A 56647-nucleotide genomic window follows, 5' to 3' on the forward strand; every position below is an offset into this window, starting at 1 on the left:
AGATATGGACATTATATTCGTCAATCCCCGGACAGGCAACACCGTCAGCTTTTAGGCATTATGCTTTAGCAGAAACAGGCTTTAATACGTTGAGCAAGATGGAGGTGATTAGCCCTGTTATGGCTATCAAGGCTATGGAGATGAAGCACAAGCTCACCAATGGTAGCGCTGGCGGCTACACGCATTACGGGCTGGAGGAAATCAAGCTCAGAGAAGCAGGGCGTTAACAGGCTATCACAGCGGCGATTCTACAGTTTGTCCCAGTGGAGCAACATGATGCCGTGATCCAGCGCATGGACGATGTGACCCGAGAGTATTACAAATCCATAGGCTTGGGTGAAGCTTATGCGCAAATGGAAGCAAGGGAGGCATTGGAGGATCAACTTGCGTGACGAAAAGGGAGAACGTCTGTGATGGACGTTCTCCTATTTTCGCAAATAATTTTCGAATCTATTCCTCAACTTCTCATCTGTCACAACAAAAGGCAATTCCATATGTATTTTATTGTTTGCTATAAGGGTGTCTGTAATGATTGAATTAAATCTCTGCAACCAAGATTTTACTCCATCATCTTCAAAATCAATCTGAACACCAAAAGCAAAATTACGAATTGCTGATCTTATTCTATTTATCACAATTGTTAGTATTACATATTTATTTGGAGTATCTTCCTCTCTAATATCGGGTACGGCCATTATGACATATTCCCCTTCATGATGCGTTGATGCTCCAGTATCATGTATTGCAGATGGCATTGTTGGATGTTTAATTTTACACAACCATTTATATGCGCCATACAATTGCACCCAAGCAATCTCATATTCCTGTTCAGAAAACTCTTTTTCAAGAAGCCTGGATTCTTCTTTGACCTGATCAGCATGAAATTTGCATAAATTAACAACCGACCAAGGGGAATCACCTGATTTATTATTCATGATAAGTCTTGCCCTCTCGTCATTGTTCGATATTGCTTCAACTATTAAAGCATTTTCAAACGCCGCTGCAGCAACGCATCCTGCTTGCGATGTATAACCTATCTGTAATAAGCTCCAAATTGCCCTTAAATCAGTTAGACACCTTTTAAGAAACATACCTCCAATTTTTGTACTATTACTGCCTTCTTGGGCGCTGTTCTTTAACGTTACAACCTCTATACCACATTCATACAATTTTTCTATCGGCTCTTCGAATACTTTAAGAACTTCATTTAGAGTTAACGCAGCCGATATCTCCATCTGATAACATGCCTTCCATAGTCCTTTTGATGATTTGTTTTTCTCCATTACACCATATCCTTTACCTTATTTGCACTAAAGTTCTTCGGATTCATCAACAACTGACTCTAGTCGATTAAAAAGAAACAACGAAAATGTTTCAAAGTCCTTGAGGAGCCTATGACAATCATGCATGCTCACAAAAATCAAGTTCGAATCATGGTCAAAGCTCATGTCCACATTAAATATCTTTTCAAACTGTTCATTCGTTTCAGCAGTCCCATAATGGTGTGTCAGTAAATTCCTAACTTCTAACCAATCAATTACCTTTTTATACTCAGCGCTCTTTCTAATTTTTAATTTAAATAGTGCATCAAGATAAGTTGCGACATTCCTAATTCCGCTACCATGCACTTCTTTATGACCAATTCCTATTCCTAAAGCTCTTTGAACCACCGTACACAGCAAAATAAGATGGTATTCAAATCTACCGCAAGTCGTGATCATCAGACCGCTGTGAAGGCTGTGAATAATATCGGTCTTCGATACTGTTTCATCTCCTTCGAATTCGAAATAATCCGCAGTAGTTAGGTTGCTTAGAGAATTTACAAGACCCATCTGTTCTAACTTGCTTTGTAGAAAACCAAGATTCTTTTTCTCTTGTTCAATGAACTTCATAAACTCGCGTTTATAACCATCTATATCGTTAACAAACTCATCACTGTCAAAAATCATTACTCTCCCCCTAATCCACGATAAATTTCCCACCATCACTTATGGCAATGTTCCCCCGATTAATCTAACTGCCTGGTTCACCTGATCCAGCAGAGCAAGTGCATCAGTTGGTGCGGATTGGTCATGCGTCCGTAGGACTTTTATTAAGTGCTTGTTCCAGTATTGAAATACTCCTCAAGCCTTTCTAATGTATTAAGCACATTCGAAGGTGTTAATTGAAGTATTTTTGAAATTACAAATTCAGTCAGTCTAATAAATAGTTGAGCATCTAACGTAACTGAGTCTTTTTCGGGAAACCGTCCATAGTGGACTAAACGGTTTCTGATTTGAGATAACGCTCTTATCTTCTTTCGATCTGCTTCATTTATTTCTGTCTTCAGCGCATATTCCGTCAGTATAAACGCAATTATCTCATCAGAACTTATTTTTATAATCTGCTCTTTTGATAACCAGCTTCTATTGAGTACAGAGAATAAGTGTTCCCAAATAGTCCAGCATTGAATAAAACTGGACTCTAAAATCTGCCTCTTCATAGCATTTTTCAGTAATAAAAGAAAGTATCCGTTATTATACTTGCGTCTCCATTCTTCAGTTCGAATAAGCGAATATATGTTGCAAATACCTTGTTCAAATCCGCAACTATATTTAAACGGTCTGTGCTTAGAAACATTTTCTGCGCTCTCAACATATGGTAATGAACATCTTAATATGCCTCCCCATTGATATTGTCTTGGGTCAGCAGTGATTGCCACATCACCCCCTGTTAGAGTCTCCTCAACTACAAATACATCTCTCAATGTAAACATAGATAAGAGCAATAGAATATCGTCAAGGGCTGTACCTTTAAATCCCCAATCAAATACAGGTACATCCTCATTTTCTGGAATATTAACGAATCCGGTTATTTGATGAGATCCACTATTAGGTTGGGTCGAAACTTCTGAAAATGATCGAATCAAGTGATGCAACTGAACGACCTTATCAGTATAATTCTCAACCCTGTAAAACCTATAACCATGAATATTAAGCTCGGTTACATAAGATTCAAATTCAAGATTATATACATTCTTTCTCACACTACTCCCCCTTCCGTTTAAATTACGAAACAGCTTAACAAATAAGTAGTATCTATAGGCTCAATTATCATTAAGTTAGCTTGTTATGAACAGGGCGAATGTATGGCGAACAGAACTTTGCACCCATCTTTTTTCGCCATCACCTATGGCACTGTTCCCCCGATTAATCTAATCGCTCGATACACCAGCTCCAGCAGAGCGCACATGCAGCTGGTGTGAATAGGTCACATGAGAGCTTATTGTCAGTGTGAAGACCGTGATGCGGTTAGGTGGTGCGGGTGTGTCCGGCTGATTCTGCTTTCCTGCTGCTGAAATGTCTCTCTGAGGCAACTTCTAACTTCTGCCGAACCGAGGGCAAATGCCCGATTCGTGAACATGGTGTTATAAGTTGTTGGCGCTTCTTCGTACTTGCTAACAAACTCTATCATGCGTCAACTATCTGACGAATTTCATTAGTATAATTTCTGGGGCTCCATCCCTTTAGCAAACCATCTAATATAAATGAATCTAAAAGACTTAATCCGTGATCAACTAGTGGTTGTGCGACTCCCCCTACAGAAACGCCTGCCACTGCTCCGGGTATTCCAGCGACACTAGAACCAATAATCCCCGCTACAGAAGTAACTACTATGGACTTTGTTATTTTCCCTTTATTAGTTTCAAAGAATCCTTTTGAATTAGCAACTGCATCGATATATTCTTTGGTTATTTCCTCTGAGCCAGCATTTGATTCAGCTTTCAGTATCCAACTTCGAAACTTCTCAGCATTCTTTGAAGAGCATATTTGTGGTACATCGTATATGTTGATTATTCCGTTACTTATCATTTCTTTAAATGAAGGCAATGTTTCAATCGTAAAAATTTTATCCGTATTTTTTTCAATTACTTTTGCTGCACTCAATCTATCAGCAGAATTTTGAATTAGTTTTGTGATTGTAAATTGATCATAGGTATGATATGAGAGATGAGAAAGTAAAGCTATTCTTTGACTTTCTGTGGCAAGATTACATAGTAGTTTTCGTTCGTTGAGATTAAGATCTTTGAGAGGTTTTTGTTTAGGCAAACCCAAATTGGCAAATAAGTTGGATTCATAGCCTTGATAACCAATTTCTACACCATGTTCAGCAATGTTACGTGGAACAGACTTATAGCTCTTCACTACCTTACGCACTAATTGTCCTCTCACTCTTCTTGGCAATAATTCTGAAAGCCAATTTAGCCCTAGGGTGGCTGATTCTTCCGGATCACTATGTGCCGCTGAAGTAAACTTCCCTCCAGTTTGTAAAGGCATCACTCCAGGAATATCATCCACTAGATAAGTAATAAATGGATCCGAAAAAATGAACTCTAAAGCTTTTTGTTCTAATAAGGCTTCAACTCCGTTTACACCAAACATTCTAATCAATATTGTTAATGGAATATTCTCTCCATATATTTGAATTGACATAGCTCCATGATAAAGCAATTTCTCGACACAATCAGTTACAACCTTGTTATAATCACTATGATAATTTTTCACATTTGCTAAATGTTCATTTCCGAGAACTAAATACTTTCTCGCGAATATATCCATTTCAGTGTTTAATATTTTTGTCATTGTATCTCATCCCTTTATATATTAGCCTTCACGCAATTTCTTATAACGTCTTATTTGCGAAGTTCACAAACGGTCCATATCCATATCTAGCCCATTATTATCACAATCATATCACGAATTTGGAAAACATTGTCGTATTTGGTCAAATAAATCCCTCTAGAGCCCATCTCTAGAGGGATAAACATAAACTCTATTGTATCAAATTCCATAACTCCTCAAGTCTCTAGACACCCTATTTTTCGCCGTCACTTATGATACGGTTCACCGTATCTATTGATAGGGTAAACTGAATAACGAAAGGAGGGGCAATTCGTGGCCTCTCCTTCGTATATTCCATACTATTCAACGTCATCAATATCATTTAACGTCCAGGAAACTTTCTCTTTTCCAGCGGAACTTCTCGTTGTTACCTTCAACAATTCAGCACGACATCTCTTGTCAACATATCCTGCTACTTTCGATACTTTATCCTTGGTAATTCTTCCTACAGTTTTATTGCCATCAGAAGTACATAGCTCAAATGAACTGGTTCTTACGTTAATTCCCGTTAGTCTACCCTCAAGGTAAATTTCTTCTTCATTTGAAGTTAGCCGTTCATTTAGTACTGTATATATTTGACCGGCTCGATGAGGATCAAAAGATACTTTTATACCCTCGTTATTAGCTTGTTTAGTAACCCAATTAATTTCGACAGGAACATTCAAGTCACGTATCCCCTTTGTCCAATCCATATAGTACTTTAATGTTCTAGTTCCTAATGATGAGAGTACTTCTAGTAACATCTCTTCTTCATCTGAAGCGTTAAATAGACTATAGAGTTCAGAAAGCACCTGGCGTTGAGGAACTTCGTCTAAAGACAGTTGATTTTCATGTTTCATATCAATAACAGCAATAAATGACCCTGCCCTTACCGTCTTAAGAATCCATGAGTTTCGCTCAAGTATCTCTTGTGGAATAGGTCCTCGATTACTAGGCTGATTGAAAAGAGTATTAGCAACACTGTCAGTCAATGCTTGCAGTCCTCCTAAAATACCAGCTAAAGTTCTGACTGATATTTGGCCAGAGGGAAGATCGCCAGTCTCTAATTTTACTTCTAGTTCTTCTGATTGGACCTGGAACTCTTCATTAACTTGTTGCCTTAAGTCCATAAGTCTTTGCTCTAATGAACTAATCTCAAGTTCTGAGATGTAATCCGGAAGACCAATTGCTTTATGGTTCGCTTTACATAATTCAATTATCTCCTCTGTCTCTTTTATACGATTTGTTAATTCATCGAAGGCGTTCATGATGTTACACCTCCTGTCTTTATTAATAATAGTTCCTGTTGGTCTATCTGCACCATTCCTTTGGGTTCACGGTATCTATCGAAACCGAATTGCCCCATCCAATAGGTCTGCATTATTGTATGACTCCTCTGTTGAAATGCCATCAATTGTTGTGGACTCCAATGCTCAAAAGAGTAACAAAGGTAGGCATCACAATCATAACCTCTAGACACACGATTAATTAAGTCCTTAATTGTCTCAGCTTGTTGCTGATTTTGAATATCCTCAGGGTAGTAGAACAATACAAGATCAATATCATTAGGATCAATTTTTTTAGTAAGATAACTTCCATCTAACCATACATAACGTGGTGGGAGGACTTTTATTAATTGATCAAGCCACTGTCTGAAATTATTATAAATTGCTAAACGTCGTGTTGAAGTTGTAAAATCATGTACAAATTGTTGCTCAAACTCATCCATTTTATAGATGTGAATTCCAGGTGTTAGATTGCCATTTGGCGAAAATTGTTGTATCATAACCTGTTCTCCTCATTTTTCCCATTTCCACTTTGTTCTATTCCCTAATTATAACCAAGCGATTATTAGTGTCAACGCTGTTATTAATTGTCTACACATACCTACTTTGTTACGAACCATAGAGTAAGAATTTCTACATTTAGAATAACAGCCTTCTTATAATTTTAATTCTTCTTTAATTGAATACTATTGTTAGGAAGGAAGCAGTGATCTCATTAAATTACTATAGATCCTAATTGAAATTGTTGGTATAATAGAGCTTGTAGTTTCTAGATGGAAGGAAGCAGATCAATGAATGCAGATAATATAAAAATTAATCAAAATAAATTAAATATATATTTAAATACAAGTTCTATTCATATTAGTAGTATCTTTTCAAGAAAGCAACCTTTTGTTGATCTTACTGTAACTTCCCCACCTTACTGGAATATGAAAAAGTATGGGGATATTGAGTCTCAAACAGGATACAAACAATCTTACAAAGAGTACCTTACTGATATTAGAAAGACCTTTCAAGGAGTCTATGATATATCAAAAGATACTTCGTCACTCTTTGTAATTGTGGATACTATGAAGCGAAATGGAAGAATGGTACGGCTACCCGATGATATATCCAATGAATTAGAGTCCATAGGCTGGATTCACCAGGATACGATAATATGGGATAAAGGTAAAACGTTGCCGTGGTCTCGAAAAGGACAGATGCGTAACGTATTTGAGTACATTTTAATGTTCACCAAAAGCAACTCGTATAAATATTATATCGACCGGATAAAAGTTGTAGATGAACTTATGGAATGGTGGATAGATTACCCCGAAAGATATAATCCAGAAGGAAAGGTTCCTGAAAATATTTGGAGGTTTCCGATACCAACCCAAGGTAGCTGGGGCAATAAGAAAGAATTTGGTGAAGAAGAGTTTAGACATGCTTGTCCTTTCCCACCAGATATGATGGCACGAATATTATTATTATCGTCAGATACTAACGATGTTATATTAGATCCATATGCAGGCACAGGAGTTTTGCTTGCTACAGCTCAAAAAATGGGGAGGCGATATATCGGCTTTGACACAAATCCTGACTACAAAAAGGTGTTTGAACAAGTAACGATTCCACTAATCGCTGAAAAATGGCCGACTATAGAAGCATATTATTCTACTCAAGCTGAACTAAAAAAAATAATGAGTTCCGCCATTTATAAGTTGCGAGTATTAAAATATCAAAAGGCACTAATTAAAAAGCTACGGTCATTAATTTCTAAGGAACCATATAACAAGAATAAGTTTACTCGCCCAGTTCTTCTAAATATTGCTCTGGCTCATAACTTAACACCAGAACCACTAGGAGATCAAAAAATTGGCAGAGTTGATTACTTGATGGTGATTAATGAAGAAGCGATAAACTACGAAACCCTTTTGTCTCATATTAATAACCTTACTGGCAAAGCACCATTTACAAAATACGGTTTGTTGACCACTAATCAAATTATTACAATAACTCAATTACAAGACTATCTGGCACAATACCATAACAACACTCTTTATCTATACACTAATGGAAACACAAAAGACTTCAATAGAGAGATTAATGCTGATACAATCCTAAATACATTGAATTCTAGAGAAGACCTACTCCAACTATTTGATAAGGATGTACCGCCTTTAGTTAGTAATATAAGACTCGAACAACGGGAATACAGTGCTATCCCTGCCATTAAGTATGAAAAGAAGACATACTTAAATGAGCTAATAAAAGAGGATTCTCTTTTTGATATAATTGATTTTGATAATTAGTAAGGAGGGCTATATGCCCTCCTTTACTCTATACGGCTCTAAGTCACTTTTTTTATATTCAATCTTAACTGACTCCCACTTACCGTTCCCTTTATTACTTGGAATACTTTGTTCAATTATTTCTGGGGTCAAAATATACAGAACCGTAGCAGAAGCTAGAGACCATATATGGAAAAGATAATTTTTTGTTAATGAGGCGACATTCCATTCGTTATTTGTGATAAAAAACGATATGCTATCCGTAGTACTTACTGTACCTTTAACCTCTATGCTCAAATTCGAATCATCGTCCTTGCTCACTTTTGAGAGGATATCAAATCCCACAAAATTACTTTCAAATGATTTCCATGTGGGAGGAGCTCCTAGTCTCTTCTCTTCATATTTTAATGAAAGAAGTTCTCCTCTTCTACCTACAGAGTTCTTCTTTTCTTCAACTCCACTTCTAGAGAACGCTCCTAAGATATCCCACCATAAAATAATTGAATTATCTGAACTATAGTCTCCAAGTAATTCTGCTTCTTCAAAACATTGAATAATCTCTTGCGGAAAGTGATGTAATGCTTCCTTACGACCATAATGAAGCACCTTTGACCACGTTGGTTTTATTGTATAAACATAATGTTTTAATTGAATTCTAAGTTTTTCAGTTATAGATTGAGCTTCAAGAATCTCAAGTCCTCTATTAGTGACCTGTAAAAAACCTGATGGACTAATTTCAACCCATTTGCAGGACCTACACAAATCAAGTACATAAGGTGTTCTAGCCACATATATTTTAGTAAACTGTTCTAGAATCTCATTAGTTGTCATTAGGTTATCACAGATAAGTTTAATCAGTCTTTGAGAAGAGTAAAGTATCCCGACGGAAACGGACATTCTAATTCTCCTTCAAATGTCTAACAAAGTCATTAATATCTTCGATTGACAAAGATTCTTCAAAACTTTCTGCATTTACATATTCAGGCTCGACCCGAATAGAATCATCGCTCAAAACCTCAGACATTCTATCAATCTTGATTTTCAACCTTCTCTCAACTGATTCATCAACGCTATCCGGACATACAAGTATCTCTACCTCTGTGTCCACATCCTTTGGTAACCCCAATCTGTGTATTCGGTCTACTGATTGAAGAAATTGTGCAGCGTTATAGTTTCTATCTAAGTAAATAGCATTGTGACATACCATATGAAGACTGATACCCTCGCTTGCGGCGGCAGGATTTGCAATCAATACCATTGCATTGGGATCATCGTGAAATCTTTTAATCTTTCCCTCACGAGTAAAATCATCGTCTTCACTCCCTGCATCCACACCACCATGAATATAATCTGCACCTAAATCTTCTAATCTTAACTTTAAAAGTTCGATGTTCTCAACAAAAGTAGACCATACTATACTCTTTTTTCCTTCCTTTGCTAACTGACGAACTCTATTACAAACATACTCAACCTTAGGACTTTTTTCTTCTGTAATGATTTCTGAGATGATATCATCGTAGCCTTTTATATTTTTCAAAACTAATGAAGGGTTAGAAGTTAATTGAAGCATCCGAATAACGCTTCTTCCCATGGATCGAAGCATATTTCTTTGATTGGCTCTAAGACTCTCAACTTGTCTTGCTTCTTCTGAACGTAGCAAGTCGTATAGTCTTCTTTGTGACACGCTCATGGGAATAGAAACTACTTTATATTTTGGCTCCTTTAGGCCTAATTCGGCTTTGGTTGTTCTAACATATATTGATCGTACTGTTTCCATAACACTTTCTTCATCTACTTCAATTTCTGGATAAAGGAAATTAAACTGGGCAACTAAATCATATGGTGAATTAGGCATAGGTGTTCCCGACATTATTAACTTTTCTGTAGGCAAATGGGATAAGGATAAAATTGCCTTTCCTGTTACAATCTCTTCACCACTTTTAATTCGATGACTCTCATCTAGAAACATGATTACTGATTTTGCTGACAAATATGAAGACACTAAATTGATAACTCGGGGCAGTTGCTGGTATGTTATAATCATTTTGTCAGGAGAGTTTCTTAGGGTTGCTTCAATAGCCCTTTCACCACCCGTAAGTCTGACAATTGGCGGAGCATCGGGCTTACATGCACTTAGTTGCTCATCCCATGCAGCAAATGCATTTTTGGGTGCAACTATAAAGAGTACTGAATCAGACTCCTTTTTTAAATAGTAGTATGCTAGAGCCTCTGTAGTTTTTCCAGCACCCGGTACTGAAAATGTTGCAGCAGCTGATAGTGATGCCAACTTCGCCACATTTCTTAATTGATGCTCAGTCAACGTTCTCCTAAACCCAGATTCATTTAGCTTTCGTATTATTTCTTCCTCTGGAACAGGCTTTATTGAATTTATTTCTTTAAATTTTGAGCGTTTCTTGTTTGCCTCAACCAAGAGTTCTTTAACCCTTGGCGAAAACTCTAAACGTAGTTGATACTTCACAGCAACTAATCGAATCGATTTTCTAACTGTTAAGAAAAGCCACCAAGGAATTGAAAGGCTTTGATTGCTGAATAAATGAATATCCCCCTTTTCCTGGCAAACTCGTCTAATTTCCCCCCATGCCAAAGAATCTTCTGTCATATATAAATAAGCTCTATGTGAGTCCTCAATATAATCAATGACCAGCATGATTAAGCAACAACTCCCTCAATTTCCCCAACGACAATTCTAGTTCACTCAATTGTGGCAAGATTCCTGTGGTATCTGTTTCATTACCAAACCCTACTATGGCATTTTTCAAGGCTGTATTAGCTTTATTTATTTGTGACAAAACAAATTTCTTATTCTTGATCTCTCTTTCAGTTTCCTTTTGTTCTCTGATCACGTCATCAACAACTTCAATAACACGTTCGCTGTTATCCTTATCACTAAGTGCAATAATTAAAGATTCTAATTCACTCTGTTCATCATCAAGTAAGTTTATATCATCATCGGTTTCAATATTTCCAACAATATCAAGTTCATCCTGTAAAACAGTTATGATTCTATCAAGACTATCTTCAACCGCAGGTATTGCTCCCCACAATCTTCCCGACTCAGTCGGATTGGACAACAAAGTGTAGGCTATGGAAGTAAATACTGTCTTTTTATCAGGATCCTTTATTTTATTTCTAGATTTTTTAAGCTGTCTAAAGGCAAACTCCTGTTTATTAACAACCTCATATTGCTTGGCTTTCCCCTGGCTCTCCAAATACATGTCAACGTGATGAAGCGTATCAAGAATATCCTCTATTTGGGAATTAGACTTTCCGTAGATCGACGCAAGTCTATCTATTGTATAACCATGTTTAGTATGTCTGTTTCTTAACATACATGCCTCAGATATCCAATTGTAATCAGCTCTAATATCAGTATCTATTTGTAACCGAGCCTCTAATTCATCAATATCCTTCTCTTCACAATTATCTAATATAATGACTTCAATATGTTGGAACCTCTGATACTTGTTTTCATCTTCTTTCAAAAGTTCTCTAAATGTACAAAGGCGTCGGTTCCCATTAACAACAAAGCCTGTATGAGTTAATATAAGTGGTTCAATTTGATCTTTTTCTCTAAAAAACTTAATAATGTTTTTTTCATTTGTCCCCAGCAATTCCTTCAATAAATCATGTTGTATTCGTTGAGCTTCAACGCTTTCTTCATCTCGTTCAAAGAAATCAGGTGGGTATAAGGTACTGTTTTTGGATAGAAAGCTCTCTTGTGAAGCTTGTGTTCTTCCATTAGCCAATCTATATTTAGGAAGATCAATAGGAACTTTGTGTATAGAATAAAACTGTCGTTCCCCTTGAAATACAAGCGGATATTTAGGCTTTTTGGGATCATCAACTTTTCTTAACTCCTCAAGATAACTAATACGTTTAGGTAAGGGCCATCCAAATTCCATTAGCTTAACCTCCTCTATTCAACCCCTATGATTAATATTGGAATTGTAATTGTATGTTTATATAGGTTTAATTCTTCAACAAAACGTTCAAAATTAACAATGTTACTTCCCATTCTTAAAGCTGCATTTTTAGTTGGAAGTATGTAGATGGCAGACGATGCCTTATCTTTAATGTATAGGGTTTGCAATTTCAAAATATCAGCATAAAATCTACTTACATTACCTGTTTGAAGGCAAAGAGCAATATCGCCTTTCATTGAGGTTATTGTTATATCATTGCTTGAATCGATTCTGGTTTTGTCTGACCACCCCAAATTAAACAGAAGTCCTATTATAATTTTTCTAAGTCTTGTGGCTGATCCTTGAATTATTTCGAATTCAGTATCTTTTAATGCTGACAAAATAGGTTCAGAATCTTCAGATGATACAGCCCTATCACCAAAATGATGAGATGAAATAACTATCCTCAAGTGATTTCCTCCTGAATTTCAATCTAATTATTAAATCAATGAGAACTAAGACCTATTTCTCTGCAAGTAATTTACAAGCTATACCAATATGCTACAACAATAAAATGATTGGAACAACCACCACTAGAAAAATAATTCTTTATGAGAGCCTTTTTCGACAGCCATCAATATAATGCTATAATAATTTTATTGATGTATTAATTTCGCTTTTGAAATGGGAGTTTAATATGAAAATCACAATTTACACAATCAGCGAAAGAATAGAGAAGTTTTATCTCGAAGCAATAAGAGAATATGAAAAGCGACTAGGCCGATACTGCACCATCAAACTGATTCATATCAAAAAGAGAGATCAGCTTGAGAAGATGCTAGGCGAAAGTAGCTATAAGATTATATTAACTAACACAAAGCGATCAGTGTCATCAGAGGAACTGGCGGCAAAGATCAATGGCTTAGGCGTATCAGGAACATCAGATGTGTCAATTATAATAGGTTCAGAATTGGTCAAATACGATGAAAAACTAACCCTTAGTCAAATGGGAATGGATACAGGACTTGAAACAACCATCCTAATTGAGCAGCTCTATCGAGCATTCCGTATCATTAACAATCATCCTTACCATAAATGATATTGAACTGCTTACTCGCTTTTCTTTTTATATATTGCGACTATTTTACTTATTAACATCGATTGGGAGTAAAATGCGTTTGATAATAGAATTCTCTCTTTGTACCTGCACAACCATGGTTAAATCTTTATATTAAAGCATTAATCTAAAAATAAAGATGCATGCCCTTCTCATATTGTATAATCCTCATTTCATATATCGCATTTTTCTCAAAGTTGTAACGTAACAAAAAAGCTGAACCCTAAGATTCAGCAATGAGTTATCACATTATTTTAGTAAGAAGAAACCTAGTAAGAATATTGATGCAATAATCACGATCCAGATAACCAACCTTCCGGCTACGGGTTTCTTTCGTGTACGCGAGGCGTCGCGAATCATCTGTACTTGTTCATATAGAAACTCAATATGTGATGCTGTGCGTGTATGTACACCTTTAGCTTTATCCAGCTCATCGAGAATTTCATCCATAACAGCAATGTTCTGTGCGTGATATACAGCTAAAGTCAGGACAAGCTTGATGGTTGTCTGCTGAGCCTGCGTTAAATCTCTCATTAGCGTAATAAGTTCTCTGTTCGTGGAGCCTGTGATCGAGCCAATCACTCGGCCAACAACGCCCTGATTCTCCAGCCGATCAAGCCGATGCTCTATGGATGAAAGCTGGCTGAGCGATTGTTGTACAATTTCCTTTACCTGTGTCTGATCAACTAGCTTTGGATTTTCCTTCACTGTCTCAGCAACTTGTCGTTGATCCGGCAATTTCATGATTTGTTGCTCATTCGCTGCCATCTATTAACGCCCTCCCTTCATGCGACTTTGAAGATTTACTAAACGCGATAAAATATCTTCAGCCGACTCGCTATAATCAATCTGCAAACCGTTGCCTTTGACCCGCTCCACTTTATTGTAAATCGCATCAGCCTGTATTCGGTCAGCACTCATATCATCAACAGTAGAGACAGCTCGTGCCAGTGCTCGTCCATTCATCTCGGTTATTTGAGCTACATAAACGGTGCCGTTCGCCAGCAACTGAATATTTGCATGAACAGCTTTCGTTGTACTCAAAACCTCTCCAAACATGCCATCACCATATGCTTCATCCAGTAAACGGCGAAGCGATGTACCAACTACAAAACCAATTCCAAAGCCGATGATGCCACTGGGAATGAATAGCGATAGGCCTGCTAACGCTCCGCCTGTAATCGCTCCTTTTACTCCGTCTTTCGCAATTCTTCTCTTCATTTCCTCGAATGTGATTTTCCCATTTATGTATTGCAAATAAGATAATAGGCTTGATACCCCTACAGAAATGGCCGCACCGATCACCGCACCACCAATGACTTTTTCAGCAACCTCTCCTGCGGTAATGTTAAGAGCCAGTTCTTCATTCAGAACCTTATTGCTAAGCTCCTGTGCAGAATTCTGATTGTCCTGAAGCGTGCCCATCACCTTTGTTGGATTCGGGATGCCCATTTCGTGTGCACGATCTATAAGCTCCTGCGGTCCGACAAGCACCGTTGTCGGTTTGTAATGGTCGTTGCTTAGAAAATCCTTTAGCGTACTGTTGATGCTTTCAGCGGAGCGAAGCGTCTTAACTTGAAACTCGTTAATGACTTCGCCAGTTATCCGGTTAATTTCAACAGCATCAATGCCAGGCATATTACTAATAATACGACCATCCGCATTGCGGGGAAAATCGATCTTCGTGAACAGACTGCGAATACTACCTTGCATCTCGTGGATGAAATCCACTTCACCAGCAGCATCTCCTTGCAGTTTGCTAAGTGCATTGGCAGCCGCGTTGTTGCTCCCCTGTAAATGCTCATAAAGCCATTCCTTGAATCCCGTGGTCGTCTTGAAGGCTTCTACATTCGGGAACTTATCCTGCAAGGTCTGGGCAATGTTCACTTCGCGTATAAAGGCATCTGTGCCCTCGTACACACCCGGTATACCGTTTCTGACCACTTCATAGGCTGGAATCGTTGTCGCAACATTCATGAAGTTGGCCATGTCTTTTTCCGAAAGATTATGATGCAGATGTCGAATGCCAATCGTGCTCATGATACTATGATCACTTTGACATGAATGACAATAGTAGCTGTTTGTCATAATCCGCTCCTCCTCTCCATACAAGAAAGGGAGCACTGGGCTCCCGCTAGTCGATGATCATATTTACAGGTTGATTCTGCGAATCGCTTTGTTATTATCATCATATACAATGACATTGCCCTTGCTATCAAAGTCTATATGATTGATTTTCTTAATTGGATTTCCGTCATTGTAGATCAGATCGCTTCCATTTATAAATGTGGTCAGTTTCCCATCTGTAGTCAGTTCATAGATGGTTGCCCCACTGGATATATAAAAATTACCATGATGTGATGTGACCGTGTCAAACTTCATATTTTCAAAAGAGATAACGGATTCGACTTTTCTAGGGTATAACTGGACTTTACTCAATTCCCGATAGGCGGTGTGAAAGGTGTACAGACTATCTGGTGTTGCAATAGCATCTACAATCGCGTCATTGAACCAGCTTAGGTTTGCCCCTGTTCCATCCTTGGAGTTAGCAATTATGTTTGCTTCTTTTCCTAACTCACCCTCAAGAATCATGCTTGAATTAAGCGTTGAGTTATACCCTCCAAATATGATTGCATTCTGATCATTAAATGTCATAAACCTGCTCCAGTGAAGCCCTGGAGAAAAGGAGAATGTCGCTAATTGCACATCAGAGCTAATATCATGAATGGTACTGAAATAATTGCCAAAGCATCTGTTGTCAGGCGTTACATCCACTTCGCATCGTGTTCCCAAAAGGTACAGTTTGTTGTTCGCAGAATTGAAGGCAAGCAAGTTTGGTGTAAATGCAGTGTAATCATAATGAGTCACGCTTGTTCCTTCTTGACGGTTCCAGTCAAATTCGGCATTGATCGTTCTGAAGGTTTCTACCGTGCCATTTGAATGGTTGAACTTGCGAACTTTATTGGTTTTCGTATTGAGAAAGAAAATATTGTTGCTATTATCGACCACCATACTGTCAATTCGATTGATTTTGGCTATCCGTACAGGGCCGTCTACATCGCCTTCACCATTGCCTCCTACAAGCGTATCTACAGTGAATTTTTCATTTGCCTTTGGTTGTTGTGTTTGGTTCGGCGTTGCTGGAGTTATTGGCTCACTTGGTTGCGGTTGTGTTGGTGTTGTGATCGATGTCTTGCCCCCACCTACGTCTTTATTGTCATTTCCGTATTGGTAAGCTCTCCAAAGCATGACGGTTGCTTCTGCACGAGTAACCGTAGCCTGTGGACGGAATGTTTCATCAGGAAAACCAGAAACCAGACCGTTCTCAACTGCGAGTGCAACATAATCCTTAGCGGACTCTGAAATGCCAGCGTAATCCTTAAACATAGCTTCTAATGTACTGTGATCAGGCAATCGATTCACATCATATCCTTTTAATTTTACAAGTGCAATAGCAATATCTTCACGTAGAGCAGGTGCGGATGGATTGAATATATATTGACCGTTTGCCGCACGATAACCTGTCATGTAATCCTTGACTGCTTCGACAAATGGTGATGCCCAATTCGTAGTGGGAACATCCGAGAATGACGAATAGTTGACCTTTTGAGCTTGAATACCTGATGCCGTCACCATGATCTTCGCAAATTCGGCTCTGCTGATCGTGTTGTTAGGTCTGAACTTGCCGTCAGGGTAGCCGTCGATTACTTTTCTCCCAACCATTTCAGATATGTACTTATAGGCCCAATGATTGGTCGGCACATCTGAAAAGGATATAGCGGACGTATTGCTGGGGGCGTCCTGCCATTCCTCGCCGTATGATGGCATAGATGCGGAAGCTGTACTTGCTACACTAAAGATCAATAGTACTAATGGTAATATGGTTACAATTTTTCTAATAGACATAGCAAATTCTCCTTTTCATTTCAGCTAATGAAATTCATATAAACGAGTTGAATGTTGCTTTGTTAAATCATCCTCCCTAGATTAATGTATTGGAAAATATAAACAGGTCTATTATACTATAACTACCCTTATAAGTTAAATATAAATGTGTCACTATGATAGGATAAAAGTCTTGCCTCTACTCTACTAAGCTGATCTAAAGAGGTGATGGCATGACAGACTTTATTAAAATGGTCGGTGAGCAAATTAGGAGTATAAGAAAATTTAAAGGAATGACTCAAGAACAACTAGCAGAGCGATCTGGTTTAAGCTTTAGTTATATAAGTGATGTTGAGAGAGGCACTCGTAATATCTCCTTAGAGTCTCTTGGTAAAATCATCAGTGCTTTAAATATCAAGCCTGTTCAAATTTTCGAGGATATGGACAAACTTTCATTGGATATTAGCAGCGATGTAGTGCGTAATAAGATCGAAGAATTAAACGCTCATTTACGCGATCGAGAAGCTGAAGATATAGAATTTGTGATTAAAGTAACTCGCGAATTTCTTAATACCTTAGATCGTAGATATAAATAACATCAACATTTCGCCAATATAGTCAAAATTCATACATATTTTCTCAGAGCACCACGCATTAAAATAACAAGGGGTGGGGTAACCGTTTCATGCCCTACCCCTATTTATAGGACTGCCTTCTGTTGTTAATACAGCAGAATCGCAGTCCTTTTTGATGTTCTATACAAGTTGAAGTGTTGTTAGCCCATTTCTATACGGAACGGGCTTTTTTGTGTTGCAGGACAGAGACCAATCATCGGCTGTGTGAGATGACGCCGAACAAAGGAGGTGAATGCAGATGGTTGTGAAAAAAGGCTTGCCCATTGAGTTGCAGGAGCTATTGAAGCAGTTGGTCATGAATGGACACATTCGTATCGCTGGAACAGTGTTGCATGTCTATTGCCGCCGTATGTACCAAGTTGATGATGAGACAGCCGCTCGCTGGATGGTCACGTATTTTCACCGTGAATTCCCTCAACAGCTTAAGAGGCACCGTGATCGCATCGCTAAGGTATAACCCAATTTATTTATTAAGAAAGGAAGATTGAGCGATGAATTATCAAGCATTCAAGAACAACAGCTCCAAGGAGTATTTAGGATTTTGTGAGCAGAAGGGGTTTATCTACAGTGTGCCGTTGGATCAGAGAACATTTGCAGTAGTTGCTCTGCTCAACGGTACCGTGACAACACTGATTCAATTCACTGTCCGGCCATGCAAAGTGCGGATGGAAGTCTAGTCTGCAATGCATTGTAGGAACAAATCTTTTGATATGGAAGCTTGCAGATGGCCACTTTGTCATGAGACGAAAGCAGGCTGTTTTTATTTTTGGGAAGGAGGTGAATGCAGTATGGATACAATTCAATATCTAAAGGCACAAAAGGCTAAACTGGAGGCGGAAATGCAATGGATGGACAAAGACTTCAGTTTCGATACCGAAGAAGGAAGACGGTATGCTGAGGCTCTCTTGAAGCTCGTTTTAATTCACATGCAAATTGAAGAGAAAGAAAAAAATAGAGCCGCTAAGTGAAAGCGACTCAAAGAAAAATAATCGTATCTTCATCATATCTAACTACATTATATTACGCAATAGGAGAAGTCGAAGCCGGCTTCTCCTTTTTTCGTTTACAGGAGGAAAAGTTTATGAATCTTGCAAATGAACTGACTACCATCAAATCATTGCTGTGTGATGCAATTGCTGAAAAGCCCGGCTCTTATATTGTCGATGCAATATTTGATCGATTTCCAACCGTACAGGAATTAATGAATGCTACCGAGTATGAACTGTTATCCATCAGAGGCATTGGCAAAGTACGTGCCAAACAAATCACCGCCGCGTTGCAGTTGGCACGCAGATTAAGTAAACCTGCCATCACCACACCACAGATTATCCGTCGGCCACAGGATGCGGCTGATCTGTTGATGCCGGAAATGCGGTATCTGCAACAAGAGCATTTCGTTGTGCTATTCCTGAACACAAAAAATCATGTAATTGGAAAACCTGAAACGCTCTCTATCGGTTCGCTAAATGCAACCATTGTCACGCCTCATATGGTGTTTAGAGCGGCTGTTAAGCGGTCTGCGGCCTCTGTACTAGTTTGTCATAATCATCCTAGTGGCGATCCAACTCCATCACCTGACGACATTCAGATAACAAAACGACTGGTAGATAGTGGAGACATCGTCGGGATCGAGGTTTTGGATCATTTGGTGATAGGTGACGGTCGCTATATCTCCATGAAAGAGCAGGGATTAATGTAGACATGCGTATGAGTTAATTGTATCGATTTTGAGGAATGTGAAGTGAAGGAGGGACGCTCGCTACCGCTCGCGGCCCTACATCATACACATGATTCAAGACCACCCCACCGCCCCTGAGGGGCCCGCAGGACTACCGCCCTGCACCCATCACTCGCCGTATGGCGATCCTTGGCGAATGCCAAGGACGGGAAACAGTGTTGATACAAAGACACGCCGTCCAGCCTAAAATAAACTCGCTTCGCTCGGGCTGGACAGCTTTCATACAAAGCATATTTACTCCTATATAGAAATAAATCAAATCAATATGCTATAATTGCTGTAGACGCTTTATTGAAGTCGTTCCTCAGCCGGCACGCTGATGGAACGACTCTTTTTTTGTTTAAATGAATTCATATTCACTATAAGTGGCGGTAGGGAAATATCTGAAAAATAGATTTCATCCATTCCCAGGACTTCTTTTAGCTTGTTGTAATTGTCATAAAAAGTAGTTCTGGGATATTTTTTCTTGCAATATCCTTTTCCGTTTATATGCAGTTCCATTAGGAATGTGATTAGCATACTCTTCGTCCTTACACTCAGACTTGTCCGATTTATGGCTTCCAGCATACTGCGGACTGACGTTTGTTTGATTGGTTTTGTAAGCCCCAATGCATTCAAACCATCTTGAAGCACTGAAATGACGGTTTGAGGGGTTAACAGTTCAACAACTCTTCTTGTCGGACTGTACTTCCTCATAACATCATAGGAAAGTTCAACTTCATATCTCAGAAGACCTTCCGCATCCTGTTGATGTTGAGATTTATTCTTGTAGTTTGGTTTTTGATCAACCTCTGCCCGCTTATCATAAAACTTATGAACGCTGCGATTCTTTTTCTTAATACGTTGAAAACAGACTGACTCCAATTTACTTCCGTCAGTTGCTCTATATGGAACTGTTTTATAACCGCCCTGCTTCTGTATGCCTGATAACAGGTTCAGGTAATCCTGTAAATGCAGGCCCACATAGAAGTTTTTACAGATGTGAAGCTTCTCCACTTCCCAATAGCTATAATTCGGCACTTGAGATAAAGGAGTTTGAAGTCTTGCAGCAACATAGCCTCGGAGTTTTTTTAGCATTGGCAGAATGTCTGTCTGCTTTATTTCGTATACATTACTCCCATAAAGATATCGCGGGGCAGACAATTCTAACTTCAACCAAGCTTTGCTCGGGTTGTCTTCTTTATATTTATAACTTAGACGTGGCAAAGTATCGTCGAGCTGGTCAAACAACTCACAAGTAACTAGCCCTCTTTTCAGGGTTTTCTTGATCTCACTCCAAGAAATCAACTCAATTTGTTCTTCTGTAAGAACTAATGGGATATCGAATTTCACTGTATCTATCAAGGTTTATTCCTCCTCTAGTCCGCAGTCCCGAATGGTTTCTGACCTACTTAGTAGAAATTACTGACGAGTTTCGTCTGAATCATTCAATTTTTGTGCAGCAGTTGTGTCGAGTCCTGATTCCTTATTAAGAAATCATTCAGCATCTCTGCTAATTTGTTCAAAAACATTTGCTCTGCTTGACGTTGCTCTTCTCTGTCCTCTATCAAACTATACGGCTCATTGTCAAAGTGACTACAACCATTGACAAAGTCAAATTTGTTCATAACACACCCTCCTTTATTATATTTGTTTTGACAAATTTGCTTGTCACATATAATATCATGTTCTATAATGGTTTGTAAAGCATACCAGAAAGGGTGATTTTTGTGGCTAAACGAACAATAACTGCTATTGAGTTTTTCTCTCTAAAAAAGGCTACATTGGGAGAACGTATTCGTTTCTTTCGTGAGGAAACAGGAAAATTGAGTACAAAGGAAGATTATTCAACGCGTGCCATCAGCAAAAGGCTAGGCGTAACTGCACAATCCATTACTGCAATTGAGAGAGGCGAATCTAAAAATCCTTCCTTTCAGTTAATATACGGATTATCAAGAGAACTCCATGTTCCAATTGAGGCTTTTACAGATGAGTTTTATCAAAATGACATTCGTCTGTTTGAAATTGGAATTGACGATGAAGATATTACTTGTGCAGGAACAAAGGAAACAGAGATTGACCCTGCTCTGTCAGCAAACTTTCATTTTGGCTGTTATGTATACCAAGCCTTCCAAGATGGACGGATGCGATTCTTATATAGCAAGGAAACAAAAAATGCTGTTGATTATAAATCCTTTGTGGAGAGTCTTGCCCGATTTATTGCTGAAATTGAAATGCATTCCTACTCGGGAGAAATATTGGAGTTGGATAACATACTTCTTCCACCTATTAAACATGCAGCTTCTTTATTCAAGGCAAGCTTGGAGTATACTAAAGATTTCCCCATTTTCAGCAAGAACTCCTGGAATGAAACTCTCAATGATTTTCTATCAGCAGCTGCCGAGCAATCTTATAAAGGAAAGGAGAGTTAAAAAATGACTAAAATTCGAGCTGTCATATATGCTCGAGTGAGCACAGAGGAGCAAGTTAGGGAGGGCTTTAGTATTGCTGCTCAATTAGCAGAACTAGAAAAGTATGCCGAGCAGTTTAATTTTGATATTATTGATCGTTATGTCGACGAAGGGGCAAGTGGTAAAAGCATTAAAGGAAGAACGCAACTACAAAGATTATTGAAAGATGCTGAAAAACAAAAATTTCAAGTTGTCATGTTATACAAGCTAGATAGATTGGCTCGCAAGTTGCGTGATCAATTAGACATTAGCGATAAGCTAGTGAATTATAATATCAAGTTGGTTAGTCTGAAGGAAAGCTTTGATACATCAACACCAACTGGTATGATGACCTTTCAGATGTTTGGTATGATTGCGGAATTGGAACGCAGCAATATCATCGAGAGAGGAAAGCTTGGACAGCAACAGCGGGCACGAGAGGGGAAATTCAATGGCGGCGTTGTACTTGGTTATAATAGCATCAATAAGGAACTTGTAGTCAACGAATCTGAGTCCATCATCGTTAAAAAGATATTTGATTATGCAGATGAAGGACAAGGGCTAAAGGCAATAACACGTCGGCTCAATGAAGCTGGATACCGTTCAAAAAAGGGTAACCCCTTCTCTACCAACGCTATCAAAACAATCTTGAATAATCCAACCTACATTGGCAAGATTCGTTACAATCAAGTGGAGAATTGGTCTGAAAAACGACGAAAAGGTAAAAACGACGACTTTATACTTACTAATGGCATCCATGAGCCTATCATTACGAAGGAGCAATGGGATAGAGTTCATTCAAAAATAAAAAAACGCTCCTACAAGCCGGCTCGTTCGTACACACCGTACCTTCTCAGTGGAATCCTTAAATGCCCTGTATGCGGCCACGGTATGGTTCCAGCACGCTCCAAGGGAAATAGCGGAAGTCAGTATCGTTATTACGCCTGTGGACAGTTCCATAATAAAGGGAAGAGTATCTGTCGCTCCAACATGATTAAGGCCGAATATGCAGAACAGCAAGTAATGGATGAGCTGCATCGAATCATTGCAAAGCCATACATTTTGAAAAAGCTCGTTGAACGCATCAACCAACAGCGGGCGAACGCAGAGCTGCCTCTACTGGACGAAAAGAAAGCAATTGAGAATCAAATAGCTAAAGTCCAACGAAAGCTTAAGAGTTTGAAAGAGAAAATTATGATTGATCCTGAATTGGCAGAGCTCTTCAAGCCTGATCTACTGGCAACTCAATCCGAGTTAAATTCACTTCAAGAACGCCTTGATGATATTACATCTCAGGAAGCACAGTACGATAACAAGCCTGTTGATTTTGACTCCCTGCATACCTTGCTAACAAAGGTTCAGGATGCTCTACAACATGCCGACAGGGAGGAGCAAAAGCTCTTGCTTCAACTTCTTATACAAAGCATTCATATATCTAAGGATAAGCCATCCAGAAGGGAAAGCCGCCGTATAGAGCGAATCATCCTGCACTTCGATTTTGCTATCGAATCACTTCACAGTGACACGACAGAGCTTGTAAGACGAATTGCAAGCTACTCTGAATTGATTACTCCTATTCATCCAGTTGCATTAGATGAAATGAACAACTTATCAGAAAGCAACTACGGGGACTTGATGAAGTCCCTTAATATTTTACCTTTAGCGATGGTACGGTTCCCCCCGCATAATCTTAAAAGCGCGGTAGATTTGCTCCACCAGGATGAGGCGTATGAGCTGGTGAGGGTAGGTTAGGCGGCCGAAGGAGAGGTGCTGATTGGCGCGCTTGAGGACGGCATCGGAGAGGCCGTTGGATCCGCCGATAATGAAGGTGACCTGGCTGCGGCCGTAGGTGGCCAATTGGTCGAGCTGCCGGGACAGCTCCTCGGATGTCCACATTTGCCCTTCAATGGCCAGGGCGATGACATGTGCATCCGGCTTGATTTGCGCCAGGATGCGCTCCCCCTCCTTCGCCTTGACCTGCTCCTCCTCGGCTGCGCTCATCGACTCCGGTGCTTTCTCGTCCGGCAATTCTGTGATCTGCAGCTTGGCATAGGGCCCCAGCCTTTTGGAGTACTCCGCAATGCCTTGGGTTAAATACTTTTCCTTCAGTTTACCGACGGCAATAATTTGAATTTGCATAAGGCTTGCGCCCCTTCCTCGTTATTCTTTATGTATGATTGAGCTGTGAATAGGCCCTTGAACAAGCCTCCCAAAGTAATACCAAGTAATATTTAGTATTATCAGAAACTTCCGCAGGAATAAACTCCAGTCCGGAGGATAAAAAAAGCTCCTAACGGAGCCTCTTCGAAGACGAATAACCCGGTTTTAAAGGTAGCTTTTTATGACAATTAGAAAGTTGTTCCATTTTAATGCTTTAATGAACACTTTCTAATGTGGTAAGCAAAACCGCCAGGACTAACCCGGCGGCCATTCAAACATTTTCATCTCAGTTGTTAAAGGGAGTGCAAATAGAACACCGGATTCAGCCTCTCTCTGTACTGCAAAATTTGTCGTCCGGCGAACCTCCATGCATGCAGCGCCGAAACTACATGGTTGGTCGTCCGAACTTCTAAATCACCAAGAAAAGAGCCTCGTGCTTGCAGCCCTTCTCCTCGCACAGATGTGGAGGAGCCCATTCTTTGAAGCTGACTTCCGATAGCGCGTATAGGTCCGGCGCCTCTTCATATTCGTCGACGAATCGATCGATTGCGATTTCCAGATGCTCCTTACAAACGACATACATAGCTATGTTCTCACCTATATTCTCTCAAGTTCGTCACGACTCGTCATTCTCTGCGAGCGTTAGCGTAACGGTCTCTTTCTTTCCGTCCCGATAGTACGTAATCGTTATTTTCTCGCCAATTTTCTTGTTCTGGTACAAATATTTGCGCAGAGACAGAGTACCATGGACAGGCTGGTTATCCAATTGGACTATAACGTCATTTGTTGACAAACCTGCCTCCGCGGCTGGCCCGTAAACCTCCAAGATTATCGCGCCGGTCTTCACATCGTCGGGCAGCTTCAGCAATTCCAGCCCGCTCTTGAAGGAAGTCAGATTGACCGTAGATACCCCTATGAACGGACGAAGCACCTTGCCATGCTCGATCAGTTCATCCAGCACCGCCTTCACCTCATTGATCGGAATCGCGAATCCGAGTCCTTCCACTCCGGTATCCGCCACCTTCAAGCTGTTAATCCCGATCACTTTCCCGTCCAGATCAACCAGAGCTCCGCCGCTGTTCCCTTGATTAATAGCCGCATCCGTCTGAATCATGTCCAGCTCCCATTCATACTCGCCATCATGCCCGGGATAGACCGGGATCGTCCTCTTCGGCCAACTGATAATTCCTGCGGTGACTGTCTGAGACAGCCCGCCGAGGGGATTCCCGATGGCGATGGCCGTTTGGCCCGACTTCAATTTATCCGAATTCCCGAATTCCGCCACTGTCTTGATTCCACTGGCGTCGATCTCCAGGACGGCCAGATCGGCCAAATAATCCGCACCAACCACTGTGGCCTGCTTATGCTCCCCGGTAGGCAGCACCACCTCGAACGAGGTCGCTTCCTCCAGCACATGATTATTCGTTACGACTAGCGCCCGGTCGCCATCCTTCCGGAAAATGACTCCCGAACCCATTCCAATCCCGCGTACCTTGCCTCCGTCCTTATCCTTGATCGAGCTGATGATGCTGACGACGGTCGGACTGACTTTATCTACGGCCTTGACCCGGCTGACATCAATAACCTCAAGAGGAACCGAAGCGGTCGCAGGGGTCCCCTCCCCATGTGAAATAATTGACATCAGGAAGAAGGTAACGAGTGAACCCGCTATGGCGGACAGAACCAGCAGCAGGGCAGTCCTGTTGTGCCACCAACGGCGGCGTTCGGGGCCTTTCCTTGCCCACCTGGACACCTTGGTGGAATAGAATTCGTCATTGAACAAGCTCATCGTTTCCCCTCTTTCCCGCTTGATTTCCGAATCATTTTTATACTGGGGTGGAATGTTTCGGCACTTTGAAGCCTACAATAATAGTAGCCGCAGCAAAATCATAGATTGCTAGAAAGGTGGTACCGGTTATGAATCTGCATTTTAAAGAAATCGATTTGATCGGCAAGCTCGCCGACCTTAAGGAAGATCACTATCGGCAAACTCTTGTGCTGAGCGCCATTATCGAGCTGCTGATTGATAAGAAAGTGATCACCCGTGAAGAAATCGAAACGATGGCCCGGAAGCTGGACCCGGTTATTCCTCATCCAGACTATCCCATTCCGTTGGACGATCAAAGTAAGTATCCTTTAGAGTAAGCCGCCCATCGTTTAGGGTTATGTCATTCTGTTCCAAAATATTCTCCACCGTCATTCGCGCCAGATCCATCAGATTATGATTCTGGCTCAGATGCGCCAGGTACACCCTCTTCGTCTTGCCCCCAAGAATCTCGCTGAGCGCATCGCCCGCGGCTTCATTCGACAGGTGGCCTATATCGCTTAAGATCCGCCTCTTGATATTCCAGGGGTATTTGCCCATTCGCAGCATTTCGACATCATGATTCGATTCCAGAATGAGCACGTCGGAATCCAGCACCTGCTCCTTGACCTTGCTGCTCATATATCCCAGATCGGTGGCGAGACTAAGCTTCTTGTCTCCTTCATAGAAGCAGTAGCCCACCGGCTCCGCCGCGTCATGGGAAATCGCGTAGGACTCCACTTGAATGGAATCGAACTCGATCATGCTTCCGGTATCCATAACCTTCACATTGGCTTCAGCGATTTCCCCAATCTGCTTGTTCAGAGCCTCCCATGTTTTCTCATTCGCATATATGGGCAAATCATATTTCCGGGCCAGTGCTCCCAGCCCTTTGATATGATCGGAGTGCTCATGTGTGACAAGAATCGCATCCAGCTCTTCGCCCGACACGTTTCGTTCTTCCAGCAGCTGCTCAATTTTCTTGGCACTTAGCCCCGCATCCACCAGCAGCTTGGTTTCCCCGTTCGTCACGACCATCGAATTCCCCGTCGAACCGCTTGCCAATACACTAAAACGCAATCCCATGTCAAAACTCCTATTCCTTGCCGTTATCCGACGTGAAGCTCATTCTTTCGTCAGTTCTGTTGCATATATCATATATGTATAAGCCTAGCAATTAGCCAAGCTTATACTTCAGGGCTGTTACTCGCAAATTTTTGTGAAAACAACCCCGTTTGAAATCCGAAATATCAATATAAATCTGGTATGCAAAGCTTCCTCTAAAACCGGTTCATCCTCTTCGAAAATAGCTTCGTTAGGGACTTTTCTTAATGTCTCGACTTTCCTCTACTTCCCCGTTATATGCTTGAACGTAGTAAGGGTTGCCCTCCTCCGGAGTAATCCTCCAGAAGGGAAGCATATACTGGGTCTCCGAATCGAAGTTCGGCCCGTGATACCCCAGCTTCACATCGACAATAACGGTTCCTTCCGGAAGATAATTCTCCGCCAGGCTGCGAATCGCCGTATAAGCCGAGATCACCTTCTGTTCTTGCTGCTCTCCTCCTGATTGTACTTCAACATAGGCTTGTTTGTAACCTGTAATTTGCCCGTTCTCCTCATATAATTGCAAAGTCACGTCAAACAACGGTATTTTATCCACCAGTTGATTAAAGACATACACTCCGTTGCCGCTGCGCACCGGATCGAAAGCATACTGATCGGCATACCTTACGGACGATCGGCTGGTTAATTCCCTGGCCAGGTTCTTGCTGAACGGACTGGACCATTTAAGCGGGCTGTCTAGCGGAATCTTCTCGGCATTGCGGGAAGCTTCGTCGAATTGGACGGTAAAGCTCTTCAGCTTGGGAGCATCCTTGGGGACCTCCTCTACCTTCAATTGAATATTTTTGCTGGCAAGAAGCTTGCTCGTCTCCTCAATAATGAAAGCCGTGTCGGATTCGGTGCCCGTCTGACCCCAGCGGGTCGTCCACAGTTGATATCCGAGCATAATGTTCAGAAAGAGAAAAGATAGAATCAAAATCGTTTTCGCCCTTCCCCAATCCATGGCCTCACGCTCCTTGTCCAACGCCTAATTTAGTCCGCCTCGTCCGGCCGTGCCCGGTCCTCGCCCAGTCCTTCTGTTGATTACCGTTGTTATCATCGATTGCTGTTCTTATGTCCATTCCTGCCGCTCAGGGTATTCCTTGGCCGCCCAACCGAAGTGTCCCGCCCCTTGGCTTAACCTATAGCTTGCAATAGCCAAATCTCTGCGCGGACCCTTCTCTTGAGCAACCTTTCAGAGAGCTTTCCCCATACTTCATCACCCTTGAAAAAGCTTCTCCGAGCATTTCACAGGATCATTTCTCTAGCTCCCGGCCAGTTCCTCGCTCATTGGCTCTTTGAGGAACCGGTAAGTGCCGTCCTGCAGCTCTACGGCCCACTGGGGGACCAGATGGATCTTCTCATCTCCGAGAGTGGCCTGGTAAGCCGGGTAGACCGCCACCGGATTTAGACCGCTCTGTTCCAGCATTGTGGCCAACGCATCTCCGCCAGGCAGACGGTACGCGCTCTTTTCCGCCAATCCGATATCCATGTTGATCATTGACCGTTCGTAGTTGGATATAACCCCTTTTTGCATGACGATCTTGATGTACCCGAAGCTGCTCTGCTCCGTATTCATCACCGGATAACCCCCGACATACTGTCTGAATTCGAACGTTTGCGGCCCGAAGGCATAATTCGGACTTACCCGGCTGAATAAATAGTCGCTGTTCCATCCCCCGTGACGGTTAATGAACTTCACCGCGTTCGTCAAATTTTCTTTCGTTTCCGCTCTGCTTTCTACCGGTACCGAGACCGGGTCCGAATAACTAAACCAATGATCCCCATTGCGGACCTGAAGCCCTCTCTTGCCGTCTGTATAAATCTGCGCCCCATCCCGCTCGAAGAGGAAGCGGGCCATTCCCGGGTCGGGAAACAGACTGCGTTTAAGCTGATCCTCTGTGAAAATATTGAAGGGCACCTTATATTGAACCATCTGCAAATCGACTGCCGGAAGATAATAGTCATGTCTGCTGTCCGGATAGTAAGCGGGAAGATGAGCCCCGAGGCCTATTTTATTTTCCAGCTCTTTGACCGTTAAGTCCGATTGAACCGCCTCGTAGACGATTTCGGGGGAATCACTCAGAAAGTACGTCTTTACTTCTTCCTTAGATTCATATATCCAGATTTTGGATATCCCTACATCCTCCACCGTAAAATCTTCCTTGATTTTCATAATGCTCTTCAAAGTCCCGACCGGCACGGCTTCCTTGAAGCGGATTTCGATACCCGGCCTTGTGTCCCGAATCAAATCCCAGTCCAGATAGGAAGCCGGAAGATTCGTGCGGCGCAAGTTTTCGAAAGAACGCTGTTTCAGCAAATCCGAGTACACCATATTATAAAATTGATGTCCGTATGGAAGTACCGTATGCTGCTTGTTTCCGAAATGGATGATCATCTGTTCGGGAAGAATGAGATCGGCCAAAGCGGCCGGCGGGCCATCCAGCCCCGAATCGACATATTCCATCTGATTGATCGGTTCGTAATTCGGTGAGCTGTAGGCCAGCAAATAGCTTTGGACCAGGCTAGCGGCGACAAGAACAACCAGCGCAACGGTTTTAGCTTTTTCCATCATGATTAGTCCCGCTTCCTTCCTCCATATAGGGAAGAGTGAAAGACACCGTCGTTCCTACATTAAATTCCGAATCTATCGCAATCGCACCGCCATGGGCTTTAATAATTTCCCGGGCAATGGACAGCCCCAGGCCCGTCCCTCCCATATTGCGCGATCTTGCTTTATCTACCCGGTAGAAACGCTCGAAGATCCGCGACAAATCCTTCTTCGGAATGCCTATTCCCGTATCCTGAATTTTAATTTCGAGCATATCATTCGGCAGCCGTTCGGCCATAATTCGAATTTGGCCGCCGTCTCCCGTATATTTAATCGCGTTGGAGACGAGGTTATCCAGTACCTGATCGATCTTGTCCCGATCCAGCCAGATCGGTGACGTATTATCACCGATAATAATCTGGATGGCGATACTGCGCTGCCGCAGCTGGAACGAGAACCGGTCAGCCACTTCATCCAGCATTTCCGTCACATGGACCTGCTCCTTCTTGAGCATCGCCTGGTTGGAATCGAGCCTGGACAGGTGAAGCAGATCCGTAACGAGCCGGATCATCCGCTCTGCTTCATTACGGGTCACCCCTACGAATTTCCTGGCCAACTGCGGTTCGTCTATAGCCCCGTCATCCAAAGCCTCCAGGTAGCTCTTGAGCGTGGTCAGCGGCGTCCTTAACTCATGAGATACGTTGGCGACGAACTCCCGGCGGGACTGCTCCAGCTCCTCCTGCTCCGTCACGTCATGGAGCACGACAATCGTTCCGGTCGTCCCCTTCTCCCGGCTGTGAACCGAAGTGAAGGTTGCTCTTACCTTACGGCTCTCTTCCGACTCCTGAGGGTGAATCTCGATCAGATGGGTAACCTCCTCGCCACGCGCGCCGGGAAGTGCCAGCTGCTTGGGAAGTCCCAGCAGTTCGTATAAATCCTTGCCGTCCGCCGGCTGGTTGTTCAGCTGAAGCATTTCTCTCGCCCGGCGATTGATGACGATCACCCGGTCCTGCTCGTCTGTAGCCACGACTCCGTCACTCATGCTCGTCAAGACGGAGGCCAGCTTCTCCTTCTCTTCTTCATTCACGGACAGCGCTTCCTTCAGACGATTCGTCATATCGTTGAAGGCACGGCTCAACTGGCCGATCTCGTCGTGGCTCCATATTTTGACCTGGTGGTCGAAGTTCCCCCGGGCAACGGACGACACCTGCCGGGTGATTTCTTTAATCGGGCTCGTAATCGTGTGGGCCAGAATAATTCCGAGAAGAATCGTCATGGCGAGCGCAATTAAAATACCGGACATGAAAATCTGCTTGATCCGGTTGATCGTGTCGAAGATATCTTCCATGGAAGAGACAATATAGACCGCTCCGATGACCTTGTTTTCCTCGCTGACGGGCATGGCGATCACTTTCTTCCGTTTCCCGTCCACATCCGTCAGGATCCGCTCATTATCTTTGTCCTTAATATTCTGCAGGGCGCGGCTGACGACCTGCTGGGTATTCTTCTGCCCGATGATGGAACGGGGATACTGGTCCGATGCGCTGATGACGGTTCCGTTGGAGTTGATGATCTGAATCTCCACGTTGCTTACCTTGTACCAGTTATTGACCGTTTGGTTCAGCCGGTCGTTAATCGTCTTACCGTCTTCCGGCTTCGTTCCGGAATCGGCATTCTCCTGGTTGTCCAGCAGAACGGGCTTCACCAGATCGGACAACAGCATGGCCTGGTAATTCAGAGATTCCGAGAAGTTATTCATGAATGAGGTTTCCATCGCCTTGATGAAATAGATGCCGATCAACTGCATGGCGAATAAGATTAGCAGTACATAGATGATGATCAGCTTCATCTGAATCGTTCGGAAGAACCGGATTCCTATCATTTACAGTCCCCCTGCTTTAGGGTTCCTCATTACGTAGCCTAATCCTCTTCTCGTCGTAATATATTCCGGACGGCTGGGCTCGTCTTCTATCTTCTCACGCAGCCTGCGAATCGTGACATCCACGGTGCGGACATCCCCATAGTAGTCATACCCCCACACCGCCTGAAGCAAATGCTCGCGGGTCATGACCTTCCCCGTATTCCGCGCCATATATTGAATCAGCTCGAATTCCCGATGGGTCAAATCCAGCGGCATACCGTCTTTATACACGACATACATGTCGTTATCGATTAACAGTCTGTGTATGCGTATTCCTTCCTGATCGGACGTTCCCTGCTTCTCAGGCTCATTCTTGACCTGCCGCCGCAGGTGAGCCTTGACTCTGGCCAGAAGCTCCCGGGTTCCGAACGGCTTCGTGACATAATCGTCCGCCCCCATCTCCAGCCCCAGCACTTTATCCAGCTCCGTATCCTTGGCTGTCAGCATAATGATCGGGGTGTCCTTCCTGTTGCGGACTTCCCGGCACACGTCCATGCCATCCTTAACGGGCAGCATCAGATCGAGCAGTATCAAATCCGGGTTCTCTGTCATAGCCAGTTCTACGGCGGTTCCCCCGTCATAGGCACAGATTACCTCGTAGCCTTCCTTCTCCAAATTAAATTTCAGTATATCGGCAATCGGTTGTTCGTCATCCACTACCAAAATTTTTCCAAACAACGATACTCACCTCATACTTTCTATCGACATTTAGAAATCCGGTGAATCTTGGGACGGAAGAAGCTGCCGGTGCAGCCTTCTCCTGTTCCTTGTTTTATCTCCTATTCCAAGGTAATCGGCTGTTGCCGTCCCTCGTTCAAGGACGTACAGGTACTCGATGAAAATAAGAACGGAGTAAGCAACTTTCTTATATTTTAACAAAAAATAGGCAGAACAGCGAACTCGTTTAGTCCGTGCCTGCCTATTCCTATCCTAGTAATTATTGGTTAAGATATTTGATCGGGTTCTCTACCGTCCCGTTATTAATAATTTCGAAATGCAGATGGACCCCGGTAGAGTCGCCGGTACTGCCCATATACCCTATCTTCTCGCCTTTCTCCACGATATCGCCGGCCGATACGTCAATCTTGCTCATATGGCCGTATAATGTTTTGTACCCATTCTTATGATCAATAATCACATAATTGCCGTAATCGTATTTGTAGCCCGCAGCTTCGACGGTTCCGTTATCTGCAGCGAGAATATTTTTCTTGCTGGAAGTAATGTCTATCCCTTTATGTAGCTTACCCCAACGCTTGCCGAATCCGCTCGACACATTCGGAGAAACAACAGGCCAAGCAAAATTTCCGGTGCCTTCCCCAAGAATAACCTTGGTTCCCTTCTTGACCACTGCCTTGACCGGCTCACTGATCATCTCTTCGTTAATGATCTCTTCCTCCCGCATCTGTCCGTTGACTTTCGTAATGCTGAAGGTGACTAGCTTCATTCCGTTAACGCCGGGCGTAATCGTTTCGACTTCTCCCAGCTTCATCTCATCATCGGTAATAACCTCGGTATCATACTGTACTTCTTGCTGCTCGACCAGCTTCTCCACGGTCTTGACCGAAAGCTTCGGCTCCAGAACCGTCAAATTAAGAACGTCGCCTTCCGTTATCCGGTCGTTCACAATCCAAGGGTTATTCTCATAAATAACATCCTGGGAAATCTTGAATCGGTGTGCAATACAGGAGACACAATCTCCCTTGACCACTGTATACATCGTCGGAGTGGCATTGCCCGTTTCTAACGTTGCCTGCACTTCGTCGGGGTTCATCACTTGTTCCGGCTCGACCTTCATCGTAACCAGATCAACATTCTGCAGGAAGGACGCCTCCTGAAGCTCGCTTTGCCCCGGAGCCAAGTCGCTGTCCTCCGGTTCGGCAGAGAGAGCGGTGACTTCACCGGATTCCTTCTTCTGCTCTCCCGTATACTTGCTCATAATTCGCTGAAGGACCTCTTCCGCCGTATCCTTATCCTTGACGATCGCCACCGGATCGCCATCTACCTTCACTTGAACCCCTACCGCTTCGGGAACCAACAGCTCATCCAGCTTGCGGAGAGTTTCCTCGTTGTCAAAGGGTTTCTTGAAAGCCCTTTCATGCCGTAATGTTATGTCGTTTGTATTAAGAACCATGTGAACATCCTGAGAATTCTGCTCCAGTTTCTTGTATTTCTCCAGCTTCAGATCCTCGACGAGCTGAGGATCGCTCACGGTTCCGACTTGAACGTCTTTCATATAGACATCATAGACGTCCAGCGTATTCATTTGAACGTAATAATTGCCCCCGACGGTGATTCCCGCCAATAGTCCGAAAGCCCCAACACCCTTGGCAATTTGAATCCGATAATCCCGTATGCGGGACATAAGACCGACTGGCCGCTGCATCGCAGTATTTTCTGTAGAAGACGGATATGATTTCGCTATAGTTTGAGAAGCTGGCTCAAGCGCAGCTGTGGAATTCGATTTCTTATTGCTCAAGATGGCATCGATCTTGCCAGTCAAGCTCTTGAATCGGATCTTCGAGCCGACCTGCTGCACGTTGGCCCATTTCTCCTTGATCCAATTTTTCATCTTGGAAACTGTCATGATTCTCTCCTCTTAAGTCCTGAATTAACTTTAACCATTTTGTAACCAAATAGCCTTACGTACCAGGTTAAAGGAAAATAGTTCTTTTACACTGTACCACAGGTCGCTGCTTTTTTTCAACCTGCTGGATCAGAACGTGTCGGAATTAGCGAAATCATGCCCGTTTCCTCTTATATGCAGGGTGTCAATACTTCTGTAATATCTCCATTAGTTGACTATATTCTTCCGGTTTTAATGTTTTTTCGACAATTTTTTTAATTTCCGACATTTCCTCCTCCGTAATTCCCCCTTCCATCATAGCCGATATGGTCTGCAAGTCCTCAGCGGGCAAGCTCGCCATATAGGCAAAAATCTTTTTCTTGTCTTCCTCATTCAATTGATCCTTCTTCGAAGATAAATCATCGGGAGAGATGATGACGTCGCTTTTGCCGGCGTTCGACTGCTGTCCCAGCTCGCTCCCGCTTTGGCCGAATACGGGCACGGCGTCCGTTGAGGACTCCTGGGAGTCCGGAGTTGAGAGATCGGAACCCTCCGTTTCCTCTGCCGGCGGCTTCTGCCCAGCTTCCTTCCGGGTGTCTCCTCCTTGTGTCATAGACTCGAAGTCTCCCGCGACACTGCCGATCAAATCGGAAAACGTCACGAACGAGCCTTCTATGGGAATGTTGAAGTGAGAGATCAGCTTATCGACATAAGTATGAACAATCGTCCAAGTAAAGTACAACGTAAATCCCGAAGCGATAGCCGCAATCAACAGGGTACGGCTTAAATGGACAATAAATTTGGTCATGGTTGGTTCCTCCTATCCATCCGGTGTGCCTACTTTCCAGTATTGACGGAACGGAAACGGATATAACCCGAAACTATAAAAAAAGCCCCTAACGGAGCCTTCTCGAAGATGAATAACCCGGTATTTAAGGTAGCTTTTTATGCCAATAGAAATCTTTTTTACATCGTATTAACGCTGTAAAGAACTTAAAGATTCCTATGTGGTAAAAAAAGCTCCTAGCGGAGCCTTTTACTTGAACGTCTATCTTGAAAATCCGTCTATTTTACCGTCTGCAGGCATCGTTGCAAGCGGAGCGGCACGTCTAACTGGATTTTGTACAGGTAGATTCAAGCGAATGGGCGAAAATGATCAAACTAACTGGATAAACTACAGTTAAAATGGGCAACTTTGGGCGAAACGGCTGTTTTGGCGCAAACTAACTGTAGGTTTTCCAGTTAGTTTCCATATTTCTTCCGAATATAGAAATCTAACTGTATGAAATCCATTTAGTTTTCAAATTTCATACTATTGAAGCAATTCAACTCTATTCTACCTTGAAAATCCATCCATTTGCTTGAATCTACCTACATAAAATACAGTTAAATCATCTTTCCTCCTAGAAAGCGATGGTTTCTCCACGGCAATATCTATGCCCAGCCTTATATTTCGCCAGTAACATCAAACCTTCGGACCGATTTTCACTTTGCGGAAGTTATAACTCCTATACTAAAAAACCCCGAATGCCGATGCATTCGGAGTTTAATTTCCATACCTTCATATATCCTTATCTGTAAATCGGACGGACCAAATTCGTCTGCTCCCGATTGCGTCCCACCGAGAAAATAACGAGCGGAACTCCGGTTAATTCCGAGATTCTCTCCGCATATCTTCTGGCATTGGCCGGAAGATCGTCCAGTGAACGGGCCTGCGAAATGTCTTCCTGCCACCCCGGCAGCTCTTCGTAGACCGCCTCGCACTCTGCCAGCATGTTCAAATTCGCCGGATAAGTCTCCAGAAGCTCCCCGCGGTACTTATAGGCGGTACAGATCTTTACCGTATCCAACCCGCTCAGCACGTCCAGCGAATTGAGCGACAGCCCGGTAAGCCCGCTTACCCTTCTCGCATGCCGCACTACAACGCTGTCGAACCAGCCGACCCGGCGCGGACGGCCGGTTGTCGTCCCGTATTCATTGCCGGTTTCGCGAATTTGATCCCCGATTGCATCGTGGAGCTCCGTCGGAAACGGACCGTCTCCAACCCGCGTCGTATAAGACTTGGCCACACCAATGACTTGGTTGATTCTCGTAGGGCCGACACCGGAGCCGATGCACACCCCGCCGGCCGTCGGATTAGACGACGTCACGAAAGGATAGGTGCCTTGATCCAGGTCCAGCATAACCCCCTGCGCCCCTTCAAAAAGCACCTTCTTGTTCAAATCAATAGCGTCGTTCAGCACAACGGAAGTATCCGCCACATAAGGTCTGATCACTTCCGCATACTCGAGATATTCCTTGAGAATCGAATCTGCGTCCAGACCTTGGCGTCCGTACACGCGCTCAATTACATCGTTCTTCTCCTTCACCAGCCGGCGCAGCTTGGTCTCGAACTGCTGCCGATCCATCAGATCCGCAATCCGGATGCCGTTCCTACCGGCCTTATCCATGTAGCAAGGTCCGATGCCTTTGCGGGTGGTGCCGATTTTGTTCGGCCCTTTGCGCTCTTCCTCTAATTCGTCAAGCAGCAGATGATAAGGCATAATCAGATGGGCCCTGTCGCTGATTTTCAAATTATCGGTCGTAAATCCATTGTCATGAATGTACTGAATTTCCTCAATCAATGCAGCCGGATTAATCACCATTCCGTTGCCGATCACACAGACTTTATCACTATAGAAAATTCCGGAAGGAATCAAGTGCAGCTTATACTTCTTTCCGTTGATAAGAATCGTGTGGCCGGCATTGTTACCTCCCTGGTATCTTGCCACCACTTCAGCCGATTCAGCCAGGAAGTCGGTTATTTTCCCTTTACCTTCGTCCCCCCACTGGGTTCCGACAACTACAACGGTCGACATAACCAAACAACCTCCATAAGGTACTGTGTACCCATTGATTTACTGCTTCTCTTAGCAGCATCTCCAGTTTAGCAATCCGCTATACCAAAGTCAATGAAATACACGAACATTAAGGAGGTTGTCTATATAAAATGTTCGGATATCAACCATAAGTTCACTTTAGAACGGAACCGCCGCGGCCGAAGGCACCGGCTCCTGATGAGTTCGATCCAGACTGACAAATTTGTTGTAATGCTTCAGGAAAGCAAGCTCGACCGTCCCTACCGGACCGTTCCGCTGCTTGGCGATAATAATTTCAATGATATTTTTCTTCTCCGTATCCTGATTATAGTAATCGTCCCGGTACAGGAAGGCGACAATATCCGCATCCTGCTCAATCGATCCGGATTCCCGGAGGTCGGACATCATCGGACGCTTATCCTGGCGCTGCTCAACTCCCCGGCTGAGCTGTGACAGAGCGATTACCGGCACATCCAGCTCCCGCGCAATTTGCTTCAGCGTACGGGAGATTTCCGATACTTCCTGCTGCCGGTTGTCCCCGCTCCGTCCCCGCCCATGGATTAGCTGAAGGTAGTCGATCAGGATCATGCCGAGCCCCTTCTCCTTCTTCAGCCGACGGCATTTGGCCCGTATATCGGCAACCGTCACCGCCGGAGAATCGTCGATATAAATATTGGCTTCCGCCATCGTGCCGATCGCCATCGTCAGCTTCTCCCAGTCGTCGTTCTCCAGATGGCCCGTTCTTAACCGCCCGGCATCCACATTCGATTCGGCGCAGATCATCCTCTGCACCAGCTGGGCCGCCCCCATCTCCAGACTGAAGATGGCTACGGTCTCCTTCTCGCGAATGCCTACATTCTGGGCGATATTCAGGGCGAAAGCCGTCTTCCCTACGGACGGACGAGCCGCCACGATAATTAAATCGGACCGTTGGAAGCCCGAGGTCATCTTGTCCAGATCGCGGAAGCCGGAGGCGATTCCGGTCGTCCCGCCCTTGTTCTGGTATAGAAACTCCACCCGTTCGAACACTTCCATCAATACGTCACGGATAGAGATAAAACCGCTGCTCGAACGGCGCTGGGAAATTTCCATGATCCGCTGCTCGGCATCGCTCAGCAAATCGCCGACGGCCTCCGAGCCGGAATATCCGGTGCTGGCAATTTGTGTAGCGGCCCGAATCAGCCTGCGGGTCAACGATTTCTCCTCGATGATCTGCGCGTAATAGTCTACGTTGGCCGCTGTCGGAACCGCATTGGCAAGCTGGGTTAAATAGGAAACCCCGCCGACCTGCTCCAGCTGCTGCTTGTCCTGAAGCCGTACCGTGAGAGTGACGAGATCGACCGGCTCGTTAGCCTCCGCCAGCTCCACCATCGCATCGAAAATATTCTGATGCTTGGTGCTGTAGAAGTCCTCGCTGATGATTCGTTCCATGACGGTAACCAGCGCATCGCTGTCTAACAAAATAGCGCCGAGCACGGCCTGCTCGGCTTCTAAATTTTGCGGTGGAATTCGATCAAAGAGCATTTCGCCTTCCATGCATTATTCCTCCGTTACTTGTACCTTTAAAGTAGCCGATACCCCGGGGTACAGCTTGATAGGCACTTGGGTGACGCCCAAGGAGCGAATCGGATCGTCCAGAGACATTTTTCTCTTGTCGATAACGATGTTTAGCTTCTCCAGTTCCTCGGCAATCTGCTTCGTCGTAATCGATCCGAACAGACGTCCGCCTTCTCCCGATTTCCCTTTCATCTGCAGCGTCATTTCGTTGAGACGGGCAGCCAGCTGCTCAGCTTGTGCCTTCTCCTCGTCTTTCTTCTTCTGCTCGGATTGCTTCTGCTGTTCCAGAACCTTCATATTCGAAGACGTCGCCGGAGCGGCCAATCCTTGTTTGATCAGAAAATTATTGGCGTATCCTTCGGATACTTCCTTAATCTGGCCTTTCTTCCCCTGCCCTTTGACATCCTTCAGGAAAATCACTTTCATTCGAATAACCCCTCTTCCGCTTCAATTTCACTTAGTACCTTCTTAAGCTTTGCGGTCGCTTCCTCCAGCGTTCCTTCCAGCTGTACGGCCGCGTTGGTTAAATGCCCGCCGCCGCCAAGCCGCTCCATCACGACCTGGACATTCATCTGTCCGAGTGAACGGGCGCTGATCCCGATCAGGCCGTCCGGCCTCTCGGAGATGACGAAGGAGGCTCTGATATCGGTCATGGTAATTAAAGTATCGGCCACCTGTGCTATAAGCAATTGTGAATAGGGACGTCCGCTTTCGGCTACGGCCAGAGCTACGTGATCGTATAAAATTTCAGCATGCTTGATAATTTCCGCCTTCTGAATATACGCTCCCAGGTCTTCCTTGAGAAGCCGCTGGATCATGGCCGAATCGGCCCCGTTTCTTCTGAGGAATGAAGCAGCCTCGAACGTTCTGGCGCCGGTTCTCATGCTGAAGCTTTTCGTATCGACGGTAATTCCCGCCAGCAGGGCCGTCGCTTCAATCGGGCTAATGGTCACTCTCTCATGGATATACTGCAGCAGCTCCGTAACCAACTCGCAGGTGGACGAAGCGTAAGGCTCCATATATACGAGGACGGCATCGCCAATAAAATCTTCCCCGCGCCGGTGATGATCGACAACGACCGTTCTCGGCGCCATAGACAGCAGCTTCGGCTCCGCCACCATAGAGAACCGGTGGGTATCCACGACCACCGCCAATGTACGCAGGGTGGTCATCTCCAGCGCCTGATCCGGCGTGATAAACCACCTGGCGATTTTCTCGTGCTCCTGAAGAGCCTCCATCAGCCGTTCAATCGACGGATTGATGCCTTCCAGCACGATATATCCTTCCTTCTGGCTGAGCTGCACGGCTTTAAGAACGCCTATAGCCGCCCCTATCGCATCCATATCCGGATTCTTGTGACCCATAATGAGAACCTTGTCGCTATCTTTAATCAGGTCTCTTAACGCATGGGAGATAACTCTCGCCCGGACCCGGGTGCGCTTCTCTACGGCATTGCTTCGGCCGCCATAGAACGACAGCCGCTGCCCGCTCTTCACAGCGACCTGATCGCCGCCCCGCCCGAGCGCCATATCCAAACTCGCCTGGGCCCAATTGCCAAGCTCAATAAGACTCTCGGCACCCGATGCTACACCAATGCTCAGAGTGAACGGAACTTTGTTGTCCGCACTTAGATCACGAACCTCGTCAAGAATATCGAACCGCTCCTGCTCCAGCATCTGAAGCGACTTCTGATTCATGATGACCAAGAACCGGTCGGAGGAGGTTCTGCGCAGGTACAGACCGTTGCGGTTGGACCACTCGTTAATCTCTCCGGTAATCTTCGCCAGGATGATGCTGCGGGTCTGATCGTCCATCCCCTGCGTCGCTTCCTCCAGATTATCGAGCATAATAATTCCGATGGCAATTTTCTCTTCCTGATACTTCTGCTCCAATTCCAGCTGATTCGTTACATCTTCCAGGTAGATCATCCTGTCGTCGTGGTTCATCGTGACCTTATAAGTAGACGAACCAATCTCTACCTCGAACTTGCCTTCCTTATCCTTGAGCATCGGGAACCGTTCGGTCAGCGATTCGCCGATCACCGACTCCTCCTCCAGCATGGTGGACACGAACGGATTGTGCCACTCGATCTTCTGCTCTTCATTGTACAGAATAATGCCGATCGGCAAGTCGTTGGTTACTTCCTTGCCCGCCTTCTTGATCCGATGGGTCAAGGTAGCCAGATATACATACAGGTCCTTGCGGAAAGCCTTCTCCGCCTTCCAGGAATACCACACCAGCACGGCAAAAGGAACAAGGGCGATCAGGCCTGCCACCCATTGATAAAACGACAGCACGACAATGAGAATAAGAACCAGGATGAACGTCCACACCATATGCAGCCCGTGCCATCGTTTGATTAAAAACCTCGGCATGTGATTTCGCTCCTCTTTCTTCCTTATGATTTGTCGGCAAGCTTTTCCCTGAGGGGAAACATGACGTCAAACAAACCCAACAGACTGAATATATACTGGGTGGTCGGAACGACAATCATAAGCACGATAGCAAGGGCCGGCCAAGCCTTGCCCTTTTTCTTGACATGGACGAAGTAGAGAAGAAACGAGATCGCTTGAACGACAAAAGCCAAGTTCAACAACGGGAACAAATTGATAACGATCATGACCAGGAAGGAATCCGGATTGGCCGGAATCGTAAAATCAAGAATCATGACGATGAGAAAATACCAGACCAGCGATTTCGGCAGCTTCCACGTCCGTACTGGCGGAAGAGCCGGAACAAGGTCTTCCCTGCCGCCTCTGTTGATGAACCATCTTCCAAGCCCATGCGTAACAATGACATAAAAGACCGAAAAAGCAACGATAAAGAACGGAATCATCTGGGTGATGTAACGAATCATCGAATCGACCAGATCCATGTTCAACTGCTGCGTAACGTTGCTTGGCAAAGCCCCCAAATAATCTCTTATAGTGGCTCCGAATTGGGCGACCGGGTCAAAGCCGAACAGCCGACCGATCACCAGGCCCAGCAGCAGCTCCCCCATCAAGGTTAACGTTCCGGCAAGGATTGCGGTCCTGGCCAGAGCCTTCTTCTTATAGAAATGCCCCATCAGAATAACAGGAGGTAGAAAGAACAAGGAGATAAAGAGGATGACCAAGCCCAAGCCACCGGTGAGTAAATAAAAAATGCCGAGACTGACCGCATACGCCAGTGCAAAACGTTTGACATCCAAGTACATATAGAGAGCCAGCACCGGAATCATAATGAGATTGATCGTGATGAAATTAAGCGGCGTCACTATGGAAAATAGAACGATTAGGTAGATGACCATCCATATGACGGGCAGCCATTTGCTTCTTTTCGTACGGTTCACCGGACAGTATACAACTCCTTCATAAAGCGGCTTTACGCTTGATTATACCATAAACCGCCCAGGTTTATAGTCCCTTTATCCTTCCGTGATCCAGACTCGTATCCGTATTATTCCCATTTTCTGCTTCTAAGATTAGGTATCAAGAAGCACCTTTTTCGTTTTCGTTATTACATGAGAAAAAACCTCCATAAACCACAAGGATTGTAGTTTTGAGGTTTTTTGCCTGCAAGAATCCGGTGAATTGGGCTGACCGTTACACATTGTAGATGATTCCCGTTTTAACCTTCTGAAGCAGTTTATCCTTAAAGTTTGCAAAATCTTCGACTCCTCTGATTTGCCCTTCTTCCGCGAGTTTTCTCACGAATTTTTGGATTAACAATGCTTTTTCATATTTTTGGGTCAATTCTTCACTTTCCCAGTATCCATCCTCTGATAATCCCGACATTTTGACCAAATTATCTCTTATTTGTTTCATTGCAGGATCATGTTCAGGATCGTCCAGAAGCTCTCTCAAATGGGTAATGTAATCCGTTATTTCCTGTTTGCTTACGAAAAGCCCCTCTTCCCGCGCCAAGTTGACAACCAGCGCTTCCTTGATCATTTCGTGAATGATGTCTTTATCGGTCATATCAATGGTTACGTTATTCATTTTTTCACTAAACGCAAGATTTGCTTTGAATAGGGCAAAGTCTTTGGAATAGATTTCAAAATCAGGCCCCTGGGCGATAATCCTATCGGGTGCCTCTTTCACTTGATGGTCGATGTCGACAAACATTTCATCCACAGAAGGCACATTATTAGCATACAGAACGCTTCCGGTAATTATGACAGCAAGTGTTAGGGCAGAAACCACCATCCAACTGATTCTTCCCATCTTGCTCCCACCCCCTCGCTTCCTTAATCGCTTCTATAGTTATAGACAACTTTATAAAGGACTTTATCACGATATAAGAGGAATTGCTAAAAATATAGAAGTCAGGACCAGCGCGTCCGGTATCCTTCCCATTGCGAATAAGGCTCTTTGATATCCTCCCCGTGACAGACGGTCAGCAGCTTTGGCTTCATCTCTTCAATAACCGCTCCGCTGCGGACCGCCGTTTGCATGTCCGCCGTGAACATGGGGATCGGCCGGGCTAGCCTGCCCCTCCGAGTGGTGAACAAATCGCCGCCGATCAGAACCCCATCTTCCTTATGATAATAAGCGACATGCCCTGGGGAGTGCCCCGGTGTCCACAAGGGAAGGAGACCTTCCAACGGCTGCAGCCTTCCTTCGGATTCCTGGAGCAATGGGGAAGCCATCCCTTTATCAATAGTTGTCTGAGCCTTCTTCCGGCCGGGATAAGGCATATCCCCTTCCGCATATTGCAGCTCCTCTCTATGAATGTACACCGGAGCCGAGGTATGGCGAACGACTTCTTTAACCGAACCGACATGATCGGAATGCCCGTGCGTCAACAAAATCTTCTTTAAAGGCAAGTTCAGCTCCTTAATTTGCTTCAAGATCCCTGTCGCCATCTTCGGAATTCCGCCATCGATCAGAATGAGGCCATCTTCGCTACGGACCAACCATACATTGACCGGAATAATCATCCATATTCCAAGCTTCCAAATATTTGGAGAAATTTGCGTGATCTTCATGTTATTGGTTTCCTCCCCGTTTCGCTTGAATACCCGCCACGAATATTTCGGTGCCCTGCGTTACCAGGGGCATAACTCTCGAAAGCAGTTGAGCCAGCGGCTCTTCATTGTACATATAAGTAGACACGATTCCTTGCAGCATATAATAGTAGATACGCGCATAGGACAGCAGTTCCTCGGCAGAAGCATCGGGAAAATTCCACGCTATCCCCTGCTTCAGGTCGGCAAACAATTCATTGCGGATCCGGTTGATCATAAGCCCCGGTTCCGGCTCATCCACCCTCTCTGCCTTCAGCATAAACAACACATTAACCATGTTCCGCCGGCGCAAACAGAATAATATAAACTTCTCTCCAAGCTGAGTAAGAGTACGCAGGGGCTCCTTATGCCCTTCCTGCTGCAGAAGCTTGAATTCCTCCTCCAAATTTTGCAAGGGAGGAAGCACCAAATGATGAAGCAAAGCTTCCTTGTCCTGAAAATATAAATAAATGGTCGTATGCGAGCATCCCGCTTCCTTGGCGATTTCCCGCATTGTTACCGATTCGAAGCCCTTGGCTGCGAAGAGGCTCCCCGCTGCTTCCAGTATGGCTTGTTTGGTCTCTTCTGATCTTTTACTCTGCCGATTCGACATGATAGACTCCCCTTCTTTTCTGCTTTGTCATATCCATCTTCGCCCCTATGAAGGTTGAGTTTTACATACTCTGACGGTGAAAATGACCGAAATCAAACTAACCATTGGTTACATTATAACCACTGGTTAGTTTGATTTCAACATTTATTTTCCCGCACTCCAAAACATCTCCGTGAAACCGTTTCGATTATAACGATTTAATCCATTGACAACCTTTTCAAGCCTGATAGAATTAGAGCTATCTTTTTATCTTTATATTCCTTTATTTGGGGGAATTTAGATTTCATGAGCAAATATGCTTGGTATGCACTCACTACCTTCAAGAATACCCGCGTTTACAAAATGGATGTCTTGTTCCGCGTTATAGGATCCGTCCTAATGGTTATTGCGCTTCGGGAAATTTGGCTGGTCATTTACGGAGAAGGGGACGGACTGGAACAGTCCACCGGAGTATCCGCCCGCTCTATGGCTTCCTACGCGATGATTTCCGTTATTATGGGAAGGCTTCTCTCCTTCGGAACAGTATGGGAAGTGTCCGATCGGGTGCGGACGGGAAATATTGTGTTTGATCTGCAGAAGCCCTGGAGCTTTCAGTGGATGCATTTATCCAAAGCGGCCGGGCTGTTTCTTTTTTCCCTATGCTTCGTCGTTATTCCCTTGGCTCTGGCCATCTTCGTCTTCTATCCTGTTGAATGGCCCGGCGGATGGCATGCGGTCGCCTTTGTACCGAGTGTTATTCTCGCTTTTCTCCTGGCGTATGCCATTGATTTTATCGTCGGCCTGTTCGCCTTTATTTTTACGGAAATCTGGGGTTTCGATTTTATTAAGGATACGGTTATTCAGCTGTGCTCGGGTTCCTTCGTTCCTCTATGGTTCTTTCCGGACCTGCTCGCGCAGGTGCTTCGCTGGCTGCCGTTTCAAGGCATCTACAGCATTCCGCTCTCCCTCTTCATCGGGCGGACGCCGGTCCACCAGATCGTACCCGATTTGCTGTTCCAGGCTGCCTGGGCTTTCATCCTGTTCATCATCGGATATGCGGGAATGAAGACCGCTCACCGCATGCTTCTGACGACAGGAGGTTAATGCCCATGTGGAGATATATTAAACTGTACGGCTTGCTGCAGGCAGCCAATATCAAATCGCGATCGGCCTACCCCTTCAACTTTTTTATCGGGGTATTCAGCGTTACCCTTATGGGACTGGCTACCATTTTCTTCACGTGGGTGATTACCCAGCAGGTGCCTCTAATCGTCGGTTACAACCTATATGAACTGGTATTTCTGCTCAGCCTGTGGAAGCTTCCGCATTCCTTGTTCATCATTTCCTTCCAGCAAATTTGGAACATCGATTATTTAATCCGGGACGGATTTTTCGACCGTTACCTGGTTCGGCCGCTGAATCCGCTATTTCAGTTCTTCGCCTCCCGGTTCCAAATTGCGGGCATCGGCGATTTGATCGCCGCCATCGTCGGATTGGTCTATTCTGCTTCCCATATTACCGAATGGACTGTTCCCAAGCTGCTTACCTTGCTGCTGATCGTGGCCAGCGGAGTCGTCATCGAATGGGCGATCTATACTCTGATCGGATGTACGGCCTTCTGGACACTCCAAGGCTCCGGTCTGCAAAGCATTATTCTGATGCTGTTCGATCAATTTACCCGCTTTCCGCTGACAGTCTACAACCGGGTGATCCAGATTGTTCTGACCTTTATCGTTCCGATCGCTTTTATTAACTTCTACCCTTCCTTTTTATTTTTTGAAAATAAAGAGCAGGTGCCCTTCTCGCCGCTGTTTATTTACCTTACCCCGGTCATGGCCCTGTTAATGCTGCTCTTGACGGGTTGGATTTGGCGCAAAGCGATCAATCATTACAAAGGAGCCGGATCTTAATGAAAAATGTTATCGAAGTAGAGAAGCTGGTCCGGGAATTTAAAGTACATGGAGAAGCCCGGGGCTCATTCCGTTTGATCAAGAAGTTGTTTTCCCAAGGCGGAGAACGCAAGCGTGTAGTTGATGAAGTAAGCTTTACTATTCAAAAAGGGGAATTTATCGGGTATATCGGACCGAATGGCGCCGGCAAATCGACCACCATCAAAATGCTGTCCGGTGTACTCGTTCCGACATCGGGGTCGGTGCGAGTGATGGGGTTAGAGCCCCATAAGCAGCGCAAGGAGCATGCCCAGCATATCGGGGTCGTCTTCGGACAGCGGACTCAGCTGTGGTGGGATCTCCCGCTTAAAGACTCTTTTTACCTGCTTGGCAAAATCTATAACATCCCCGAGCAGCGCTACAAGGAAAATCTGGACTTGTTTTGCGATATTCTGGATCTCGGTTCCTTCCTGCATACTCCTGTCCGGCAGCTTAGTCTCGGGCAAAGAATGAGGGGCGATATAGCCGCTTCTCTGATTCACGACCCGCAGGTTCTGTTCCTGGACGAGCCGACAATCGGGCTGGATTTGCTGGCTAAGGAAAGAATTCAAGATTTCCTCCAAACGATTAACCGTGAGAAGAAGATTACCATTCTGCTGACGACACATAACCTGGACGATATTGAGAAGCTGTGCCGCCGGGTCATCTTTATCGATCATGGGAAAGTTCTGTTCGACGGCAGCTCGTTAGAGATGATCCGCGCCTTCGGGGACAAAAAATACGTAGTCGTTGAATCCAACGGATGGTCGCCTGAACGATGGAAAGGTCCGGTCCCTGATAAGATAGAGCCGAATGAGCTCTGGTTCGGAGTGGAGGACGACGCCGAAATCGCCCCCATGATCAGGCGGTTGAGCGACTTGCTCCCCATTCATAACCTCACGGTCAGAGAGCCGAAGATCGAGGACATTATGAAGGAACTATACAAGCGGACCCATGCAGGCGGTGTACAGTCTACTAAACTCGTCGAGAACGTTGTGTAAATGCCAGGAATAGATGAACTTATACTTCTTTATATTTTAACAAAAGAAGCAGCCGGGACGGATTTACGTCTCTGCTGCTTCTTTAATAGCCGCTTCTTACTCAGTTGTGTAAGGAAGCAAAGCTACTTGACGAGCGCGCTTTATAGCAATCGTAAGCATACGTTGATATTTAGCGGAAGTTCCGGTAACACGGCGAGGAAGAATCTTGCCGCGCTCACTGATGAACTTCTTCAGCGTCTCGATGTCTTTATAGTCAATGTGTTGAATTTTGTTAACAGTAAAGTAGCATACTTTACGGCGCTTGTTACGGCCTCCGCGGCCTCTGGAGAAACGACGCTCTGTCCGCTCTTCGCCGCCGCTGTTTTCTTTTTTAGTCGTCATCTACGTTTTCAGTCCTTTCTCATTAGAATGGCAGATCATCGTCGGAAATGTCAATCGGTTTCCCGTCCGAGAATGGATCATGATTGTCTCGCGGGCTGCTATATCGGTTGTTCCCGGGCATCTCTTCCCTCATTCCGGAGCTCTGTCCCCCGGCATCCCGGTTGGCCGATTCCAGAAAACGGACATTGTCCGCCACCACTTCCGTCACATAAACTCTGCGGCCTTCATTATTATCATAGTTTCTTACCTGAATGCGACCTTCCACTGCGGTCAGTCTTCCTTTGCGCAAGTAGTTGGCGCAGGTTTCGGCGAGCTGCCTCCAAGTCACTATGTTAATAAAGTCGGCTTCTCGTTCATTATTCTGGTTAGTAAAGGGCCGGTCTACTGCCAGTGTGAACTGGGTTACCGCTACGCCGGTAGGGGTATATCTCAGTTCAGGATCCCGAGTCAGCCTTCCGATTAGAATAACACGGTTTAACAATCTTGTTCCCTCCCCCGCATTTCCGCATAACTGTCACGAATTGTTAAGCAAAGCAATGTTATTACGCTACAACGTCATTAACGATCAGGTAACGAATGATTTCATCCGAAATCTTCATTACACGGTCAAGTTCCGCTACAACTTCCGGAGTAGCGTTGAAATTTACCAGTACGTAAATTCCGTCGCGGAACTTTTCGATCTCATACGCAAGACGGCGTTTACCCATCACTTCGCTCTTCGTGATCTCTCCACCATTGTTAATGATGCCTTCGAACTTAGAGATGGCGGCGTCAACCGCTTCTTGTTCGATGTCGGGACGAAGAATGTACATTACTTCATATTTGCGCATGTCGATTCACCTCCTTATGGACTTAGCGGCCCCCACGCATTCGCCTTAAGCGATGCCTTCCTTCTTAACAGAAGGAATTAAGCCGGGAGCAAGGAGCAAGAAAGAAATCCATTTCAAACTCGCACCATATAAATATACCAAATCCGGGCGCCAATTACAAGAGATGTGCCGTACACTTGCTCGTATGGCCCCCTATAATTGGAATCGCCCCAATTACATGGTCTCACCTCATTCGGACGATAATAGTTAGTACTTGGAGGTGAAAAGGATGGGAGAACAAACCGAATTCAACACCGGCGACAAAGCTCCTAATGATGGAGAGTATATCGAAATTGGCGAGAACGACTTCCATATGGGCATCAACAATCCCAAGATCATCTCCTTGAAGAAAGGGGAGCGATTCCCGGAGCCGTCCAACCATAATCGTAAATGGAAACGAAAAAAACATTAAAGAGGGAACCCTCATGAGAAGAACAGCGACCATCATCTTTACCGTTATTGCCATAGCCATTTGCTTCATTCATTATCTTGGCTATGATCCGAAGAATATGATTCTGATCTCCTTAAGCATACCTCTTTGGATCATCCCCTTTTTCACGGACATCGCCCATGTTAACCTGTTTTTCGCATACGCCTTGACCATTGCGTCCTGGGCGCTGCTTGGATATATTGTCGACCGGTATGTGTTTAGGGCCCGGGCCAGGGATTGATTTCTCTCGCCCTCCCCTCTTATATCACATGGATAAACGGCTATCGCCGTCCTTAAGACGGGCGCGTTTACCGGTGAAATATAAAAAAAGCTCTTAACGGAGCATCTCGAAGATGAATAACCCGGTATTAGAGGAAACTTTTTATGCCAATAGGAATCTATATTTTCATCGTATTAATGCTGTAAAGAATTTAAAGATCCTATGTGGTAAAAAAAGCTCCTAACGGAGCCTCTTCGAAGACGAATAAAACTTATACTTTCTTATATTTTAAAAAAACGCCCCCCTGCGTAATTCGCAAGAAAGCGTTAGTTAACGGAATATGTATAGACCCTGCTCGACCCACCCTCACAACCTGTAATCTATAAATCACATGGTTGGATAAATGGCGGAAAGGGTGGGATTCGAACCCACGCACGCCTTGCGACGCCTAGCTGATTTCGAGTCAGCCCCCTTGGACCTCTTGGGTACCTTTCCGTTTAGCACAAGAAAGATTGTACCATAAGATGCAGGGTAAAATCAACTGAATTGTTGTCCGGGATCGGAAAATTCCGGATTGGACCGCAGCACTTTTTTAAGCTTACTTTCAAACTTCGCCCTCGGCACCAGAACACTATGCTTGCACCCGGTGCAGCGGATCCGGATATCCATTCCCATACGAATGATTTCCATTTCATTAGTGCCGCATGGGTGCGGCTTTTTCATCTGGACAACGTCTCCAAGCTGATACTGCTTACGCTCCATCTCCCCTGTTTCCCCCTTCCTTGACTTACGCCGGCATGGCAATTTCGATTTTATGCTGATCCAGTGTTTTCTTCACTTGGGCCAATATTTCTCTCTTCACTTGTTCTTCCTGATTAGGCTTGCACTCGGCAACAATCCTCAAGGTTAAATCCGACATCCCCATCGTCTGCATGCCGAGCACTTCCGGCCTGGCTACCAGGAGCTGATTGTCGGTCATTTCTGCAAACGCCTCTTTCAGATAGAATATTGCTTTATCGACATCGGAATGATAGGAAAGAACAATATCAACAACAGAAAGCGAATTCCGCATCGAATAATTCGTTACCTGCGTAATTAAGCCGTTAGGAATAATATAAACCTCTCCTGTCCAACTGGCAATACGCGTCACCCTTAAACCGATTTCCTCTACCGTACCTTTATAACTGCCGATTTGGACCGTGTCGCCTACGGCAAACTGATCTTCAAATATAATGAAAAAACCGGTGATCACATCTTTCACCAAGCTTTGTGCTCCGAAACCGATGGCCAGACCGACGACTCCGGCTCCCGCCAGCAACGGCCCTAAATGCAGTCCAAGCTGACTGAGAATCATCAATATCAGAATAAAATTAACCGTATAATTAACGACATTTCCTACAAGCTTGCCTAAAGTTTTGGCCCGCCGCTGACTGAATCTTAACGGATTCTTTTCACGTTCCCTCACAAGTCGGTCCACCAGACGTCTGGTGACTGCCTTGACGATTTTACCGAGGAGGAGAATCAGTAATATTTTGATGAGACCGATCAATATTTGATTCCAGGTTTTCGGGCTCATGAACGTTTCAACGAGTTGGGAATAAAAATGATGAATTGCATTAGTATTCTCTGTAAGCGCTTCTTGAACAAGTATATTGCTCAGCACTTGGTTGTCCTCCCTGTCCGTTACCGTTCTGGCATATCGATGGTAACATATTTCCCATTCTTTTGAAAATAAATCCCCCTGATTTCCACCTGCTCCGTCCGTATGATGTTCTGGACCCTCTCCAGCTCCGCAGCATCAAATTCAATGGACAAAGCACAGCCGGCGGTAATTTCCTTGGGCGTAGGCCGGATATCTATTTCAATATCGGCATATTCCAGAAGCATCTCCGCCCTTAAAGCTTGCTGTGTAGAATCAAAAGCAATGACCATTAACGATTCCATGCCATTTATTCCTTTCTGGTCTCTCTGTTCCTCAACAACAAAATCTCACGCATAGATGCCTCCGCATCTCCTATAAAATGATTCTAGTTCTATTTTCTTGTTTTTGAATGGTGCATGTATAAACAGCATTTTCCAGCCGTATACTAGTAGAAAAGCTCTATGGATGCCCTTTCGGAGATATCGATGTGGTCAAAAAATAACGGACATGGAGGAAACCATGAAATTTTCTTTCAATGCGGACAAGAATTCGTCCAGCGGTTCCATTCTCGTTCCTTATACCGACTCTCAATCGGCGCAAATGATCGCTTCCAAGCTCTCCCTCTATTTTCAAGAGGTTCCGGTTGCCCAACCGATTATCTTCGTCTGTATCGGAACCGACCGTTCTACCGGCGATGCACTCGGGCCATTAGTGGGCACCCGCTTGCTCGCTTACAATCTGGTCGACTTTCCTGTTTATGGAACCCTGGAAGAGCCCGTCCATGCCCTAAATCTGGCCGAAACCTTATCGGCCATCGAACAAACCTATAGAGATCCTTTCATCGTAGGAATAGATGCTTGTCTGGGCCAGCTCTCCAGCGTGGGGTCCATTAAGGTAGGCTCCGGCCCTTTGAAGCCGGGAGCCGGCGTCAACAAGGATTTACCGCCCGTCGGCCATATTCACATCACTGGAATCGTGAATGTCGGAGGCTTCATGGAGTATTTTGTTCTCCAGAACACCCGATTGCATCTGGTTACGATGCTGGCGGATACGATTGCCAAGTCGATTCATCTGTCCCTTAATCATTCCCAGAGGACGGCCTCTGCGGCTTTCCCGCCTTTTCCATTATCAAATCAATAACTTGTTTTTCCTCCGGGGATAAACTGTAGGAGGACACGCCTTGTTTGATCGGTTTCGCATACAAATAACTTTCGTTTCGGCCATGAATGCCTGTTAATACAACCCCGTCTCTTTCTTCGTCCAGAAAGGCGATGGAGAAGCTCATATCACTCCCCTGATCGGGAAAGGCATTATACCGGATCACCTCTACATGGCCCTTCAATTTTTTAACTTCCTTCTCTAGGTGTTGGACAGATTCCATATAATTCTGATTCGCTGCCGCTGCTTGCCGGTAGCTTTCTTGCATTTGTATAAGCATCTGTTCCAGATTTTCCGTGCCCCCGCGCATCATTCTCTTGTATTTCTTATTCATCCTGGCCAGTTTGATCCAGAGCACGATAATGAGAAGGAACATGAACCCGATAACCAGCACTTGCACAGCTTCCCACATTTCGGGCTCCAATCCGAATATTAATTCCATACATGTGCCACCCTTTTTTTCTAAATATAAGAGGTTAGGCTTGCAACCCTCGGCTCCTATTTTTCAAATTTTGATCTCTTCTAATGAAAATTCTTTATTAGTTTTTCTCTTTCCCCTGGTTCTTATATCCTCGGCAAATTTCTTCCATCGCCTTAATTAAGCATTCCACCTGCTCCACAGTCGAATAATAACCGACACTGGCTCTAACGGCCCCTGTAGCTGTTGTCCCTGCCGTTTCATGACCGAGAGGCGTGCAGTGAAAACCGGCACGGACGGCAATCCGATATTCGCGGTCCAATTGAAAAGCGATTTCCGAAGCATCCGCATTCTCCACCACAAAAGAGACAATTCCTGTCTTGTCTTCCCCTAAATCCGGACCGAGTATTCGCAAGCCGGAAATGTTCCGCAGCCCCTCCATCATTAACTGCGTCAATTCCCATTCCTTCCTATGGATCTGTTCCACCGTTTCTTTCATGATAAACTTGATCCCTGCTGCTAATCCGGCAATCCCAACCGTATTCGGCGTCCCCGCTTCATATCGATCCGGGCGAACGGAAGGCTGATCCACCTCCTCCGATTGACTTCCCGTTCCTCCATGAAGAATCGGCTCCAAATCGATCTCAGGGGATATATATAGCCCCCCGGTACCCTGTGGGCCGAGCAAACCCTTATGCCCGGGAAAGGCCAGCATATCGATGCCTTCCTCAGCAACATTTATCGGCACCGTCCCTGCCGTCTGAGCCGCATCAACCAGCAGCTTGACACCGTTATGTCGGCACAGCTCCGCAAACTCGGCTATTGGCTGTATCGTACCCAGCAAATTAGAGCTATGGCTGCAAACAAATAGCGTAGTTTCCGGCTGAAAGGCTGCAGCCGCTTCATCCATACTTATTTTCCCCTGTTTATCAGCCTGCAAATAAGTAATTTGAACCCCTCTGGTCCTTCGCAAATATTCCAAAGGCCGTCTTACCGAGTTATGTTCCATCGAGGTACAGATGACGTGGTCTCCTTGGCGCACAAAGCCTTTAATGGCTAAATTCAGAGCTGCGGTCGCATTGGAGGTAAAGACGATATCATTCGGATTGCGAATTCCAAACAGCTTGGCCACCAGAGTGCGTGCTTCAAATACAATCCGGCTTGCCCTCACCGCCATGCTGTGGCTTCCTCTTCCCGGATTAGCCCCCGCTTCTTCCATACATGCAATCATAGCTTCTGCAACTTCAGGAGGCTTCGGCCAAGAGGAAGCGGCATTATCAAAATATATATGAGGCACCCTCCCCCCTCCTTCCGTCAAATTTCCACCTTTATAATCATTCACTCTAATTCCCGACTATCCATCAACTTCACTGCAGCTTTTTAGCGAGAAAAATGAAGCCTTTTCGAAGAAATCGAATCCATCTTTAGCGGAAACTTTTTATGCCAATGAGAAGTTGTTCTACTTTTAATGCATTTATAAACTTAAACTCTCTAGTTTGGTCAAGAAAAGCATACCTTGTCGGTTTACTCTCGGAAAACCTCGGTATGCTTATATATTCCTACAACAAACGTTCTTATCTCTCCAAGAAACCGGGGTGACAATGATTTCTCCAACTCTACAAGCAATCTTACCTTTTACCCTTAAGATGTTTTTCCCTGCAGCAGCTCAAGCAGCCTTTCCAAATCTTCTTTAGAATAATATAGCAGCTCAATCTTCCCTTTGTTGTTGGAATGCTTGATCTTTACAGTTGTTTGGTAGAAATCTCTTAATGTTTCCTCTACTTGATGAATATATGGATCTCTCTTTCTATTCGGCTTCGTTTTAGGCTCATTCTTCGACTTTTCTTCGTGCTTCTGAATCGCTTCTTCCAGCTCACGTACACTCCACTGTTCACGAATCGTCAGCTCTGCAAACTCCTTCTTCAGCTTGTCGTTCTTTACTCCGACAATCGCCCGGGCATGTCCCATGGATAATGTTCCACGTGAAACATATTTTTTGATTTCCTCCGGCAATTGCAGCAATCTCAAGAAGTTCGCTACGTGGGACCGGCTCTTTCCTACCTTCATCGCAAGCTCCTCTTGAGTAAGAGAAAACTGTTCCGCCAACGATTGATACGCTTGAGCAAGCTCTATCGCATTCAAGTCTTCTCTCTGAATATTCTCGATTAGAGCAATCTCCATCACTTGCTGATCGGAAAACTTCTTAACGACAGCCGGAATCGTAGCTTGTCCTGATAGCTGAGAGGCCCTGAACCGTCTCTCTCCTGCAATAATTTCATACCCTTTGAGGACTGTCCTTACAATAATCGGTTGAATAACGCCATGCTCTTTAATCGATGCGGCAAGCTCTTGAATGCTTTCTTCATCAAATGTTTTTCGAGGCTGATATGGATTAGGCCGGAGCTGTGAAAGGGGGATTTCAATTACTTTATCGTCATCGCTAATATTTAATGAAGGAATTAGAGCGTCTAATCCTCTACCCAGTCTTTTATTCAAGTTCAATCACTTCCTTCGCTAATTCCATATACACTTCTGCCCCTTTGGAGCGTGGATCATAGGTTATTATGGACTGACCGTGACTGGGCGCTTCGCTCAAACGAACGTTGCGCGGAATAATGGTCCGGTATACTTTCTGCTGGAAGTATTTCTTTACTTCCTCTATGACCTGAATACCGAGATTCGTTCTAGCGTCAAACATCGTTAGAAGAACTCCTTCAATCTGCAAAGAGGTATTCAAGTGCTTCTGCACGAGCCGTACAGTATTTAACAATTGACTTAATCCTTCCAGGGCATAATATTCACATTGGATAGGTATAATGACAGAATCGGCCGCCGTTAAAGAGTTAAGAGTCAGCATGCCGAGGGAAGGAGGACAGTCAATCAATATATAGTCGAACATGTGCTTTACAAGCTGCAGAGATTTCTTCAGGCGAACCTCTCTGGATATCGTAGGCACTAATTCGATTTCGGCGCCGGCAAGCTGGATCGTTGCCGGAATCACCTTCAAATTTGGCAGGTTTGTATCTAAAATAGCTTCTTTAGGATGAACATCGTTAATAATAATGTCGTAGATACAGTAAACGACATCCGCTTTGTTCACACCTATTCCGCTAGTCGTATTCCCCTGGGGATCTATATCGACCAACAACACCTTTTTTCCTAACGCCGATAAGGATGCGCCGAGGTTTACTGAGGTGGTTGTTTTGCCAACTCCTCCTTTTTGATTAGTAATGGCAATAATCTTTGACACATTGGTTCACCTCAATATCGTTATTCACATCAACCGAATTAACCAATGAACCGTAGGCCGGACCCTGCCAACGGCACGATTGCTCGACAAAAAAAGCGGCCATCGCCGCAGTTTTTTATTCGAAACATACGCTTTATTGTTTAGGAATCGATATGATGATTTCGTAATGATCTTCGAAGTCTTTCTCATCTGTACTAATGTTCATACCCGAACTCGAAATCATGTCCACGGACTGTCTGATTGTATTGACTGCCAGCCTCACATCTTTAGAGAAAGTAATTCTCTTCTTCCTCTTGGGCTTGCTCGCCTCATTGTAGAAGTTAACCCTGGCTTCCGTCTGTTTTACATTCAAATCTTTAGTAATGATCTCGTCCAGAAGCTTCAACTGAAGCTCTTCATTGTCCAAAGATAACAGAGCCCGTGCATGACGCTCCGAAATTTTCCGTTCCATAAGCGCTTGCTTAACAGGCTCGCTTAGCTGCAGAAGCCTGATTTTATTGGCAATCGTCGATTGGCTTTTCCCCAATCTTTGGGCCAGACTTTCCTGAGTCAGTTGATGCAGCTCCATTAGCTTCTGATAAGCAACCGCTTCTTCAATAGCCGTTAGTCCTTCCCTCTGAAGGTTTTCGATGAGGGCAATGGAGGCTGCCTGAGCATCGTTAAATTCCCGTATAATGGCCGGGACTGTTTCCAGTCCAAGCTTCTTAACAGCTCTCCAGCGCCGTTCGCCCGCAATAATCTCAAACTTTCCTTCGCGGACCCGGACTACAATTGGTTGAATAACGCCATGAGTCTTAATCGTCTGGAGCAGCTCATCTATTCTTTCTTCATCAAATACGGTCCTTGGTTGATAAGGACTCGGTAGAATATCCTGAACGGGTATTTGCTTCACTTCGTCCGAAGGCGTTCTTTCCGTGAAACCAAAGAGCTTAGATATTTGTTCCCTCATCCTGTCTTTACCCACCTAACTCTTTCACAATAAATATCCGTAATAATAAATTCTCCACAGACAAGAAATATCCTGCCTGACAGACATGAATTTATTGTTTCACGTGAAACATTTTTGTTTTTGTCACAAAATTTCGCATATAGCTGGTGAGGTGTTTGAGTTTATGTTCTAACCAGCGGCTTCTTAAGCGGAGTTCCTGCCGGCCGCGGATACTTGCGCGGGGTCTCCCCCGTTTTTTGCAGCACAACGATATGTCTTTCCGCTTGCTCGATCGGCAATTCCATGCGATAGATCTGCACCAGCTTGGCTTTCAGTTCTATCATACTGAATGAGGATTCCTCCACTTCTTCGTGAGGATTGGTGCCTTTCATTGCAGCGAAC

62 protein-coding genes and 1 tRNA gene (1 of these 63 cut by a window edge) are annotated in these 56647 nt (G+C 44.5%); 17 read left to right on the forward strand and 46 right to left on the reverse strand.

All coding sequences use genetic code 11. The annotated features are described in order from the left end of the window. On the forward strand, positions 1–227 hold a 227-nt coding region (locus tag ACTHRH_RS19115), incomplete at its 5' end, for a hypothetical protein (protein WP_440417077.1). Positions 228–425: 198 nt separating this feature from the next. On the opposite strand, the gene ACTHRH_RS19120 is transcribed toward ACTHRH_RS19115, so the two are convergent. The 6 genes from ACTHRH_RS19120 to ACTHRH_RS19145 form a co-directional block, all read right to left on the reverse strand. Then, complete coding sequence (locus ACTHRH_RS19120) at positions 426–1283, reverse strand: hypothetical protein (protein ID WP_440417079.1); 858 nt, start codon at positions 1281–1283, stop codon at positions 426–428. Positions 1284–1310: 27 nt separating this feature from the next. Next, positions 1311–1949, reverse strand: coding sequence for a hypothetical protein (locus tag ACTHRH_RS19125; RefSeq protein ID WP_440417080.1), 639 nt, complete (start codon positions 1947–1949; stop codon positions 1311–1313). Positions 1950–2092: 143 nt separating this feature from the next. Next, positions 2093–3025, reverse strand: a complete 933-nt coding sequence (locus tag ACTHRH_RS19130; protein WP_440417082.1) for a hypothetical protein — start codon at positions 3023–3025, stop codon at positions 2093–2095. A gap of 424 nt (positions 3026–3449) precedes the next feature. Next, on the reverse strand, positions 3450–4622 hold the full coding sequence (locus ACTHRH_RS19135; protein ID WP_440417084.1) for a hypothetical protein: 1173 nt from the start codon (positions 4620–4622) through the stop codon (positions 3450–3452). A gap of 338 nt (positions 4623–4960) precedes the next feature. Beyond that, positions 4961–5908: a hypothetical protein gene (locus ACTHRH_RS19140; RefSeq protein ID WP_440417086.1), complete on the reverse strand. Its 948-nt coding sequence runs from the start codon at positions 5906–5908 to the stop codon at positions 4961–4963. Then, on the reverse strand, positions 5905–6426 hold the full coding sequence (locus ACTHRH_RS19145) for a DUF6932 family protein (protein WP_440417088.1): 522 nt from the start codon (positions 6424–6426) through the stop codon (positions 5905–5907). Before ACTHRH_RS19145 ends, ACTHRH_RS19140 begins: the two co-directional genes overlap by 4 nt. A 291-nt stretch (positions 6427–6717) precedes the next feature. Here ACTHRH_RS19145 and ACTHRH_RS19150 point away from each other — a divergent pair, with 291 nt between their 5' ends. Beyond that, a complete protein-coding gene (locus ACTHRH_RS19150; protein ID WP_440417090.1) occupies positions 6718–8220 on the forward strand; it encodes a DNA-methyltransferase in 1503 nt (500 codons plus the stop codon). Between the two features lie 9 nt (positions 8221–8229). Here ACTHRH_RS19150 and ACTHRH_RS19155 read toward each other — a convergent pair whose 3' ends face one another. The 4 genes from ACTHRH_RS19155 to ACTHRH_RS19170 are packed head-to-tail and all read right to left on the reverse strand — an operon-like array spanning position 8230 to position 12592. After that, a complete protein-coding gene (locus ACTHRH_RS19155) occupies positions 8230–9096 on the reverse strand; it encodes a protein NO VEIN domain-containing protein (protein WP_440417092.1) in 867 nt (288 codons plus the stop codon). Position 9097: 1 nt separating this feature from the next. Further along, positions 9098–10867, reverse strand: coding sequence for a DEAD/DEAH box helicase (locus ACTHRH_RS19160; protein WP_440417094.1), 1770 nt, complete (start codon positions 10865–10867; stop codon positions 9098–9100). After that, a complete protein-coding gene (locus ACTHRH_RS19165; RefSeq protein WP_440417096.1) occupies positions 10854–12122 on the reverse strand; it encodes a hypothetical protein in 1269 nt (422 codons plus the stop codon). The genes ACTHRH_RS19160 and ACTHRH_RS19165 overlap by 14 nt, the downstream gene beginning before the upstream one ends. A gap of 14 nt (positions 12123–12136) precedes the next feature. Further along, the gene (locus ACTHRH_RS19170; RefSeq protein ID WP_440417098.1) at positions 12137–12592 is read right to left on the reverse strand and encodes a BglII/BstYI family type II restriction endonuclease; all 456 of its coding nucleotides are present in this window, start codon (positions 12590–12592) and stop codon (positions 12137–12139) included. Positions 12593–12819: 227 nt separating this feature from the next. On the opposite strand from ACTHRH_RS19170, the gene ACTHRH_RS19175 reads away from it, so the two are divergent. Next, complete coding sequence (locus ACTHRH_RS19175) at positions 12820–13221, forward strand: 23S rRNA (pseudouridine(1915)-N(3))-methyltransferase RlmH (RefSeq protein WP_440417100.1); 402 nt, start codon at positions 12820–12822, stop codon at positions 13219–13221. Between the two features lie 267 nt (positions 13222–13488). Here ACTHRH_RS19175 and ACTHRH_RS19180 read toward each other — a convergent pair whose 3' ends face one another. The 3 genes from ACTHRH_RS19180 to ACTHRH_RS19190 form a co-directional block, all read right to left on the reverse strand. Beyond that, entirely contained in the window at positions 13489–14007 is a 519-nt protein-coding gene (locus tag ACTHRH_RS19180; RefSeq protein ID WP_440417102.1) for a hypothetical protein, read from the reverse strand. 3 nt (positions 14008–14010) lie between these two features. Continuing rightward, positions 14011–15327: a hypothetical protein gene (locus tag ACTHRH_RS19185; protein ID WP_440417104.1), complete on the reverse strand. Its 1317-nt coding sequence runs from the start codon at positions 15325–15327 to the stop codon at positions 14011–14013. 63 nt (positions 15328–15390) lie between these two features. After that, complete coding sequence (locus ACTHRH_RS19190) at positions 15391–17145, reverse strand: S-layer homology domain-containing protein (RefSeq protein ID WP_440417106.1); 1755 nt, start codon at positions 17143–17145, stop codon at positions 15391–15393. Between the two features lie 212 nt (positions 17146–17357). Here ACTHRH_RS19190 and ACTHRH_RS19195 point away from each other — a divergent pair, with 212 nt between their 5' ends. The 5 genes from ACTHRH_RS19195 (at position 17358) to radC (ending at position 19458) form a co-directional block, all read left to right on the forward strand. Then, complete coding sequence (locus tag ACTHRH_RS19195; RefSeq protein ID WP_440417108.1) at positions 17358–17720, forward strand: helix-turn-helix domain-containing protein; 363 nt, start codon at positions 17358–17360, stop codon at positions 17718–17720. 277 nt (positions 17721–17997) lie between these two features. Further along, the gene (locus ACTHRH_RS19200) at positions 17998–18216 is read left to right on the forward strand and encodes a hypothetical protein (RefSeq protein WP_440417110.1); all 219 of its coding nucleotides are present in this window, start codon (positions 17998–18000) and stop codon (positions 18214–18216) included. A gap of 34 nt (positions 18217–18250) precedes the next feature. Next, complete coding sequence (locus tag ACTHRH_RS19205) at positions 18251–18436, forward strand: hypothetical protein (protein WP_440417112.1); 186 nt, start codon at positions 18251–18253, stop codon at positions 18434–18436. Positions 18437–18547: 111 nt separating this feature from the next. Next, positions 18548–18727: a hypothetical protein gene (locus tag ACTHRH_RS19210; protein WP_440417113.1), complete on the forward strand. Its 180-nt coding sequence runs from the start codon at positions 18548–18550 to the stop codon at positions 18725–18727. 113 nt (positions 18728–18840) lie between these two features. Continuing rightward, entirely contained in the window at positions 18841–19458 is a 618-nt protein-coding gene (radC, locus tag ACTHRH_RS19215) for a RadC family protein (RefSeq protein ID WP_440417115.1), read from the forward strand. 327 nt (positions 19459–19785) lie between these two features. Here the strand turns inward: radC and ACTHRH_RS19220 are convergent, their stop codons facing one another. Together ACTHRH_RS19220 and ACTHRH_RS19225 are read right to left on the reverse strand one after the other, a co-directional pair. Further along, on the reverse strand, positions 19786–20841 hold the full coding sequence (locus ACTHRH_RS19220) for a hypothetical protein (protein ID WP_440417117.1): 1056 nt from the start codon (positions 20839–20841) through the stop codon (positions 19786–19788). Between the two features lie 83 nt (positions 20842–20924). Continuing rightward, positions 20925–21104, reverse strand: a complete 180-nt coding sequence (locus ACTHRH_RS19225) for a hypothetical protein (protein ID WP_440417119.1) — start codon at positions 21102–21104, stop codon at positions 20925–20927. A 102-nt stretch (positions 21105–21206) separates the two neighbouring features. Here ACTHRH_RS19225 and ACTHRH_RS19230 point away from each other — a divergent pair, with 102 nt between their 5' ends. Next, positions 21207–21908: a helix-turn-helix domain-containing protein gene (locus ACTHRH_RS19230; protein ID WP_440417121.1), complete on the forward strand. Its 702-nt coding sequence runs from the start codon at positions 21207–21209 to the stop codon at positions 21906–21908. 3 nt (positions 21909–21911) lie between these two features. Further along, positions 21912–23678 carry a recombinase family protein gene (locus tag ACTHRH_RS19235; protein ID WP_440417123.1) on the forward strand — a complete coding sequence of 589 codons (1767 nt, stop codon included), beginning with the start codon at positions 21912–21914 and terminating at the stop codon, positions 23676–23678. Here ACTHRH_RS19235 and rlmH read toward each other — a convergent pair. The 3 genes from rlmH to ACTHRH_RS19250 all read right to left on the reverse strand — a co-directional run bounded on the left by rlmH (position 23586) and on the right by ACTHRH_RS19250 (position 25875). Then, a complete protein-coding gene (gene rlmH / locus ACTHRH_RS19240; protein WP_440417127.1) occupies positions 23586–24065 on the reverse strand; it encodes a 23S rRNA (pseudouridine(1915)-N(3))-methyltransferase RlmH in 480 nt (159 codons plus the stop codon). The genes ACTHRH_RS19235 and rlmH overlap by 93 nt on opposite strands. A 430-nt stretch (positions 24066–24495) precedes the next feature. Then, a complete protein-coding gene (locus tag ACTHRH_RS19245) occupies positions 24496–24669 on the reverse strand; it encodes a CxxH/CxxC protein (protein ID WP_440417129.1) in 174 nt (57 codons plus the stop codon). Positions 24670–24702: 33 nt separating this feature from the next. Continuing rightward, a complete protein-coding gene (locus ACTHRH_RS19250; RefSeq protein ID WP_144937011.1) occupies positions 24703–25875 on the reverse strand; it encodes a S1C family serine protease in 1173 nt (390 codons plus the stop codon). A gap of 128 nt (positions 25876–26003) precedes the next feature. Here ACTHRH_RS19250 and ACTHRH_RS19255 point away from each other — a divergent pair, with 128 nt between their 5' ends. Then, positions 26004–26231: a hypothetical protein gene (locus ACTHRH_RS19255; RefSeq protein ID WP_144937013.1), complete on the forward strand. Its 228-nt coding sequence runs from the start codon at positions 26004–26006 to the stop codon at positions 26229–26231. Here the strand turns inward: ACTHRH_RS19255 and ACTHRH_RS19260 are convergent. The 15 genes from ACTHRH_RS19260 to ACTHRH_RS19330 form a co-directional block, all read right to left on the reverse strand. Further along, positions 26170–26976: an MBL fold metallo-hydrolase gene (locus tag ACTHRH_RS19260; protein ID WP_440417132.1), complete on the reverse strand. Its 807-nt coding sequence runs from the start codon at positions 26974–26976 to the stop codon at positions 26170–26172. The genes ACTHRH_RS19255 and ACTHRH_RS19260 overlap by 62 nt on opposite strands. A 229-nt stretch (positions 26977–27205) precedes the next feature. Beyond that, positions 27206–27955, reverse strand: a complete 750-nt coding sequence (gene yycI / locus ACTHRH_RS19265) for a two-component system regulatory protein YycI (RefSeq protein ID WP_440417134.1) — start codon at positions 27953–27955, stop codon at positions 27206–27208. Between the two features lie 300 nt (positions 27956–28255). Next, a complete protein-coding gene (locus tag ACTHRH_RS19270; protein ID WP_379290979.1) occupies positions 28256–29566 on the reverse strand; it encodes a YycH family regulatory protein in 1311 nt (436 codons plus the stop codon). Then, complete coding sequence (gene walK, locus ACTHRH_RS19275) at positions 29550–31424, reverse strand: cell wall metabolism sensor histidine kinase WalK (protein ID WP_144937024.1); 1875 nt, start codon at positions 31422–31424, stop codon at positions 29550–29552. The genes ACTHRH_RS19270 and walK overlap by 17 nt, the downstream gene beginning before the upstream one ends. Further along, the gene (gene yycF, locus ACTHRH_RS19280) at positions 31425–32141 is read right to left on the reverse strand and encodes a response regulator YycF (protein ID WP_440417137.1); all 717 of its coding nucleotides are present in this window, start codon (positions 32139–32141) and stop codon (positions 31425–31427) included. Between the two features lie 259 nt (positions 32142–32400). After that, the gene (locus ACTHRH_RS19285) at positions 32401–34047 is read right to left on the reverse strand and encodes a M23 family metallopeptidase (protein ID WP_144937030.1); all 1647 of its coding nucleotides are present in this window, start codon (positions 34045–34047) and stop codon (positions 32401–32403) included. A gap of 184 nt (positions 34048–34231) precedes the next feature. After that, positions 34232–34834: a hypothetical protein gene (locus ACTHRH_RS19290; RefSeq protein WP_440417139.1), complete on the reverse strand. Its 603-nt coding sequence runs from the start codon at positions 34832–34834 to the stop codon at positions 34232–34234. 763 nt (positions 34835–35597) lie between these two features. Next, positions 35598–36884: an adenylosuccinate synthase gene (locus ACTHRH_RS19295; protein WP_440417141.1), complete on the reverse strand. Its 1287-nt coding sequence runs from the start codon at positions 36882–36884 to the stop codon at positions 35598–35600. A 159-nt stretch (positions 36885–37043) separates the two neighbouring features. Further along, on the reverse strand, positions 37044–38420 hold the full coding sequence (gene dnaB, locus ACTHRH_RS19300; protein ID WP_144937039.1) for a replicative DNA helicase: 1377 nt from the start codon (positions 38418–38420) through the stop codon (positions 37044–37046). Between the two features lie 3 nt (positions 38421–38423). Then, the gene (rplI, locus tag ACTHRH_RS19305; RefSeq protein ID WP_144937041.1) at positions 38424–38867 is read right to left on the reverse strand and encodes a 50S ribosomal protein L9; all 444 of its coding nucleotides are present in this window, start codon (positions 38865–38867) and stop codon (positions 38424–38426) included. Further along, positions 38864–40816, reverse strand: coding sequence for a DHH family phosphoesterase (locus ACTHRH_RS19310; protein WP_440417144.1), 1953 nt, complete (start codon positions 40814–40816; stop codon positions 38864–38866). The genes rplI and ACTHRH_RS19310 overlap by 4 nt, the downstream gene beginning before the upstream one ends. 23 nt (positions 40817–40839) lie before the next feature. Beyond that, positions 40840–41772, reverse strand: a complete 933-nt coding sequence (locus tag ACTHRH_RS19315) for a DUF2232 domain-containing protein (protein ID WP_440417146.1) — start codon at positions 41770–41772, stop codon at positions 40840–40842. A gap of 253 nt (positions 41773–42025) precedes the next feature. Beyond that, entirely contained in the window at positions 42026–42646 is a 621-nt protein-coding gene (locus ACTHRH_RS19320) for a hypothetical protein (RefSeq protein WP_440417148.1), read from the reverse strand. A gap of 101 nt (positions 42647–42747) precedes the next feature. Further along, positions 42748–43410 (reverse strand): MBL fold metallo-hydrolase, encoded by a 663-nt coding sequence (locus tag ACTHRH_RS19325; RefSeq protein ID WP_440417150.1) that lies wholly within the window; start codon positions 43408–43410, stop codon positions 42748–42750. Position 43411: 1 nt separating this feature from the next. Next, positions 43412–44041 (reverse strand): TetR/AcrR family transcriptional regulator, encoded by a 630-nt coding sequence (locus tag ACTHRH_RS19330; RefSeq protein ID WP_144937056.1) that lies wholly within the window; start codon positions 44039–44041, stop codon positions 43412–43414. A gap of 285 nt (positions 44042–44326) precedes the next feature. Here ACTHRH_RS19330 and ACTHRH_RS19335 point away from each other — a divergent pair, with 285 nt between their 5' ends. The 3 genes from ACTHRH_RS19335 to ACTHRH_RS19345 are packed head-to-tail and all read left to right on the forward strand — an operon-like array spanning position 44327 to position 46949. Beyond that, positions 44327–45124: an ABC transporter permease gene (locus ACTHRH_RS19335; RefSeq protein WP_144937059.1), complete on the forward strand. Its 798-nt coding sequence runs from the start codon at positions 44327–44329 to the stop codon at positions 45122–45124. A gap of 5 nt (positions 45125–45129) precedes the next feature. Beyond that, positions 45130–45930, forward strand: coding sequence for an ABC transporter permease (locus tag ACTHRH_RS19340; RefSeq protein ID WP_379290994.1), 801 nt, complete (start codon positions 45130–45132; stop codon positions 45928–45930). Continuing rightward, positions 45930–46949, forward strand: coding sequence for an ABC transporter ATP-binding protein (locus ACTHRH_RS19345; protein WP_379290996.1), 1020 nt, complete (start codon positions 45930–45932; stop codon positions 46947–46949). Before ACTHRH_RS19340 ends, ACTHRH_RS19345 begins: the two co-directional genes overlap by 1 nt. Positions 46950–47045: 96 nt before the next feature. On the opposite strand, the gene rpsR is transcribed toward ACTHRH_RS19345, so the two are convergent. From rpsR to rpsF, 3 genes are all read right to left on the reverse strand, one after another. Continuing rightward, a complete protein-coding gene (gene rpsR / locus ACTHRH_RS19350; protein ID WP_144937069.1) occupies positions 47046–47330 on the reverse strand; it encodes a 30S ribosomal protein S18 in 285 nt (94 codons plus the stop codon). Positions 47331–47352: 22 nt separating this feature from the next. Beyond that, positions 47353–47811: a single-stranded DNA-binding protein gene (gene ssb / locus ACTHRH_RS19355; protein ID WP_144937072.1), complete on the reverse strand. Its 459-nt coding sequence runs from the start codon at positions 47809–47811 to the stop codon at positions 47353–47355. A gap of 61 nt (positions 47812–47872) precedes the next feature. Next, on the reverse strand, positions 47873–48160 hold the full coding sequence (gene rpsF / locus ACTHRH_RS19360) for a 30S ribosomal protein S6 (RefSeq protein WP_144937075.1): 288 nt from the start codon (positions 48158–48160) through the stop codon (positions 47873–47875). Positions 48161–48428: 268 nt separating this feature from the next. Here rpsF and ACTHRH_RS19365 point away from each other — a divergent pair, with 268 nt between their 5' ends. Both ACTHRH_RS19365 and ACTHRH_RS19370 read left to right on the forward strand, forming a co-directional pair. Continuing rightward, positions 48429–48611, forward strand: a complete 183-nt coding sequence (locus ACTHRH_RS19365; RefSeq protein WP_144937078.1) for a YjzC family protein — start codon at positions 48429–48431, stop codon at positions 48609–48611. Between the two features lie 13 nt (positions 48612–48624). Next, the gene (locus ACTHRH_RS19370; protein WP_440417155.1) at positions 48625–48870 is read left to right on the forward strand and encodes a hypothetical protein; all 246 of its coding nucleotides are present in this window, start codon (positions 48625–48627) and stop codon (positions 48868–48870) included. 383 nt (positions 48871–49253) lie between these two features. Here ACTHRH_RS19370 and ACTHRH_RS19375 read toward each other — a convergent pair. The 4 genes from ACTHRH_RS19375 to ACTHRH_RS19390 all read right to left on the reverse strand — a co-directional run bounded on the left by ACTHRH_RS19375 (position 49254) and on the right by ACTHRH_RS19390 (position 50793). Continuing rightward, positions 49254–49344: transfer RNA gene (locus ACTHRH_RS19375), tRNA-Ser, on the reverse strand. Positions 49345–49386: 42 nt separating this feature from the next. Next, complete coding sequence (locus ACTHRH_RS19380; protein WP_144937083.1) at positions 49387–49611, reverse strand: DUF951 domain-containing protein; 225 nt, start codon at positions 49609–49611, stop codon at positions 49387–49389. A gap of 25 nt (positions 49612–49636) precedes the next feature. Continuing rightward, positions 49637–50512, reverse strand: coding sequence for a mechanosensitive ion channel family protein (locus ACTHRH_RS19385; RefSeq protein ID WP_225312794.1), 876 nt, complete (start codon positions 50510–50512; stop codon positions 49637–49639). Positions 50513–50532: 20 nt separating this feature from the next. After that, positions 50533–50793: a DUF3343 domain-containing protein gene (locus tag ACTHRH_RS19390; RefSeq protein ID WP_144937085.1), complete on the reverse strand. Its 261-nt coding sequence runs from the start codon at positions 50791–50793 to the stop codon at positions 50533–50535. Positions 50794–51010: 217 nt separating this feature from the next. On the opposite strand from ACTHRH_RS19390, the gene yyaC reads away from it, so the two are divergent. After that, positions 51011–51631 (forward strand): spore protease YyaC, encoded by a 621-nt coding sequence (yyaC, locus tag ACTHRH_RS19395; RefSeq protein ID WP_144937088.1) that lies wholly within the window; start codon positions 51011–51013, stop codon positions 51629–51631. Here the strand turns inward: yyaC and ACTHRH_RS19400 are convergent. The 6 genes from ACTHRH_RS19400 to rsmG form a co-directional block, all read right to left on the reverse strand. Further along, complete coding sequence (locus ACTHRH_RS19400; protein ID WP_440417158.1) at positions 51570–52091, reverse strand: DUF4446 family protein; 522 nt, start codon at positions 52089–52091, stop codon at positions 51570–51572. The genes yyaC and ACTHRH_RS19400 overlap by 62 nt on opposite strands. Positions 52092–52188: 97 nt before the next feature. Then, entirely contained in the window at positions 52189–53364 is a 1176-nt protein-coding gene (locus tag ACTHRH_RS19405; RefSeq protein WP_440417160.1) for an aminotransferase class V-fold PLP-dependent enzyme, read from the reverse strand. 344 nt (positions 53365–53708) lie between these two features. Beyond that, positions 53709–54563 (reverse strand): ParB/RepB/Spo0J family partition protein, encoded by an 855-nt coding sequence (locus ACTHRH_RS19410; RefSeq protein WP_144937097.1) that lies wholly within the window; start codon positions 54561–54563, stop codon positions 53709–53711. Beyond that, positions 54556–55317 (reverse strand): ParA family protein, encoded by a 762-nt coding sequence (locus ACTHRH_RS19415; RefSeq protein WP_150960416.1) that lies wholly within the window; start codon positions 55315–55317, stop codon positions 54556–54558. Before ACTHRH_RS19415 ends, ACTHRH_RS19410 begins: the two co-directional genes overlap by 8 nt. A gap of 133 nt (positions 55318–55450) precedes the next feature. Beyond that, entirely contained in the window at positions 55451–56266 is an 816-nt protein-coding gene (noc, locus tag ACTHRH_RS19420; RefSeq protein WP_144937103.1) for a nucleoid occlusion protein, read from the reverse strand. Positions 56267–56427: 161 nt separating this feature from the next. After that, on the reverse strand, positions 56428–56647 hold the 3' portion of the coding sequence (gene rsmG / locus ACTHRH_RS19425; RefSeq protein ID WP_144937106.1) for a 16S rRNA (guanine(527)-N(7))-methyltransferase RsmG. It continues 515 nt past the right edge of the window; only the last 220 of its 735 coding nucleotides appear in the window; its start codon lies off the right edge, out of view; the stop codon is at positions 56428–56430.

This window comes from Paenibacillus sp. SAFN-117 (assembly GCF_051966115.1).
GTDB lineage: Bacteria > Bacillota > Bacilli > Paenibacillales > NBRC-103111 > Paenibacillus_L > Paenibacillus_L residui.

Excerpts from the sequence above, each read along its gene's own strand:
- ACTHRH_RS19120 (WP_440417079.1), bottom strand. The coding sequence starts at position 1,283 with ATGGAGAAAAACAAATCATCAAAAGGACTATGGAAGGCATGTTATCAG.
- ACTHRH_RS19125 (WP_440417080.1), bottom strand. The coding sequence starts at position 1,949 with ATGATTTTTGACAGTGATGAGTTTGTTAACGATATAGATGGTTATAAA.
- ACTHRH_RS19135 (WP_440417084.1), bottom strand. The coding sequence starts at position 4,622 with ATGACAAAAATATTAAACACTGAAATGGATATATTCGCGAGAAAGTAT.
- ACTHRH_RS19140 (WP_440417086.1), bottom strand. The coding sequence starts at position 5,908 with ATGAACGCCTTCGATGAATTAACAAATCGTATAAAAGAGACAGAGGAG.
- ACTHRH_RS19145 (WP_440417088.1), bottom strand. The coding sequence starts at position 6,426 with ATGATACAACAATTTTCGCCAAATGGCAATCTAACACCTGGAATTCAC.
- ACTHRH_RS19150 (WP_440417090.1), top strand. The coding sequence starts at position 6,718 with ATGAATGCAGATAATATAAAAATTAATCAAAATAAATTAAATATATAT.
- ACTHRH_RS19155 (WP_440417092.1), bottom strand. The coding sequence starts at position 9,096 with ATGTCCGTTTCCGTCGGGATACTTTACTCTTCTCAAAGACTGATTAAA.
- ACTHRH_RS19160 (WP_440417094.1), bottom strand. The coding sequence starts at position 10,867 with ATGCTGGTCATTGATTATATTGAGGACTCACATAGAGCTTATTTATAT.
- ACTHRH_RS19165 (WP_440417096.1), bottom strand. The coding sequence starts at position 12,122 with ATGGAATTTGGATGGCCCTTACCTAAACGTATTAGTTATCTTGAGGAG.
- ACTHRH_RS19175 (WP_440417100.1), top strand. The coding sequence starts at position 12,820 with ATGAAAATCACAATTTACACAATCAGCGAAAGAATAGAGAAGTTTTAT.
- ACTHRH_RS19180 (WP_440417102.1), bottom strand. The coding sequence starts at position 14,007 with ATGGCAGCGAATGAGCAACAAATCATGAAATTGCCGGATCAACGACAA.
- ACTHRH_RS19185 (WP_440417104.1), bottom strand. The coding sequence starts at position 15,327 with ATGACAAACAGCTACTATTGTCATTCATGTCAAAGTGATCATAGTATC.
- ACTHRH_RS19190 (WP_440417106.1), bottom strand. The coding sequence starts at position 17,145 with ATGTCTATTAGAAAAATTGTAACCATATTACCATTAGTACTATTGATC.
- ACTHRH_RS19195 (WP_440417108.1), top strand. The coding sequence starts at position 17,358 with ATGACAGACTTTATTAAAATGGTCGGTGAGCAAATTAGGAGTATAAGA.
- ACTHRH_RS19200 (WP_440417110.1), top strand. The coding sequence starts at position 17,998 with ATGGTTGTGAAAAAAGGCTTGCCCATTGAGTTGCAGGAGCTATTGAAG.
- ACTHRH_RS19205 (WP_440417112.1), top strand. The coding sequence starts at position 18,251 with ATGAATTATCAAGCATTCAAGAACAACAGCTCCAAGGAGTATTTAGGA.
- ACTHRH_RS19210 (WP_440417113.1), top strand. The coding sequence starts at position 18,548 with ATGGATACAATTCAATATCTAAAGGCACAAAAGGCTAAACTGGAGGCG.
- radC (WP_440417115.1), top strand. The coding sequence starts at position 18,841 with ATGAATCTTGCAAATGAACTGACTACCATCAAATCATTGCTGTGTGAT.
- ACTHRH_RS19225 (WP_440417119.1), bottom strand. The coding sequence starts at position 21,104 with ATGAACAAATTTGACTTTGTCAATGGTTGTAGTCACTTTGACAATGAG.
- ACTHRH_RS19235 (WP_440417123.1), top strand. The coding sequence starts at position 21,912 with ATGACTAAAATTCGAGCTGTCATATATGCTCGAGTGAGCACAGAGGAG.
- rlmH (WP_440417127.1), bottom strand. The coding sequence starts at position 24,065 with ATGCAAATTCAAATTATTGCCGTCGGTAAACTGAAGGAAAAGTATTTA.
- ACTHRH_RS19245 (WP_440417129.1), bottom strand. The coding sequence starts at position 24,669 with ATGTATGTCGTTTGTAAGGAGCATCTGGAAATCGCAATCGATCGATTC.
- ACTHRH_RS19250 (WP_144937011.1), bottom strand. The coding sequence starts at position 25,875 with ATGAGCTTGTTCAATGACGAATTCTATTCCACCAAGGTGTCCAGGTGG.
- ACTHRH_RS19255 (WP_144937013.1), top strand. The coding sequence starts at position 26,004 with ATGAATCTGCATTTTAAAGAAATCGATTTGATCGGCAAGCTCGCCGAC.
- ACTHRH_RS19260 (WP_440417132.1), bottom strand. The coding sequence starts at position 26,976 with ATGGGATTGCGTTTTAGTGTATTGGCAAGCGGTTCGACGGGGAATTCG.
- yycI (WP_440417134.1), bottom strand. The coding sequence starts at position 27,955 with ATGGATTGGGGAAGGGCGAAAACGATTTTGATTCTATCTTTTCTCTTT.
- ACTHRH_RS19270 (WP_379290979.1), bottom strand. The coding sequence starts at position 29,566 with ATGATGGAAAAAGCTAAAACCGTTGCGCTGGTTGTTCTTGTCGCCGCT.
- walK (WP_144937024.1), bottom strand. The coding sequence starts at position 31,424 with ATGATAGGAATCCGGTTCTTCCGAACGATTCAGATGAAGCTGATCATC.
- ACTHRH_RS19285 (WP_144937030.1), bottom strand. The coding sequence starts at position 34,047 with ATGACAGTTTCCAAGATGAAAAATTGGATCAAGGAGAAATGGGCCAAC.
- ACTHRH_RS19290 (WP_440417139.1), bottom strand. The coding sequence starts at position 34,834 with ATGACCAAATTTATTGTCCATTTAAGCCGTACCCTGTTGATTGCGGCT.
- ACTHRH_RS19295 (WP_440417141.1), bottom strand. The coding sequence starts at position 36,884 with ATGTCGACCGTTGTAGTTGTCGGAACCCAGTGGGGGGACGAAGGTAAA.
- dnaB (WP_144937039.1), bottom strand. The coding sequence starts at position 38,420 with ATGGAAGGCGAAATGCTCTTTGATCGAATTCCACCGCAAAATTTAGAA.
- rplI (WP_144937041.1), bottom strand. The coding sequence starts at position 38,867 with ATGAAAGTGATTTTCCTGAAGGATGTCAAAGGGCAGGGGAAGAAAGGC.
- ACTHRH_RS19310 (WP_440417144.1), bottom strand. The coding sequence starts at position 40,816 with ATGCCGAGGTTTTTAATCAAACGATGGCACGGGCTGCATATGGTGTGG.
- ACTHRH_RS19320 (WP_440417148.1), bottom strand. The coding sequence starts at position 42,646 with ATGGGAAGAATCAGTTGGATGGTGGTTTCTGCCCTAACACTTGCTGTC.
- ACTHRH_RS19325 (WP_440417150.1), bottom strand. The coding sequence starts at position 43,410 with ATGAAGATCACGCAAATTTCTCCAAATATTTGGAAGCTTGGAATATGG.
- ACTHRH_RS19330 (WP_144937056.1), bottom strand. The coding sequence starts at position 44,041 with ATGTCGAATCGGCAGAGTAAAAGATCAGAAGAGACCAAACAAGCCATA.
- ACTHRH_RS19335 (WP_144937059.1), top strand. The coding sequence starts at position 44,327 with ATGAGCAAATATGCTTGGTATGCACTCACTACCTTCAAGAATACCCGC.
- ACTHRH_RS19340 (WP_379290994.1), top strand. The coding sequence starts at position 45,130 with ATGTGGAGATATATTAAACTGTACGGCTTGCTGCAGGCAGCCAATATC.
- ACTHRH_RS19345 (WP_379290996.1), top strand. The coding sequence starts at position 45,930 with ATGAAAAATGTTATCGAAGTAGAGAAGCTGGTCCGGGAATTTAAAGTA.
- rpsR (WP_144937069.1), bottom strand. The coding sequence starts at position 47,330 with ATGACGACTAAAAAAGAAAACAGCGGCGGCGAAGAGCGGACAGAGCGT.
- rpsF (WP_144937075.1), bottom strand. The coding sequence starts at position 48,160 with ATGCGCAAATATGAAGTAATGTACATTCTTCGTCCCGACATCGAACAA.
- ACTHRH_RS19365 (WP_144937078.1), top strand. The coding sequence starts at position 48,429 with ATGGGAGAACAAACCGAATTCAACACCGGCGACAAAGCTCCTAATGAT.
- ACTHRH_RS19370 (WP_440417155.1), top strand. The coding sequence starts at position 48,625 with ATGAGAAGAACAGCGACCATCATCTTTACCGTTATTGCCATAGCCATT.
- ACTHRH_RS19380 (WP_144937083.1), bottom strand. The coding sequence starts at position 49,611 with ATGGAGCGTAAGCAGTATCAGCTTGGAGACGTTGTCCAGATGAAAAAG.
- ACTHRH_RS19390 (WP_144937085.1), bottom strand. The coding sequence starts at position 50,793 with ATGGAATCGTTAATGGTCATTGCTTTTGATTCTACACAGCAAGCTTTA.
- yyaC (WP_144937088.1), top strand. The coding sequence starts at position 51,011 with ATGAAATTTTCTTTCAATGCGGACAAGAATTCGTCCAGCGGTTCCATT.
- ACTHRH_RS19400 (WP_440417158.1), bottom strand. The coding sequence starts at position 52,091 with ATGGAATTAATATTCGGATTGGAGCCCGAAATGTGGGAAGCTGTGCAA.
- noc (WP_144937103.1), bottom strand. The coding sequence starts at position 56,266 with ATGAGGGAACAAATATCTAAGCTCTTTGGTTTCACGGAAAGAACGCCT.